Origin of the sequence: Deinococcus terrestris (assembly GCF_009377345.1) — a bacterium.
GTDB lineage: Bacteria > Deinococcota > Deinococci > Deinococcales > Deinococcaceae > Deinococcus > Deinococcus terrestris.
Genome location: NZ_WBSL01000016.1, coordinates 1 through 42,956, shown reverse-complemented (window position 1 = coordinate 42,956; position 42,956 = coordinate 1). Strand labels below are relative to the sequence as shown.

General features: G+C 65.1%; 49 protein-coding genes and 1 pseudogene. 21 read left to right on the top strand and 29 right to left on the bottom strand.

What is annotated here, in order from left to right:
• Positions 1 to 278: 278 nt before the first annotated feature.
• The gene (locus F8S09_RS16085) at positions 279 to 1,130 is read right to left on the bottom strand and encodes a hypothetical protein (RefSeq protein ID WP_152872480.1); all 852 of its coding nucleotides are present in this window, start codon (positions 1,128 to 1,130) and stop codon (positions 279 to 281) included.
• Positions 1,131 to 1,202: 72 nt separating this feature from the next.
• Between F8S09_RS16085 and F8S09_RS16080 the strand changes: the two genes are divergently transcribed.
• Together F8S09_RS16080 and F8S09_RS16075 are read left to right on the top strand one after the other, a co-directional pair.
• Entirely contained in the window at positions 1,203 to 1,463 is a 261-nt protein-coding gene (locus F8S09_RS16080) for a helix-turn-helix domain-containing protein (protein ID WP_322618877.1), read from the top strand.
• Positions 1,464 to 1,637: 174 nt separating this feature from the next.
• A complete protein-coding gene (locus F8S09_RS16075; RefSeq protein WP_152872479.1) occupies positions 1,638 to 2,075 on the top strand; it encodes an endonuclease domain-containing protein in 438 nt (145 codons plus the stop codon).
• 315 nt (positions 2,076 to 2,390) lie between these two features.
• On the opposite strand, the gene F8S09_RS16070 is transcribed toward F8S09_RS16075, so the two are convergent.
• Positions 2,391 to 2,642: a transposase gene (locus F8S09_RS16070; RefSeq protein ID WP_152872478.1), complete on the bottom strand. Its 252-nt coding sequence runs from the start codon at positions 2,640 to 2,642 to the stop codon at positions 2,391 to 2,393.
• 330 nt (positions 2,643 to 2,972) lie between these two features.
• Between F8S09_RS16070 and F8S09_RS16065 the strand changes: the two genes are divergently transcribed.
• The 4 genes from F8S09_RS16065 to F8S09_RS16050 all read left to right on the top strand — a co-directional run bounded on the left by F8S09_RS16065 (position 2,973) and on the right by F8S09_RS16050 (position 6,385).
• Entirely contained in the window at positions 2,973 to 3,362 is a 390-nt protein-coding gene (locus F8S09_RS16065) for a universal stress protein (RefSeq protein WP_152872477.1), read from the top strand.
• An 80-nt stretch (positions 3,363 to 3,442) separates the two neighbouring features.
• Positions 3,443 to 3,706, top strand: a complete 264-nt coding sequence (locus F8S09_RS16060) for a hypothetical protein (protein WP_152872476.1) — start codon at positions 3,443 to 3,445, stop codon at positions 3,704 to 3,706.
• A gap of 186 nt (positions 3,707 to 3,892) precedes the next feature.
• Complete coding sequence (locus F8S09_RS16055) at positions 3,893 to 4,507, top strand: hypothetical protein (protein ID WP_152872475.1); 615 nt, start codon at positions 3,893 to 3,895, stop codon at positions 4,505 to 4,507.
• A 309-nt stretch (positions 4,508 to 4,816) separates the two neighbouring features.
• Positions 4,817 to 6,385: a choice-of-anchor I family protein gene (locus tag F8S09_RS16050; RefSeq protein WP_152872474.1), complete on the top strand. Its 1,569-nt coding sequence runs from the start codon at positions 4,817 to 4,819 to the stop codon at positions 6,383 to 6,385.
• Between the two features lie 85 nt (positions 6,386 to 6,470).
• On the opposite strand, the gene F8S09_RS16045 is transcribed toward F8S09_RS16050, so the two are convergent.
• The 6 genes from F8S09_RS16045 to F8S09_RS16020 all read right to left on the bottom strand — a co-directional run bounded on the left by F8S09_RS16045 (position 6,471) and on the right by F8S09_RS16020 (position 10,580).
• Entirely contained in the window at positions 6,471 to 7,193 is a 723-nt protein-coding gene (locus F8S09_RS16045) for a metallophosphoesterase family protein (RefSeq protein WP_152872473.1), read from the bottom strand.
• A complete protein-coding gene (locus tag F8S09_RS16040; RefSeq protein ID WP_227978748.1) occupies positions 7,190 to 7,609 on the bottom strand; it encodes an arsenate reductase ArsC in 420 nt (139 codons plus the stop codon). The genes F8S09_RS16045 and F8S09_RS16040 overlap by 4 nt, the downstream gene beginning before the upstream one ends.
• Positions 7,610 to 7,623: 14 nt before the next feature.
• Positions 7,624 to 8,922: an arsenic transporter gene (locus F8S09_RS16035; protein ID WP_152872472.1), complete on the bottom strand. Its 1,299-nt coding sequence runs from the start codon at positions 8,920 to 8,922 to the stop codon at positions 7,624 to 7,626.
• Positions 8,923 to 8,927: 5 nt separating this feature from the next.
• Positions 8,928 to 9,389 carry an arsenate reductase ArsC gene (locus F8S09_RS16030; protein WP_152872471.1) on the bottom strand — a complete coding sequence of 154 codons (462 nt, stop codon included), beginning with the start codon at positions 9,387 to 9,389 and terminating at the stop codon, positions 8,928 to 8,930.
• 9 nt (positions 9,390 to 9,398) lie between these two features.
• Complete coding sequence (locus F8S09_RS16025; protein ID WP_152872470.1) at positions 9,399 to 9,725, bottom strand: ArsR/SmtB family transcription factor; 327 nt, start codon at positions 9,723 to 9,725, stop codon at positions 9,399 to 9,401.
• Between the two features lie 231 nt (positions 9,726 to 9,956).
• Positions 9,957 to 10,580: a hypothetical protein gene (locus F8S09_RS16020; protein ID WP_152872469.1), complete on the bottom strand. Its 624-nt coding sequence runs from the start codon at positions 10,578 to 10,580 to the stop codon at positions 9,957 to 9,959.
• A 93-nt stretch (positions 10,581 to 10,673) separates the two neighbouring features.
• Here F8S09_RS16020 and F8S09_RS16015 point away from each other — a divergent pair, with 93 nt between their 5' ends.
• Entirely contained in the window at positions 10,674 to 11,090 is a 417-nt protein-coding gene (locus F8S09_RS16015) for a hypothetical protein (protein ID WP_152872468.1), read from the top strand.
• 619 nt (positions 11,091 to 11,709) lie between these two features.
• Here F8S09_RS16015 and F8S09_RS16010 read toward each other — a convergent pair.
• The 12 genes from F8S09_RS16010 to F8S09_RS15955 all read right to left on the bottom strand — a co-directional run bounded on the left by F8S09_RS16010 (position 11,710) and on the right by F8S09_RS15955 (position 22,601).
• Positions 11,710 to 12,699: a phosphotransferase enzyme family protein gene (locus F8S09_RS16010; RefSeq protein WP_194165405.1), complete on the bottom strand. Its 990-nt coding sequence runs from the start codon at positions 12,697 to 12,699 to the stop codon at positions 11,710 to 11,712.
• A gap of 205 nt (positions 12,700 to 12,904) precedes the next feature.
• A complete protein-coding gene (locus F8S09_RS16005) occupies positions 12,905 to 13,921 on the bottom strand; it encodes an excalibur calcium-binding domain-containing protein (RefSeq protein ID WP_322618876.1) in 1,017 nt (338 codons plus the stop codon).
• Positions 13,918 to 14,229, bottom strand: coding sequence for a DUF3006 domain-containing protein (locus F8S09_RS16000; RefSeq protein WP_227978747.1), 312 nt, complete (start codon positions 14,227 to 14,229; stop codon positions 13,918 to 13,920). Before F8S09_RS16000 ends, F8S09_RS16005 begins: the two co-directional genes overlap by 4 nt.
• A 22-nt stretch (positions 14,230 to 14,251) precedes the next feature.
• A complete protein-coding gene (locus F8S09_RS15995; RefSeq protein WP_322618875.1) occupies positions 14,252 to 14,488 on the bottom strand; it encodes a hypothetical protein in 237 nt (78 codons plus the stop codon).
• 8 nt (positions 14,489 to 14,496) lie between these two features.
• Positions 14,497 to 14,949, bottom strand: coding sequence for a hypothetical protein (locus tag F8S09_RS15990; RefSeq protein WP_152872466.1), 453 nt, complete (start codon positions 14,947 to 14,949; stop codon positions 14,497 to 14,499).
• 96 nt (positions 14,950 to 15,045) lie between these two features.
• Entirely contained in the window at positions 15,046 to 16,146 is a 1,101-nt protein-coding gene (locus F8S09_RS15985; protein WP_456318710.1) for an IS4 family transposase, read from the bottom strand.
• A 251-nt stretch (positions 16,147 to 16,397) separates the two neighbouring features.
• The gene (locus tag F8S09_RS15975) at positions 16,398 to 17,414 is read right to left on the bottom strand and encodes a phosphotransferase enzyme family protein (protein WP_194165404.1); all 1,017 of its coding nucleotides are present in this window, start codon (positions 17,412 to 17,414) and stop codon (positions 16,398 to 16,400) included.
• 142 nt (positions 17,415 to 17,556) lie between these two features.
• Positions 17,557 to 18,801, bottom strand: a complete 1,245-nt coding sequence (locus F8S09_RS15970; protein WP_152872464.1) for a DUF790 family protein — start codon at positions 18,799 to 18,801, stop codon at positions 17,557 to 17,559.
• Positions 18,788 to 20,191 (bottom strand): DEAD/DEAH box helicase family protein, encoded by a 1,404-nt coding sequence (locus F8S09_RS15965; RefSeq protein WP_152872463.1) that lies wholly within the window; start codon positions 20,189 to 20,191, stop codon positions 18,788 to 18,790. The genes F8S09_RS15970 and F8S09_RS15965 overlap by 14 nt, the downstream gene beginning before the upstream one ends.
• Positions 20,192 to 20,525: 334 nt before the next feature.
• Positions 20,526 to 21,602, bottom strand: coding sequence for an LLM class flavin-dependent oxidoreductase (locus tag F8S09_RS15960; RefSeq protein ID WP_322618873.1), 1,077 nt, complete (start codon positions 21,600 to 21,602; stop codon positions 20,526 to 20,528).
• Between the two features lie 48 nt (positions 21,603 to 21,650).
• The gene (locus tag F8S09_RS17785) at positions 21,651 to 21,821 is read right to left on the bottom strand and encodes a hypothetical protein (RefSeq protein ID WP_194165403.1); all 171 of its coding nucleotides are present in this window, start codon (positions 21,819 to 21,821) and stop codon (positions 21,651 to 21,653) included.
• Between the two features lie 105 nt (positions 21,822 to 21,926).
• Complete coding sequence (locus F8S09_RS15955; protein WP_152872462.1) at positions 21,927 to 22,601, bottom strand: recombinase family protein; 675 nt, start codon at positions 22,599 to 22,601, stop codon at positions 21,927 to 21,929.
• Positions 22,602 to 22,703: 102 nt separating this feature from the next.
• Here F8S09_RS15955 and F8S09_RS15950 point away from each other — a divergent pair, with 102 nt between their 5' ends.
• The 4 genes from F8S09_RS15950 (at position 22,704) to F8S09_RS15935 (ending at position 24,341) form a co-directional block, all read left to right on the top strand.
• Entirely contained in the window at positions 22,704 to 22,940 is a 237-nt protein-coding gene (locus F8S09_RS15950; RefSeq protein WP_152872461.1) for an antitoxin, read from the top strand.
• Positions 22,937 to 23,344 carry a type II toxin-antitoxin system tRNA(fMet)-specific endonuclease VapC gene (gene vapC / locus F8S09_RS15945; RefSeq protein ID WP_152872460.1) on the top strand — a complete coding sequence of 136 codons (408 nt, stop codon included), beginning with the start codon at positions 22,937 to 22,939 and terminating at the stop codon, positions 23,342 to 23,344. Before F8S09_RS15950 ends, vapC begins: the two co-directional genes overlap by 4 nt.
• Before the next feature lie 429 nt (positions 23,345 to 23,773).
• On the top strand, positions 23,774 to 24,010 hold the full coding sequence (locus F8S09_RS15940) for a hypothetical protein (RefSeq protein WP_152872459.1): 237 nt from the start codon (positions 23,774 to 23,776) through the stop codon (positions 24,008 to 24,010).
• 25 nt (positions 24,011 to 24,035) lie between these two features.
• Positions 24,036 to 24,341 (top strand): antitoxin Xre/MbcA/ParS toxin-binding domain-containing protein, encoded by a 306-nt coding sequence (locus F8S09_RS15935; protein ID WP_152872458.1) that lies wholly within the window; start codon positions 24,036 to 24,038, stop codon positions 24,339 to 24,341.
• Between the two features lie 12 nt (positions 24,342 to 24,353).
• On the opposite strand, the gene F8S09_RS15930 is transcribed toward F8S09_RS15935, so the two are convergent.
• Both F8S09_RS15930 and F8S09_RS15925 read right to left on the bottom strand, forming a co-directional pair.
• The gene (locus tag F8S09_RS15930; RefSeq protein WP_152872457.1) at positions 24,354 to 24,725 is read right to left on the bottom strand and encodes a hypothetical protein; all 372 of its coding nucleotides are present in this window, start codon (positions 24,723 to 24,725) and stop codon (positions 24,354 to 24,356) included.
• Between the two features lie 172 nt (positions 24,726 to 24,897).
• Entirely contained in the window at positions 24,898 to 25,110 is a 213-nt protein-coding gene (locus F8S09_RS15925; RefSeq protein WP_152872456.1) for a hypothetical protein, read from the bottom strand.
• A gap of 319 nt (positions 25,111 to 25,429) precedes the next feature.
• Between F8S09_RS15925 and F8S09_RS15920 the strand changes: the two genes are divergently transcribed.
• From F8S09_RS15920 to F8S09_RS15890, 7 genes are read left to right on the top strand one after another with little or no spacing between them, the layout of a single operon-like run.
• Positions 25,430 to 25,816: a hypothetical protein gene (locus tag F8S09_RS15920; protein WP_152872455.1), complete on the top strand. Its 387-nt coding sequence runs from the start codon at positions 25,430 to 25,432 to the stop codon at positions 25,814 to 25,816.
• Positions 25,813 to 26,208, top strand: a complete 396-nt coding sequence (locus F8S09_RS15915) for a helix-turn-helix domain-containing protein (protein ID WP_152872454.1) — start codon at positions 25,813 to 25,815, stop codon at positions 26,206 to 26,208. The genes F8S09_RS15920 and F8S09_RS15915 overlap by 4 nt, the downstream gene beginning before the upstream one ends.
• A 60-nt stretch (positions 26,209 to 26,268) precedes the next feature.
• Positions 26,269 to 29,253 carry a type I restriction endonuclease subunit R gene (locus F8S09_RS15910; RefSeq protein WP_152872453.1) on the top strand — a complete coding sequence of 995 codons (2,985 nt, stop codon included), beginning with the start codon at positions 26,269 to 26,271 and terminating at the stop codon, positions 29,251 to 29,253.
• Positions 29,254 to 29,263: 10 nt separating this feature from the next.
• A complete protein-coding gene (locus tag F8S09_RS15905; RefSeq protein WP_152872452.1) occupies positions 29,264 to 29,512 on the top strand; it encodes a hypothetical protein in 249 nt (82 codons plus the stop codon).
• 8 nt (positions 29,513 to 29,520) lie between these two features.
• Positions 29,521 to 29,934, top strand: a complete 414-nt coding sequence (locus F8S09_RS15900; protein WP_322618878.1) for a type II toxin-antitoxin system VapC family toxin — start codon at positions 29,521 to 29,523, stop codon at positions 29,932 to 29,934.
• Positions 29,931 to 31,241 (top strand): restriction endonuclease subunit S, encoded by a 1,311-nt coding sequence (locus F8S09_RS15895; RefSeq protein WP_152872450.1) that lies wholly within the window; start codon positions 29,931 to 29,933, stop codon positions 31,239 to 31,241. Before F8S09_RS15900 ends, F8S09_RS15895 begins: the two co-directional genes overlap by 4 nt.
• Positions 31,238 to 32,845, top strand: a complete 1,608-nt coding sequence (locus tag F8S09_RS15890; RefSeq protein WP_152872449.1) for a type I restriction-modification system subunit M — start codon at positions 31,238 to 31,240, stop codon at positions 32,843 to 32,845. Before F8S09_RS15895 ends, F8S09_RS15890 begins: the two co-directional genes overlap by 4 nt.
• 495 nt (positions 32,846 to 33,340) lie before the next feature.
• Here F8S09_RS15890 and F8S09_RS15885 read toward each other — a convergent pair whose 3' ends face one another.
• The 7 genes and pseudogenes from F8S09_RS15885 to F8S09_RS15855 all read right to left on the bottom strand — a co-directional run bounded on the left by F8S09_RS15885 (position 33,341) and on the right by F8S09_RS15855 (position 40,586).
• Positions 33,341 to 36,301 carry a Tn3 family transposase gene (locus F8S09_RS15885; protein ID WP_152872448.1) on the bottom strand — a complete coding sequence of 987 codons (2,961 nt, stop codon included), beginning with the start codon at positions 36,299 to 36,301 and terminating at the stop codon, positions 33,341 to 33,343.
• 266 nt (positions 36,302 to 36,567) lie between these two features.
• Positions 36,568 to 38,103, bottom strand: a complete 1,536-nt coding sequence (locus F8S09_RS15880) for a mercuric reductase (RefSeq protein WP_152872447.1) — start codon at positions 38,101 to 38,103, stop codon at positions 36,568 to 36,570.
• Positions 38,104 to 38,228: 125 nt separating this feature from the next.
• Positions 38,229 to 39,014 (bottom strand): IS630 family transposase, encoded by a 786-nt coding sequence (locus F8S09_RS15875; protein ID WP_104991621.1) that lies wholly within the window; start codon positions 39,012 to 39,014, stop codon positions 38,229 to 38,231.
• Positions 38,954 to 39,253 (bottom strand): annotated as a pseudogene (locus tag F8S09_RS18075) (helix-turn-helix domain-containing protein); the annotation flags it as partial. The pseudogene F8S09_RS18075 and the gene F8S09_RS15875, both read right to left, overlap by 61 nt.
• 127 nt (positions 39,254 to 39,380) lie before the next feature.
• Positions 39,381 to 39,656, bottom strand: coding sequence for a hypothetical protein (locus F8S09_RS15865; protein WP_152872446.1), 276 nt, complete (start codon positions 39,654 to 39,656; stop codon positions 39,381 to 39,383).
• Positions 39,647 to 40,132, bottom strand: a complete 486-nt coding sequence (locus F8S09_RS15860) for a putative iron-sulfur cluster-binding metallochaperone (protein ID WP_152872445.1) — start codon at positions 40,130 to 40,132, stop codon at positions 39,647 to 39,649. Before F8S09_RS15860 ends, F8S09_RS15865 begins: the two co-directional genes overlap by 10 nt.
• 34 nt (positions 40,133 to 40,166) lie before the next feature.
• Positions 40,167 to 40,586: a MerR family DNA-binding protein gene (locus F8S09_RS15855; RefSeq protein WP_152872444.1), complete on the bottom strand. Its 420-nt coding sequence runs from the start codon at positions 40,584 to 40,586 to the stop codon at positions 40,167 to 40,169.
• A gap of 305 nt (positions 40,587 to 40,891) precedes the next feature.
• On the opposite strand from F8S09_RS15855, the gene F8S09_RS15850 reads away from it, so the two are divergent.
• The 3 genes from F8S09_RS15850 to F8S09_RS15840 all read left to right on the top strand — a co-directional run bounded on the left by F8S09_RS15850 (position 40,892) and on the right by F8S09_RS15840 (position 42,842).
• Complete coding sequence (locus tag F8S09_RS15850; RefSeq protein ID WP_227978746.1) at positions 40,892 to 41,569, top strand: tyrosine-type recombinase/integrase; 678 nt, start codon at positions 40,892 to 40,894, stop codon at positions 41,567 to 41,569.
• 224 nt (positions 41,570 to 41,793) lie between these two features.
• Positions 41,794 to 42,159 (top strand): ArsR/SmtB family transcription factor, encoded by a 366-nt coding sequence (locus tag F8S09_RS15845; RefSeq protein ID WP_152872442.1) that lies wholly within the window; start codon positions 41,794 to 41,796, stop codon positions 42,157 to 42,159.
• Entirely contained in the window at positions 42,159 to 42,842 is a 684-nt protein-coding gene (locus F8S09_RS15840; RefSeq protein WP_152872441.1) for a cation transporter, read from the top strand. The genes F8S09_RS15845 and F8S09_RS15840 overlap by 1 nt, the downstream gene beginning before the upstream one ends.
• The last annotated feature ends 114 nt before the right edge of the window (positions 42,843 to 42,956 follow it).

Sequence of the window (42,956 nt, the reverse complement as noted above, 5' to 3'; positions counted from 1 at the left end):
GCCAGGACGATCTGCTCCTTGGTGTCCGTCGGCCAGTTTTTCCGTTGCTTCCCCATACTTTCCCTCCAGTGTGCCCGACCCTCGCAAGGGGGCGGGTGATTTTGGAAGGATTTCCTGGAGCATTACCCCTCGACCGTAATGGTCTCTTGGTTGCTGATGGCAATGAGGTCGATGCCGTGGTCCGGGATCACATGAATGCTCACACCTTTCATAGCGGCCTCCTTCTTCCAGGGTAGGGCTCAAGAGGGAAAGGGAGTCCCATCATGGCGTCGCCCTCCTCACTGGATTCCCTGACGCTCCAGCAGGACGCGCAAGTTGGCTGCGGCGATGACCGCATCGACGTCCTGCTCATGCCGCCACCGTCGGACGAGCTGCGCGGCCGCGTACGCGAGCGCTCCCCGCTGTCGCTCGGTGGGCTGCGGCACACGACACATCGACTCGACCACCGTCATGAGTTGCTCCCGTTCCCGCTGCGACGTCGGCCGCCTCATCCAGGCACTGGAACTTCCAAGTTGGAGGCCTGGTGCCCCCCCGTGCCCTTCGGCGAGTTCCTCCAGGTGGTAGGGCAAGTCCACGTCCGCATGCGCCGCCGCCACGACATCCCGGTACAACGATTGCTGCTCCGATCGGGCGACCAGAGCCACCCGGTAAGCCCGGTAGACCAACTGCTGCGCGACGGAGAGGGGACGGACACGGCTCAGGTCGGCCTTGAACTCCATGGGCTCACTGGTCAGGGTCGACAGCAGGTACGTCAGGGTGTGGAGCTGGATCAGCGCCTGGGACGGCGCTGAGGTGGCGGTCGCGGTCAGGTCTCCCAGCTCCGCTCGGAGCCGGTCAGGGGTGACCAGGTAGGGCTGGAGTCCAGTGACACGGACCACGTGTGTGGCGGCGATCTGGCGGGCCTCTTGGTTCGTCAGACCTGTTCCCTGGCCACCTGGCTGGCCCGCGGCCAGCTCCTCCCCATACCCCCGCAAGGCCCGCAGGACTTCTTCCAGATTGGGTGGAGGCGATGGGTCTTCCCTAAAGCCACGGTGGTTGTCGAGGTCGTGGATGATGCCGAGCAATTGCAGGGTGATCCAGGGGAGAGGACCTTCAATGGGTGGGGTGCCGGGGAACTCGGGGGAGGCCATACCCACAACCTACTCAAAAATAATACTCATCGTCTATGGAAATCAGATCTGAAGTTGCGGGTGAGTGGGGGGGTGACTCCGCATCCCCTGCGTCTTCGGTTCGCTCAGAATGTTCGTGCTCTTCGCAAGGCCCGTGGGCTGACCCAGGAGGTCCTGGCAGAGCTGAGCGGGCTGCACTTCACCTACATCGGAGGCATCGAGCGGGGGGAGCGCAATCTGGGCATCGACAACATCGGCCGCATTGCCGATGCCTTCGGACTGGACGCGGCAGAGCTGCTGAGGCCGGAATCAGAGACCCTGGTTGACTCCGGCAGTGGTCCCCGGAAGAGTTAAAGAGCGGCTCGTGATGGAACCCAGGCGGTGGGGGTGGATGCTCGAAGGCCCGGTCTTCTGCCCTCAACAGCGAAGAGCGTCGCCGTCGTTTCCCTGCGGCTGGCCCCTTGAGGAATCTCTGGAACCTCCTTCCCCCTGTGCGGAAACAAGCCCCTTCTCCGGGTAGTCTCAGGCATGACCCCCAAGGTGACGCGCACCTGCGCCCGCTGCGGCCAAGCCTTCGCCCTTTCCCGTGCTCGGGTCGGCAGCCCGTACGCCTCCTTCTGCTCGAACGAGTGCATCACCGCTCACAAGGTGCAGCTGGCCCACCTGCGGTCGAGCGACCTGGAACGTCTGTTCGGTGACCACCTGCGGGAAGCCGGTCTGGCTTTTGTCGCGCAGTACCCCCTGGGGCCCTACGTGGTCGACCTGGCGTTTCCACAGGTCCGCCTACTGGTCGAGGTCGATGGCGAGGCCTACCATTCTTCACCCCAGGCACAGGCACGTGACGACCGCAAAGAGCAACTGGCTGCCGCAGAGGGGTGGCGCTTCCTGCGAATCCCTCAGTTCGTGATCGAGCGGCACCCGCAGGAAGCCGTTCGCACCGTGGTCGAGGCGTACCTCTCCAGCTGACAGATCTCGCTGGAGTGGGTTCGAGAGCCAATTCTTCAGCTTGGCCACGCTGTTGCATTTGCGACCGAAGAGAGAACGGGAATCGGTATGAGGTGAACCGCAGCCTGCGTGCACTAGCGTTGGCACTAACGGCTCTCTCCGCCGGTGCTCAGGCTGGAGAGGTGAACCTGTGGGGCCTGCTGGGAAACGGAACCTCTGCCCTGTCCAGGGGAAACGTCGCCTACCAGCTGCGTGATCCGGCTGGAAATACGGCGGCCGTTGCTCTGAGCTTCGCCGAGATGACGGGCGGCGCCAGCCTGCAGCCCTCTCTAGGGGTCAAAAGTGGCGAGGAAGTCGGGAAACGCGTGTGCAGGCGACGATCCGCAGGAGACGAGCGTTCTCCTTCTCCAAGCGACGAAGCCGTTTGGCTTCGTCGGGGGTAGTGTCGCCGTACTTCTTCTTCCAGGTGTAGTAGGACGCGGTGCTGCATCCCAGGTCGCGGCAAAGCTCCTCGACAGGCTTGTCGCCCTTTTTGGCGTCCTGGAGCAGCTTGATGATCTGGTCTTCGGAGAACTGACGGGTTTTCATAGAGGTCGCCTCACTTTCCAGCCTATGGCTGGGGGCGAGCCTGAGTCTCTAGTCCTGACCGTCCAGTTTTCGGGGGGCACTCCACATGCCCGGGCCTGGACGCCCGGCAGGTAGGGCTTCCCCTCATTGCGGCCACCTTGCAGGCAGGCGACACAACGGCGACGGAAGCCAGTCTGACGGTGAACGGGCAGAGCGTTCCGGTCTGTGCCTATGGGAGCACCCAGTACGTCAACATGACGGATGCCCCAGGAGATTACGTCGGTGGCCCCGTCAGTGCTCAGGACAAGGGACGCTCCATCCTCAGATCGGCTGGTGCTGTCTTCCTGATTCCTGTTCTCGCCCTCAGCCTGGCAGGCCCTGGAGACCGCGCGGGTCCGGTTCCCGGGTGCGGTGCGGACGCTGCTGTACGTTCAGCCTCAACGCCTGGCCCCTCCCCCGGCCCTGGAGCTGCTGGGGTCCGGAGCAAGGCTGGGTGGGAACGCGCAGGCACTCACAGAGCTGGAAGACCAGTTGCAGGAGCGTGAAACCTTCGCTCTGGCTCTGGGGGACCCGGTGAACGAAATCCTGAACGCTGCACGGGAAAAGGACGTGGAGTTGATTGTGATGGGCACGCACGCCCGGCAGGGGCTGTCCCATTTCATCCTGGGCTCGGTGGCAGAGGCGGTGGTTCGGAGGTCGCCCGTACCGGTCCTGACCGTCCGGGCCTCCGACCAGGCCTGACGGACCTCCTGCCCCTGGCCTTCATCCCCACTTGAGCTGAAGGGCAGACTGCCCTGACATTCCAGAAGCAGGCTGAGGCCATGGCCCCTGATGACCGCCCCCTGCCCCCTGGTCCCCTGCTCAGCGTCCACCCTGACCATGAGGCGACCGACCCGGCCCCGGCGGAGCAGGGGCCGGCCCCCACCGACGCAGCGAACCGTCCAGCACCCCCCGCGCCTGTTCCAAGCGGGGAAGGGCTGGATGCCGAGGAAGTCGAAGCCCTGGTGGGTTCCGGAGCCGAGGTGGTCGAGACCAACCGGCACCTCGCGCGGACGGAAGGCCTCGAACCAGACACCGAGAGCTGAGTCCACCGCCGTTGATTCCCAGATCAACCGAGCGAAGAAGGACGCCGGACCTCACGTTCCAACTTTTCGGAAGGCACCGAAAAGTTTCCACTCCCGGTCCGGCGTCCTGAGGCCCAGATTGGCCTGACTCCTGGGAGAAAAGAAAGACTGATGAAGCGCTGATCTTCCTCCCCTACTGTCCCCATTGTGTCACAGTTCACCTTCCCCGCTGTCGGCCGTCGTCTCTTGATCGGCGCCCTGCTGCCCCTGTCTGGGCTTGCCCATGCTGTCGGCATCCAGGGGGAGATTCGCAACCTCTCGGTCGGCCAGGGAAAGCGCGCCCTGGTCCTGCTCACGAACCTGGCCCAGGGACGGATCGTGGGAATGGGCAACTTGCAGGGCAACTTCTTCAGCCTCAGCATTCCCGATGGGTTCCGGCCTCCTGTGCGTCCTGCGGGCCTGTGTCCCGGCGTCCGCAGCACTCCCAGCGAGCCCCGGACCTACGTCGCGGAGCAGTTGATGGTTTTTCAGCCCGCCCGGAATGCGGTGACCCTGCTGGCCCAGGCGGATCATCCCCATGACCCCACCCGGCGGTCCCAGTGGATGTACAGCGACCGCGTCGCGACCATTCGTGGCCGCTGCACCGGCCTGAACACCCACTACGACCTCACGCTCCGGGCGGGCTGGAACGCCGTGATGACCGTCAGCGAGTCCGGGCGCTTTCTCGTGCGAAACGCCACCCCCGGCCTGCCGTACTGGACAGCCAGCAAGAGCCTGACGCCAGCCCGGACCCTCTTTCCGGGCATCTTCGACGGCAACTGAGCCGCGGGTCCACCTGCCCCCGGTCACTGCTGACCGGGGGCTTTGCATGGGCGCCAGACGAAAGGGAGCCTTTCGGCTCCCTGGCTGATGCAGGCGTCCGGAGTTGCACCGGACCTCCACTGGTTCCTGCTCGTGCGTCCCGGTACAGGCGAGGCGGGACGCGTCCTCCATCGGGCGGCAGCGTGTGCGGCCCACCCGAACCCTGCCGCGGCTTCGTCAGGAGACCGTCGGCTCCTTCCCGGCCGTGGGCAGGGTGACCTCGCCGAAGCAGCTGACCGGGACGTGAAGATTGGCCCCTACGGTGTGTCCATGAAGCGAGCGATGGCGGCGATCCTGAGTGTGGGCCTGTTGAGCGGATGCGGGCTGGTGACGGACCCGGCTCCGCTGGTCACCACCCTCGATTTCCGGGCCTTCAACGGCCAGGAGGCCGCGCTGCGGGCACAGGGCATCCGGGTCTTCGGTCCGGGGGCGAGCGCCAGCCAGGACCTCGAACCCGAGTCCATCGCCGTCTCCCCGGATGGCCGCCATGCCTGGGTCACCCTCCAGGAAAACAACGCCCTGGTCCGGCTCGACCTCAGGACACTGAAGGTCACGGGGCTGGTGCCGCTGGGATTCAAGGATCACTCTGCGGCGGACGCGGGCCTGGACCCCAGTGACAAAGACGGCGTGAACATCCGCCCCGTGCCGGTTCGGGGCCTGTACCAGCCCGATGCGGTGGCCGCCTTCGACGTGGGGGGCCAGACCTACCTGATCACCGCCAACGAGGGGGATGCCCGGGACTACGACGGCTACAAAGAGGAGGTGACAGTGGGCAAGCTCAAGCTCGATCCGGCCGCATTTCCCAACGCGGCCGAGCTGCAAGCGGACACGGCGCTGGGCCGCCTGACCGTCACCCGCACGCTGGGCGACACCGATGGCGATGGGGACCACGACGCCCTGTACGCCTTCGGCGGCCGTTCGGTCAGCATCCTCGACGCGCAGGGTACGCGGCTGTACGACAGCGGCGACCTGATCGAGCAGGAGACGGCCCGCCGCCTGCCGGGGCACTTCAACGCCAACAGTGACAGCACTGCGCCCGACAACCGCAGCGACAACAAGGGGCCTGAACCCGAGGGCGTCACGGTCGGGAAGGTGGGGGGGCGGACCTTCGCCTTCGTGGGCCTGGAGCGGGTGGGCGGCGTTCTGGTGCTGGACGTGAGCGTCCCCACAGCCCCCACGGTGGCGGAGTACCTCAACACCCGCGACTTCACGCGCGACCCCAGGACCGACCCGCTGGCGGGCGACCTGGCCCCCGAGGGACTGGTATTCGTGCCCGCCTCACAGAGCCCGGATGGGCAGCCCCTGCTGATCGTCGCCAACGAGGGCAGCAACACGACCACGCTCTACCGCGTGGGGCCAGAGGGAGCGCTGAGCGTGCGGGGCCGTTACCGCGCTCCCGGGGCCGTGGGAGCGGGCGCCGCCGAGATCCCCGCCTACGACCCGCAGAGTCGGCGCGTCTTCGTGGTCAACGGGGCTGCCGCAGCCCTGGACATCCTCGACGTGGCCGATCCTACCCGGCCCACCCTGGTGAAATCGGTGCCCCTGGCCCCCTACGGCGGACAGGGCAACAGTGTGGCCGTGCAGGGCGGCGTGGTGGCGGTGGCGGTCCAGAACGACGCGGACCGTCAGGCCAGTGGCCGGGTGGTGTTCCTGAACGTGGACGGGACCGAGCGAGCGCGTCCGGTGGAGGTGGGCGCCCTCCCCGACATGCTGACCTTCACCCCGGACGGGTCGCGGCTGCTCGTCGCCAACGAGGGGGAGCCCAGTGTGGACTACACCCGTGACCCCGAGGGGAGCGTCAGCGTGATCGAGGTGCGTCAGGCCCTTGCGCGGCGGTAGGACACCTGATGCGGCGGGGCAACGTGCTGAACTTCGCCGCCCAGGGAGCTCCAGGCTCAGCGGGGACCGGCGGCCCCCGCCAACATCAGTGCTTTCTCGACTGGCCCGTGCGGAGCTGCGCGGCTTCCTTTTCTCCCTTGTGCGCGTGCTCTTCGGCCCACCTGGCGGCCGCCTCCACGTCGTAGGGCACCCGCCGGAAGGTGACGTTCCATCCCTGCCCTTCGCCCTCCAGCAGAACCCAGCGGGCCAGTGGCGAGCCGTCCTTCTGGCGACTGACCGCACCGGCGTTCACCACGGTCAGGTCCCCGAGCTGCCGGACATGTTCCAGGTGCGAGTGCCCCACGATCACCATCCGCGCGGCGCCTGTGTCCCCCAGCCGCTCCCGGACGAGGTCGTCGCTGGCCCAGGCCTTGCCGTCGCGCAGCAGGTACTCCCAGGCACTGTCTGGTGTGCCGTGGGCGGCCATCACTGCGCCGTCTGCTAAGGTCACACGGGTCGGTAGGCTTGCCACGGCGGCGCCCGCACCTTCCGGCAGCACGGCATGCAGCCACGCCAGCATCTCCCGCTTCTGGGTCGTCGCGGTCAGAGGGTGGCCCAGGCGCTCGTCGGTGTTTCCCCGCACCTCCAACACCCCGTATCCGGATTTGAGCTGCTGTTGCAATTGCCAGGCGCCGGCCGGATCTGCTCCGCCGAACACCTGGTCCCCAAGGTTCACCCAGGCGTCCGGTGCGTGCCGCTCGATGTCCTGCGCGACCGCCTCCAGCGCGAAGCGGTTCCCGTGCACGTCACCGAACACCGCGATTCTCATGCGCCCACCTGCACCCACGACTGTACTTTCGCTTCAATCTCCTCGCGCACCTGCCGGAAGACGGCGAGGCGTTCCTCCTCGCTGCCCTGGGCGGCGGCCGGATCCGGGAAGGCCCAGGAGAGCCGGTAAGAGGCGTGCGGGAAAATGGGGCAGTTCTGCTCTGCCCGGTCGCAAACGGTGATGACGTAGGTGAAATGCTCTCCCAGCAAAGGACGCACGCCCTTGGCCTGAAGATGGCCCGTGGGCAGGCCCCGTTCCTCCAGCACCTGCCGGGTGAGCGGATTGACCTCGCCCGGCTCCAGCCCCGCGGACATGACCCGGAAGCGCTCCGCGCCGTGGTGTTCGAGCAGGACCTGGGCCATCTGGGAGCGGGCGGTGTTGCCGGTGCAGATGAACAGAACCGATGGGACATTCATGCCTTCCTCCTTCATCACGAGAGCCGCAGGGCGAGGGCGGCCAGGGTAACCAGCAGGACAGGGAGGGTCAGGACGAGGCCGACCTTGAAGTACTGGCCCCACCCGATCCGCACCCCTTTGCTGGCCAGCACGTGCAGCCACAACAGCGTGGCGAGGCTGCCGATGGGCGTGATCTTCGGGCCGAGGTCGTTGCCCACGACGTTCGCGTAGATCATGCCTTGTTTAACGGCTCCGGTCGCCTGGCTCGCGTCGATGGCTAGCGCTCCAATCAGCACACTGGGCATGTTGTTCATCACGCTGGCCAGAAAGGCCATCAGGAAGCCGGTGCCCAGGGTGGCGGTCCACAGGCCCCCGGCAGCGAGGCGGTCAAGCACTCCGGCCAGCAGGTCGGTTAACCCCGCGTTGCGCAGGCCGTACACGACCAGGTACATCCCCAGCGAGAAGACCACAATCTGCCAGGGGGCGCCCTTGAGAACATTCCGGGTGCTTACGACGTGCCCACGGGCGGCAACGAACCACAGCAGCACCGCACCCAGCACGGCGACCGCGCTCACCGGAATCCCCAGGGGACCAGCCGCGAAATACCCGACCAGCAACACCCCCAGGACCACCCAGCCGACCTTGAACACCTTCGGATCCCGGACGGCGCTGCCCGGCGATTCCAGCGTGCCCGGGTCGTAGCGACCCGGCAGGTCCCGCCGGAACATCAGGTACAGCATGCCGAGACTGGCCAGGACCGCCGCGATGTTGACCGGGACCATCACCGAGGCGTACTCCCCGAAGCCCAGGTTGAAGTAGTCGGCGCTGACGATATTCACGAGGTTGCTGATCACCAGCGGCAGGCTGGCGCTATCTGCGATAAAGCCCGTGGCGAGGATGAACGCCAAGGTGGCCGCTGGCCGGAAACCCAGAGCTGTCAACATCGCGAGCACGATGGGCGTGAGAATCAGCGCGGTACCGTCGTTGGCGAACAGGGCGCTGACAGCCGCCCCCAGCAGGATCACCAGCGGGAACAACAGCCGTCCACGTCCGCCTCCCCAGCGGGCGACATGCAACGCGGCCCACTTGAAAAAGCCCGCCTCGTCGAGAATCAGGCTGATGATAATCAGGGCGACGAAGGTGATGGTCGCGTTCCAGACGATGTCCCAGACGACCGGGATGTCGGAGACGCTGACCACGCCTGTCAGGAGGGCCAACCCTGCCCCGAGGGACGCACTCCACCCGATGCCCAGGCCTCCAGGCTGCCACTTCAGCTTGGGTTGCCAGATGACCAGGACGAGGGTCAGCAGGAAAATCAGAACAGCGAGCAGCATCAGGCTTACTGGGCGTTCACGGCGGGATTGTCGTCGTAGCTCGCGGGCACGGGCTGCCCGTCCCCCAGGGCCTGCACGAAGGCGCCGAACTGCCCTTCAAGCTGGTCACGGACCTCTCGCCAGCGGTCCAAGCTCCCGCCCGAGGGATCGACAAAGGGGTAATGCAAGCGGTGCGTCTTGCCTGGATAGGCCGGGCAGGCTTCAGCAGCGGAGTCGCAGACCGTGATCACATAATCGAAGTTCTGCCAGTCCGGCACGTCCCAGAGCGTCTTGCTGGTCTGTCCGTCGAGGTTCAGGCCGATCTCAGCCATGACGGTCTTGGCGTCATCCTTGACCCGGGTGGCCTCGGTTCCGGCGGACTGCACTTCGAGGTCAAGTCCGAGGCGCTGGGCAGCGGCCCGGGTTAGGGCTTCGGCCATCTGGGAGCGGGCGGAATTGTGGGTGCAGAGAATCAGGACACGGAGCATACTCGCAACCTAACACACCGGCCCAGATTGATAGGTCAGGGGTAGTTCAGCGAGGTAGATGTCGCGCAGCAGCTCGCCACCCAGCAGGTACAGCGGCTCCGGCAACAGGCGGTAGAAGCTGTTTTTACCGCGTTGTTCCCCGACAATCAGGCCAGCGTCGCGCAGAGCCGCCAAGTGATAGGAGACCTTGCTTTGCGGCAGATTCAGCGCGGCCTCCAGGTCGCAGACGCAGCGCTCGCCCCGCGCCAGGATCCGGACGATCTCATAGCGGATGTTGTTCGCCAGCGCCTTGAGGACAGTCAGGGTCTGTGGTTCAGGGGAAGCCGCGGCAGTCATCAACTGGATTCTATCACTCGGCGTAGCGAAATCGCGTTGGCCGACTGCATGCTGCATCCGTTCGCAAGCTTTGTTCCGGGAGCTGAGGCAGTGGGGCTGGCCACCGTTGACTGGTCCCAAATCCCTGATGCCTGCCCGTACACCCTACGGCCGTTGATCCGGTGACCGACGAAAGAGTCCTGCTTCTGACCTCAGGCTCGGGTATACCCGCTGACACCCTTATCCTGACTCTCAGGCGTCGCCGCTGTCCTCGCGGGCGTGCTCCAGTCCAGGGACGTTCGTGGTGTCGGCCAGGAAGATGCCCAGCAGGAACGGCACCTCGCCCGCGCGGCCCGCGTACCGATCGTGCAACGCGCGCAGTTCCCCCTGCAGTTCGCGTGCGTCGCCCGGCGAGAGGTGCAGCAGGTGCCACCCGCTCACCATCACCGGCGCCGCCTCGCCCAGGTCGGTCCACAGGACGCCGTCTTCCCGCATGATCCGGAAGAACACGTCGCCGCTGGGCGCATGGGCCGTGACGAAGCCCCACCCATGCTGGTCGAACGGTGCGCGCTGGAACGTCCGCCCAATCGCTGTCTCGAACAGCTCGAGGTGCTGCGCGCGGTTGTGCCGACCGACCGTCTCGGGCGGCACCAGCGAGAACGGCACGAAAAAAGTGTCCGAGGTTGCGCGGTACAGTCGCACCGCGCGGCCCGCTCGCGGTCGGCTGTCCTGCACGGTAAGCAGTCCGGCACGCTCGAGGCGCCGGACGCGCTTGAAGAGCCATTCGGTTGTCACACCGAGCGTGCGGGCGGCGTCGGCTATGCCCCGCGCCTCGGGCGTGAACACATCGAGCAGCCGCAGCCACGCGCGGTCCATAAGCAATCGCGCCTGGAGGGCGCTGTCGACGCGGTAAGGCCTACTTTCTGGGACGTCTTGCACAGCAAGTTGAGGATACGGCAAGGTGCCTGCATGCCCCAGGATGCTGCCGGACGCTGGCTCTTGACTGCGAGTGCCGCGCTGCTGTTCACGCTCGGTCTGCCTCTGCTGTTCGCGGCCGGCCTAACCGCCGCCTGGCTCGGCGCGCCCTCCGTGGCCGGTGAGGCGCTGGCACAACTCGCCGCGAGTGGGCTGCTGGGCCTGGGCGTCATCAACTGGTGGGGGCGCGGCAACCCCATCGGCGGGATCTACGGGCGACCGCTGGGCCTGGGGAACTTGCTGTGCCTCATGTCGGCCGCGGCGTCGCTGGGCCGGGTAACGCTGGTAGGGGAGCTTCCCGGCGTGGCGTGGGTGGTGGTGCTGGTCTTGACGGGACTGACGCTGGCCTTCGCCTGGCGGATGGTCCTGTGGCGGCCCCGAAGGCTACCCGGGCAGATTCCTGGCCTGTGAAGCTGCAAAGAGGAGACGTTCGTCCAATTGGGGTATACCCCAACCTGACGTCAAGCACAGGGTGGGAAAGGCGTCAGGATAGGGCCGAGTTTGAGATTTTCTGACACCACCTGCTGAGGGTCTTGGACCCTAACCTGACAGGACCATCGCACGGGCAGCAGCGGACACCTGACAGGTGTCCGCGTCCTCGCACCACCTCCCGACTCTGCGTCACCGTGGTTGAGCGACCTTCTCCTTCCCGTCACCGGACCCCTCAGCCATTCGGCGCAGACCAGGTGTGCAAGTGAGCGGATGTGCGGTTGGGCCTCCCCGCGCACGATAGGGACAGCCGATGAGCGAAGGTGCCCACCGGCAAAGGAGAGGGACGTGAGGGACTTTGATTCTTCGAGTGACCGCGCTGAACACCTCCGTGCTGAGGCTCAGCACTGCCGGGACATCCGGGCGACCTGCACAGAAGCTACCGGGAGCTCACTGACAACGCTGCTGAAACTGATCTTTTGGAGTTAAACGACAAGCGCGCACTGTGTAGGGGCGTAGGAGTGTACCCTACAGCCTCCACAGCCGCGTGCGAACGGGACTAGACCCGTCACGGGCTCCCAAGACGCCTTGCTCGGCCCGCTTAGGACGGCTGTTCTGGAGACGGTGGGCTCCCGGCGTCCAGCCATCCCCGCACCTGGGTCCGAATCCGGTCGAGCCCCTTCTCGGGGATGGTGGGTGGACCCCACGCCCCGGTGTAGAGCATCGTGAGGAAATCCCCCGGATCCCACAGCTCCCGGACCTGGGCCAGCAGCGGCAGGGCGGCCTCTTCTTCTTCGCTGAAGGGACGGACCGAGCGGTACGCCTCCAGCAAGGCCGCCCACGGTCCATCCGGGAGACTCATCCTCAAGACCGCCAGGTCGTAGGCTCGCCACCCCTGTGCCCCGTGATCGAAGTCGAACACTGTGCAGCGGTCATGTTCCACCCGCAGGTTTCCGGTATGCAGGTCCCCGTGAATGAACCCGAAGGCTCCCTGGGTACGGGGAAGGTGACGGAGGCCAGCCTTCAAGGTTTCCCCGTAGGTCTCCAGACCGTCCGCGTCGGCCCCCAGGGCACGGCGCAGGGCAGCAATGGGGCGGTCCACGAGAAATTCTTCGTCCAGGGTGTAGCGGTCCCGACCCAGGTGCCGCTCATCGGCGAGCTGATGAATACGGGCCAGGGTCATCCCCAGGTTCCTGGCGGCGGCCTCGGTGAAGTCCCGCCCACGCCGCTCCTCACCTGGGGCATAGGTAAAGAGGGCCAGAGGACGGGACCCGCCCTCGACCTCCAGCCTGGTGAGGAGGTTGCCCCTCCGGTCGGGCACCGGGGCACTGACCGGGAGGCCTTCCAAAGCCAGGACGTTCAGCGCTTCGACCTCGGCCTGAAAGTCGCTCAGGCTCCGGATGTAGGGCTTGTCCGGCAGGTAGACACGCAGAATGTAGCGGGACGCACCAGCCGTGACCTCGTAGTGGTCGTTGAAGCCGCGGCGCAACCAGGTCAGACCCACCGGCCCAGGCAGGTCATAGGCGGTGAGCACCTCTTCCAACTGCCCGAGCGGCACCGCTGGAGGAACGGCCTCGGGGGACAGGCTCACCGGTACTCCAGCAGAGGCAGGGACATGGTCCACTGTACCCTGACCCTCCTTCACGCCAGCATTCCGCCGTGAGGACAGAACCTAAGGCCCGTTCCAGCTGGTCGAACTTGGCACGGAACGCGCCGCCATGAAGCTCTATACCGTCGCGGAGCTTCCCAGAGCGACGAACAAGCAAAGAAACGTCGTCTTGAGCGGCAGTGCTGTTCTACTCGCAGCCCACCCCGTCGCCATCCCGGTCCAGGTGCCGCCCGTACCCTGGCTGTCCGACCCGCACCGGGGCCGCTCCCGCCGCACGGGCGGCCGCACAGTTCGGGTAATACACGCTCGACGGTGGGGGCGTGACGGGCGTAGGAGCCGGTTGGGGTCTGGGCGTCGGCGTTGCCGCTGGTGCAGGCTTCACGCCCCCCTGCCGCTCGGTCGTGATGGCGTACTTGCCCCCCGGTTGCACCGTGACCGTGACCGTCCCCTGCTGATCCGTGCGGAACACGTTTGCCCCCACCTTCCGGTACAGGTTCAGCGCCGCCCCCGTCGGGTGACCGTAGTTGTTCGGCCCCACGCCGATCACCACGTTGCGGGGGCGCACCGCCGCCAGCCACGCCGCGCTGTCCCCATTGGCGGCCCCGTGGTGGATGCTCTTGTACACGTCGATGGGACCCAGGAAGCTCGCCGGGTACCGCTTGAGCCACCCCGCTGTTTCCGCGGTCTCGCTATCGCCCGTCAGCAGCGCCCGGAAGGAGCCGTACTGCACGAGCAGTCCTACTGAATTGACGTTCTGCTCTCCCCTGGGCATCCCCGGAGGAGGCGCGAGCACGGTGAGCTTCACGCTGCCCAGGTTGATGACCTGCTGGTCTCTGGCGACCAAACCCTGCGTCCCGGCCTTCTGGGTGGCGGTGATCAGCTTGTTCCACGTCTGCGTCGTCGCAGCGATGCCGTTGTTCAGGAAGAACTTCGGCTTGTAGAGCGTCACCGCCGGAATCAGCCCAGTGATGTGGTCGGCGTCCCCGTGGCTGGCGGCCACGAGGTCGAGGCCCTGTACGCCGTATTGCCGCAGCAGCGTCTGCATCCGGGCCTCACTGCGGCCCCCGTCGTAGAGAACGCTCTTGCCCTCGGGCGAGGTGATGAGGACCGCGTCCCCCTGGCCTACATCGAGGAAACGAATGGTCAGGGGGGCCGCCTGCGCGGTGCCCAGGGCCAGAACCGTCAGCGCGAGCAGCCCCCTCACAGGTCGATCTCCCCACCAGGGGTCGCCTGATTCAGGGCGTCGAGCTGCGCCTGGGCTTCACCACGCCGCCGCGCGGTCTCCGCGTGGTCAATCTCGATCTCGAGGTCGCCATGCTCGACGTGCAGCCGGACGACGTCCCCCTCCCGGACCCCGCGCGGCAGGCTGGCGAGATCCCAATCGGCGGTGGTGCCGTCGGGGAGCTCGACGCGGGCGACCGTTCCCTCGATACCGTCCACCACGAGGTGCATCGGCCCGGCGAGGGTCGGCGGAGCGTCTTCACGCGGGGGAGTGGGATGCTCTCGGTCCATACCGCAAAGTAGCGCGATCGGCTCAGGGATACAGCTCAAACCCGTTGGCCTGGAGTGCCTGCTCCAGCGCCCGCTTGGCCAGTTGCAGCTCGGCCGAGCCGTTCGCCTCGAAGTACACCTTGATAGGCCGCCCTGGGCGCGAACGCGCGACATCCCAGGTCACTTCGGAAAGTGCTTCTTGCGACCGCATCTGCTGGAGGGCCGCTTTGACCGCTTTCTCGGGGATGCCCGCGTGGATAGCCATGTCGTCTTTGATCACACGGCAACCTAACGCAGCCCGAACACCGTCAAACAGGCGCTCGCCACGGTGCTGTAGGTCCCCGCCACCCTGGGACGGTCCTGCATCTCCAGCAGGTAGGTATAGCGGGGGGTCGCGTCTGCCGTGTACTGGCGGCTGAGCCACTGACCATCCTGCCAGGGAAAAGGCACCTGAAAGCCCGCATTGGTGTAGTCCAGCATCACCCTCTCGTTGTTGGCGGCGCTCGGCGTCCGGAAGCTGAACGTTTTGATGTACTTGAACTTGGACGCCGCTTTCTTGGGATACGCGATGCTGGCCTGCGCCGCAGCACGTTCCTTACAGAAGGCGCTTTCCTCGAGCGTCCAGTTGCGCTTGACCGCCAAGCTGTTGACCAGGGTGGCCGGGGTGTGGGCGTTGGTTACAGGTATGGCCGGGGTCGCGAGGGCAACCGATCCCAGCACAGGCAGAAGTAAGAAGCGCATGGCCAGAGGCTATCTGGATGAGACCCGCGCCGGGACTGCAGATGCGCGCCCCTGGTTTAAGACCAATCGGAATCGGTGCTTCTGGTCCACGCCGCCTCAGTACCTGACAGGTTGTGTTTTTCGCCGTTCAGGAGTGGGAAAAGGGGATTTAAGCAGTGCGAAGTGCGTATAGAACGTGGTTTTCCCCCAGCGTAAAGCGGCACAGAGCAGTTCGCGTCCGTAGCTCGCCCGGCTGATCGCCGGGCGAGCATGTTTCTTGGTGGGAATGGGCTGTTGCTCGGCTCGCCATTCCCCAATCCGAACCATCCACGCCAATGCCAAGCTGAGCAGGCCGAAGAGTCGTGAAAGACGGTCAGGTTGGGTCATGTGCGTCTGTTCGAGATTCAGGCCCCGGGTCTTCATTGCGGAGAAGGTGCATTCGATGTTCCACCTGAGTCGGTATGTCGTCAGGGTGTTCCAGACAGACAGGTCGGAGGCGACCAGGACACGCTCTCCCCGCGGGGAGAGCGTTGCCACAACCTGCATCGGGCTGCCATAGATCCAGACCTGCTCGAACACGCTGCGCACTTCCCCAGGCTTCAAGTCCTCGAAGGCGTTGCGTGCAGGTTCATCGTCCAGCAGCGTGTTTTGCCGAATCCGGATGCACCGCTTGATCTTGCGATCTCGCAGGAAGCTGAACCATTCCTGCCCGATAAACTCTCGGTCGGCAATCAGCACAGCCCAGCGCCGGGCAGGAAGGCGTTTCAGGAGCAAGCCCACCAGCAGCATGCGGCCCCGCATGTCACTGTTGCCGCCATGCGGCAACACCTTCCAGGTGAGCGGCAGCACCACTCCACCGAGAGAGACCCCCAACACCAGCAGATTGAAGTCGTGTGAGCCGAACTTCCAGTTTGTCCGGTCCATCACGAAAGTCAGCTTGCCTGAAGGCAGGAGGGGAAGCAGGACGTCGCAGACGTCCTGCGGCGTGAGATTCGTTTCGTGAAAGGTCCGCGCGACCATCCGGGTGATCGACGCTGGCGTCGCTTCGCGGTCGATGTGCAGTGCGATCTTGCGGTGGAGGGTGGACTCGGCCTGAAGAATCCCGAACAGAACTTCGGCCACGCGGCGCAGGGTATCGCGGCGGTGGTGAGCGAGACGCTCTTTCAGGTACTCAGCGAGCGTGTCAACATGTGAACGGGCGGCACTGGGACGGATCACACCCCCTTTTGCCGCCCTTTGCCATTCCCTTTTGCGTCCTGGACGCCATTTCCCTCAACCTGTCAGGTACTGAGCCACGCCGCAATGGAGCGCGAACGAGGGCGTCCATGAAGGCCACCTTGCGCCCTGGGGGAGCTGAAGGGCAGCACCAGCCCACCTGCTCAACCGCGGAGGGACACCAGTGCATTCCTGCCGCACCGCACGCCCACGGCCACTGTTGGGGCCACTGGTCTGACGTTGGAGTTCCAGGCTCAGGTGGAATGGAGCTGGGGAACGCGCAGCCTCGTCTCCTCCAGAAATGCCAGGTAGGGCACGTCATTCAGGATGTTGTGCCGGTAGGTTGCCAGGGTCGCCCGTTGCGTCTCCGAGAGCTGCGCGAGGTCCCACTTGCCGTGCAGCAGCAGGTACAGGTCCACCTCGCGCAGCTTGAGCAGCGCCGGGACCAGGGCGAGGTCCGCGTCGTCCAATGCCCGGACCTCCCGGTAGCCTGCCAGCAGGTGCGTCCACAGGCGACGCCCCAGCGTTTCCCGGTCGTCCGCGCCCCACACGCCGTAGTACAGGGCCATCGCCAGGTCGTTGACGTAGAAGTTGTGCCCGCAGTCGTCGAAGTCAAACAGCGTGAGCTGTTCGCCCTGGATCAGGAAGTTGCCCGGGTGCGCGTCGTTGTGGATCAACCCGAACCTCCCCGGGTGGGTGGGCTGCGCACTGAGGGTCTCGACGAGCGCGTCGAAGCGGGTCAGGATGCCCGCATCCAGGGACACAGGCAGGGCGGCAGCCAGGGCATGGCGGTCGCGGATGTAGGGATCATCCTGCCAGGTGGGGCGTCCGCCTGGGTCGTCCGGGTGGTACGTGACCGTGTGGTCGTGGATCTCGGCCAGCAGGCGCCCCCAAGCGCGAATCTGGCCCGGGGTCAATTCGGCGGGCCGGGCGCGTTCCCCCTCGGCACGCACGAAGACCGCCGAGACATACGATCCATTCGCGCCGTCCGGCCAGGTGGCCAACAGCTCACCGTCGGGGCCGGGAACCGGAACGGCGACGCTGACGCCGCGGTCGGCGAGGAAGGTCAGCCAGTGCAGTTCGGCCTTCACCTGCCGCTCGCTGCGGTGGCTGCTGTGCACCAGGCGCAGCACCCGGCCACCCTCCGGCGTGGGGAAGGCAAAGACATGATTCTCGAAGCTGCCCAGGTCGCTCAGCTGCTCGCGGGTCTGGCCGTAGTGGGCGGCGATGACCGCCATCAGCTCGGGTGTGGGGAGAGGGTTACCCATCATGTCCGGCAGCGTAGGGGATGGGCACCGGGGCGGCATCGGCCAAATGCTGGAGGCCGAGTGAGAGGGGACGCTCACTCCAGTCGGCCGCATCGGGCGCAGGGCCATAGGGAGGCGGGGCTCCGTCCGCCCTCCGCAAGGCGGATCAAGGCCGAGGCAGCTCTGCCGTCAGCCGCTCCGCGACCGCCAGCACCTCTTTCGGATTCAGCACGCCCTTAAACCACACCAGCCGCTCGTCGAAGTCCGAGGGGTCCACCCCCGCCCGCTCCAGGTTGAGTCGCTCGGAGACACACACGATCACGTCCTGCCTGCCCGACTTCCGCAGCAGATCGAACTTCTTCCGCAGGTACTCCGGGCGCCAGTACCCCACGATTTCTACCAGCACGCTGCGGCCGTCCGTGTGGGCGAGGCGGAAGTCGGGCAGGATCACGCCCCCCGGCACAGGCACCAGGTCCACCTCCCGCTCCAGCTTCCACGCGGTCTCCAGCTTGACGAAGCGCTCGGAAAAGCCCGACTCCAGGGCGCTGTCGTGCTCCTTTGGCTCGGGGTAGTGGCTGACGTACCCGTCCTCGCTCGTCAGCCCGAACTGCCATTCCTCGTCCTTCGGGTCCACCCAGGCCAGGTCCCGCCGGGGCTTGAGGGTCGCGGTCAGGTCCCATTTCGTGACGTGCAGCAGTGCGGGCAGGAACTTCGACAGCGCCAGTCCATAGCGGGTCGTGCCCCCGAAGAGGGAGGTCGGACCGTCCAGGGTCAGGGTGAAGCCGTGGACCGGATCACCCTCCACCGTCAGCATCAGGCCGAAGAAACGGGTGTATTTCAGCAGTTGCTTGTACCGGGCGGGCTCGTTGGGCCGGGCCGTCAGAATCAGGCTGTAGGCGCGGTAGAGCACCCCCTGGGCCTGGGCGAGGTCCCAGCGCTCAATCAGGGCCTGCGGCTCGGGCGGATCGAAGGCCGTTAATGTCTGCTGGTCCGGCAGATCAGCGTACAGGGCAGCGGCCACGTCCTCAGCAGAGAGGGGACACTCATTGGAGAGTGACCGGGCAGCCTGCTCCAGCACCAGGTCACGCCGCAGTCGGCTGGGCGGGTGGGCCTGCGCCAGCTCGAAGACCTTTTTCCGCACCAGGGACGGTTCCGCGTGTCCCCCCGTCTCAAAGGTGCTCGACCCGTTGCTCAGCAGATGCGCCATCCCTCGCAGCACCTTGAAGTCCGGCCGCCCGGCTGCCAGCACTCTCAGGTCCTCGTCAAGGTCGGCCCGTCGCTTCCCCAGGTTGGCCTCGAAGGTGCGGATCAGGGTCTGGGCGAGCTGGAGGTTGCCCGGTGTGGGCTTGAGGCGCTTCGGCTCCACCACGCCGCCCCGGACCCTGAACATCAGGAGTTCAGTGGGGAGCATTCAGGTCCTCCCAGACGGGCGTTTCTGCCCGCACGCCCGGCTGCCACTGGCCCCGGCGCTGCTGGCTGACGCGCTCCTCGGAGGTGCCCTCGGTGATGACCTCGTACAGCACCGCCTGTTTGCCATCCGACTTCCGCAGGATGCGCCCCAGCCGCTGCACGTACTCGCGCTCGGTGGCCGTGCCCGACAGCACCACCGCCACACTCGCCTCCGGCACATCGATGCCCTCGTTCAGCACCCGGCTGGTCGCCAGGATGCGGTAAGTACCGTCCCGGAAGCGCTCCAGCAGCTTGTGCCGCTCCTTCACGGGCGTCTGGTGCGTGATGGTCGGGACCAGAAACTCATGGCTGATCCGGTAGACCGCCGCGTTATCGTTCGTAAAGATCAGGGTCCGCTCCTGCGGGTGGTTGGCGAAAATCTCCTCCAGCACGCGCAGCTTGCCCTCGGTGCCATAGGCCAGGGACTTCGCTTCCAGGTGCGCGAGCATGGCCGCTCGGCCCTGGGCACTCCCGCTCGACATCACGAACTTCTGCCAGCCTTCGAGGCTGCCCAGCCGGATGCCGGAGCGCCGCAGGAAGTCGGTGCGGAGTCGGATGCACTCGTCGTAACGCTCCTGTTCCAGGAGGCTGAGCCGCACCCGGATGATGACTTCGCGGTACTCGGACAGGCTGTCCCCTGCCAGCTCCTCCGGCGCGACCGAGTACACGACCGGGCCGATCAGGCCGCCCAGGTCCGCTTCCCGCCCGTCGCTGCGCTTCAGGGTGGCCGACAGGCCGAGGCGGTAGGGGGCCAGACCCATCTCTGCGATTACCCGCATGAACGGGGACGGCAGGTGATGGCACTCGTCGAAAATCTGGAGGGCATATCGCCCGGCCAGGTCCTCGGCGTGGATTGCGGCCGAGTCGTAGGTGCTCACCAGGATGGGCGTGTCGTCCTTGCTGCCGCCGCCCAGCAGGCCCACCTGGGCGTCGGGAAACGCGGCCAGCAGCCCGGCGTACCACTGGTGCATCAGGTCGAGGGTGGGTACGCAGATCAGGGCGCTGCGGGGGGTATCCCGCAGGGCGAGCTGCGCGACCAGCGTTTTTCCGGCCCCGGTTGGCAGGACCACCACACCCCGGCGCCCTGCCCGCTTCCAGGCGTTCAGGGCGCCCTGTTGGTGACGGTAGGGCTCAATGTCGCGGGCGTAGCCCAAGTCGAGTTTGAGGAAGCCCGCCGCCTCGTCCCGGACCTTGACCCCCGCCTGGCCCAGCGTTTCCATGACCTCTCGGTAGACCTGCCCCGGAGCGCGGTAAGACTGGCTGCGGGCGTCCCAGGTAAACAGGTGCGAGACCACCTCCGGCACCTCGTACATGACGAGGGTGCCCCGGTCGAGTCGCAAGGTGACGGCCATAGGGCTGCATCCTAGCGGGCTGAGATGCCAGGAACTCCCACCAGAGCGACGGTGCTGGCAGGGCTGGAGAGAAAAGGGAGAGGGAGTCTGTTGACTCTCTCGTGCCTGAAGGTGCGGGTGACAGGACTCGAACCAGTCTGGGGGCGAACGACCCGCTCGCACGCCCGTTTTGTGGAAGGTGGGTGTTTCCCTTCGTCTTGCCCCCGAAAGACTCAAGGAGGAGAGACCTGAGGGTCGCCACACCTGGGGGCGGCTCAATCTGCTGCTTGATCTGCAATCAGACTGGCACCGGAAACAGGGACAGGGTCACAGGGCTTTCCATCTCCACACCTCTTCAGGAAGCTGCTTTGGGTGCGAGAAGTTCCAGGGTGCGGTGCTTGTGCTCTTCTCCGACAGCCAGGTTCACAAGAATGAGTTCATCGGCCTGGACCTCCTCGACCAGAGCCTCCAGGCCGGAGATCACGTCGGCCTGGGTTCCAGCTATCGTCCTGTCGAGCATCGTCAGGACCTGCCGCGCCTGGGGCATGTGGCGCACGGCCGCAAGTTCTTCCTGACTCAGGGTGTGCTGGCGCCCCAGAATCCCCTGAAGCCATTCATCTTCGGCCTGTCTGCGCTGCTCACGGGCGGTCTCCACGTCGTCGGCAGCGATCACGTTGACGGCAGCCATGAAGTGCGGCTTTGCGTCTGGGCCAGCCAGCGGGCCAGATGACTCAAAGGTTTCCCGGTAGATGCGGGCCGCCTGGTTCAGGGCCTGGGGCGCGAAGTGCGAAGCAAAGGCGTAGGGCAGGCCGAGCTGAGCGGCCAGTTGAGCCCCGAACAGCGACGATCCGAGGATAAAGAGAGGAACGTTGGTTCCCCTCCCTGGGTACGCATGAACGCCAGGAATGTGGGTGTGACCGCTCAGGAAGCCGTGCAGCTCAACCACATCTGAGGGGAAACGGTCCGACTCGCGCCCATCTCGGCGCAGGGCCCGCATGGTGTCCATGTCTGTTCCGGGCGCACGCCCGAGGCCCAGGTCAATGCGGCCAGGGAACAAGGTCTCCAGCGTGCCGTACTGCTCTGCGATCACCAGGGGTGAATGATTGGGCAGCATGACCCCGCCCGCCCCGACGCGAAGATTCGTCGTCTGAGCGGCCACATGTTGAATGATCAGGGCTGTCGCTGCCGAAGCGACGGCGCGCATGTTGTGGTGCTCTGCAAACCACAGGCGGTGGTAACCGAGTTGGTCGGCGGTGCGGGCGAGCCGGACGCTCCGGGCGAGGCCTTCCGCGGCAGGTTCATTGGGCTGGACGCGTGCCAGATCCAGAAGTGAGAGTGGAACGGAGACAGGCATGGTGGGGTTCTCCTGAGGAGGGTTCGCTTTTGAGGGGGAAGAGGTCTGTGGATTTCGAGTGATGAACAGCGAAGTCACTCCCAGTTGAGTATCGTGCCCAAGGGACACATCTACTGACACCCCCATTCAGGGCTTGAGTGAAACGGCCTCAGGTGGCGCGGAGACGAGAAACAATGGAGTGGAGGTGCGAGTGTGCCCCAGTTCCTCCTGCACCTTCTCGATGCGCCGCCCGGTATGCATCAGGGCGATGGCGTAGTCGGGCAGCCCGGCCCGCTCTCCGGCGCGGTGCCTGGCCACTACACCCGTGCGAACTGAACCGGCTCTCCAACGTTCTGACCAGTCAGGTGACTGGAGGTGCAGCGTGCTTCAAGCCAGTGCCGTGAGCACTTCCCCGGAGAGGCTTCACTGCACGCCACCCTCTCTCTGCGCCCGCAGCAGCACATTCCGCACCTGAACGGGCCGCCAGAGCTTGCCAGTCACCGTGCGGTGTCCCTCAGCGTTCAATCGGTCGGCGATCCGTTGCAACGTCAGGCCCTGTGCCCGCAGGACCTGCACGTACCCACTCACCAGTCGGTAACTCTCGACCGCGCGGGTGCGCCGAGCCTGAGCGCCCTGCCGCCTCGCTTCCAGCGTCAGGTTCTGTGGATTACCCAGCTTGACGCCCCTGGCCCTGGCCGCCTTCAAAGCGTCCTTGGTCCGGGTGGAGATCATCTTGGCTTCCTTCTCGGCGACCGCCGCCAGGATGTGCACGGTCAGCGAGTCCACCTCCGGCATGTCCACGGCGGTGAAGCGCACCCGGCTTTCCATCAGGCCGGAGACAAAATGGACATTGCGGGCAAGGCGGTCGAGCTTGGCGATCAGGAGTTCGGCGCCCTCCCGTCGGGCCTGTTCGAGAGCGCGGGCGAGTTCAGGACGCTGACGTTTGTTGGTGCCGGTCTCGATCTCGGTAAAGGTGGCGGTCACTTCATACCCCCGGGCTTTGGCGAAGGCGGCCACGTTCGCCTGCTGGGCTTCCAGACCCAGGCCGGAGGCGGCCTGTTTCTGTCGGGAGACCCGGTAATAGGCGACGGCTTTCATGGACTCGCCCACTATAAAGATCCACAAATGGACGTTCAAGAACCTTTATAAAGAGAGACGGCGGGAACCGTATATACTTCCAGGTAGATACGGAGGTTTCCCATGACCACAGCCAAGGTGTTCCAGAGTGGCAACTCCCAGGCCGTCCGCCTCCCCCGCGAGATGCGGTTGGACGTCAGTGAGGTCGAGATCACCCGCCACGGTGATCTGCTGATCCTCAGACCCATTCGCACGGAGGCCACACTCGCCTCCGCTTTCGATGCGTTGGCGGGGATCGGCGACGACTTTCTGCCGGAAGGGCGTCAGCAGGGCGAGGCCCAGGAGCAGGAAGCGTTTTGACCCTCCGTTACCTGCTCGACACCACCATCTGCATCTTCATCATCAAGAACAAACCGGCCGCCGTCCGGGAGCGGTTCGCTGGGCTACGACCGGGTGCAGTGGGGCTGAGCGCCGTGACCGAAGCGGAGCTGCTGCACGGGGTCTATAAGAGTGCACGGATCGAGCACAACCTCGCCGCCGTGCTGGACTTTGCCTCGCAACTGGTGGTGGTCCCTTTCGATTCGCAGGTCGCGGACGCCTACGGGCGCATTCGGGCCGAGCTGGAGAAGGCCGGGCAGCCCATCGGTCCCCTGGACTTTCAGATCGCGGCCACGGCGGTCGCCCACGGCCTGATCCTCGTGACCAACAACACCTGCGAGTTCGCACGGGTGCCGGACCTGAAGATCGAAGACTGGACCCTATAGGGGTGGCGTTGCAGAAGGGGTTGTTCAAGACCCGAAACAAGGTCAAACCGCTCCACATTGCGGAAACCGCCCAGAACGAGAGCAAAGACGGAGGGGCCAGGCCGGTCTCCCAGCAGCCCCTCCGTCGAGTAGACGCTGGGTTCCCCAGCGGCCCTCTATCAACAACCGCGCGGTTGTGGGCGGTCAGCACGGCGGTATGGTCCCGGGTGCTGCCAAACCCCGGAGCTTGACCTGTAAAGGTTTCGGCTCCTTCCTCAGTCATCCCACAATGTGGGCACGCATGTCAAGAGAGGGGTTCGCCACCCGACTGTTCAGCTCATCAGCAAACCCCTGCTGGGCTACGCAGACTGTGGGTGGCCCCGGCCACTTTGCCAACGGTCTCTTGTGATGACTCACGATCGCCCATCGGGTGACTGACACAATAATCCCATGCTTTCTCTGTCGCTGAGCCTGACGGTGGTGGCCCTTCTGCTCGTGGCGCGGAGCCTTCAGGAGGAGGGACTGAAAGAAGCCCAGACCCGTGCGGTGTGGGGAGCAGTCCTCGCAGGGCTGGGACAGGGCCTGCTGATGCTGGGCTTCAACTGGGCGGCCGTGGCGGCCATCTTCCTGTGCAGCCTGATTGCGTTCAGTGTGGTGATCGTTGCCCGAAAGAGCTCCACCACCTGAACGCTTCTCCTTCCAAGGGGACCTCATGTCACAACTGAAACCAGAACCAGAGACTCAGCCGAGGACGCCGACCATCCGTGTTCAGTACTTTAGGGACCCCCAGCGGTACGAGTACGACGGCCTCCCGGTGTACTTCGATCCAGCAGACGGTCACACGAGTGAGGAAGCTATCGAGCGCATGGCGGCCGCTGTTGCAGGCGACGTCCATGTGGCCCAGGCATGGATGGACCGGCCCAATCTGGAGTTGCACCACCGCACCCCCCGGCAGGCCCACCGTGATGGGGACGTGAGCCAAGTGATCGGCATCCTGGCTCAAGTTGCTGGGTTCTGAAGGTGGGCTGGATCAATCCGAGTTCTCGCTGATCACCCACAGCCGCCAGCGGTTGAGCATGCCCCTGGCCAGGGTGAAGCGCTCCTCCGTCTCCAGCAGGTCATCCAGCCGCGTCGGCAGTTCGTCGGCGGTCAGGTGCCGAAGGTGCTCGGGCGTGACATCGATGGGGTAGACCGCCTCGCGGAAGTCCCGGTAGCTCAGGGCGCAGTCCACACCGAGAAGGCCCCGCAGTGCGTCCCGATACCGCACCAGATCGTCGATGCTGATGCCCCAGCCGCTGAGGTTGGTGTCCCCGAATCGGTCGGCGAGTTCCAGCAGCCCGGTCTCCCGTTCCGGCCTGGGGACGAGTTCAGTGGCAAGGAGTTCCACCTGGGCACAATGCACGCCCCCTGCCTGGTGACGGAGGTGATGCCAGGTGCGGGAGGGAGACAGCTCCACACCCCGGGACAGCCGTTCCGGGTTGATCCCCAGCAGCAACCGGGGGCGTCGTTCGAGGTCCGGAAACAGGTCCCAGGTGGAAACAACAGGAAGCGATGTGGGCTCTGGCATCGCCGCCTCAGGGCTCCCCACGCTGTCGAATGCGGCGCTGGCGGGCTTCCGGCGTGAACTTGAGCCCTCGGCCTCCCCGCGCGGTGAACAGGACGACCCGGCGCCCACCGGGCAGCGTGACCGTTCTCCTGCCGTCGCTCATGGCCACCTCGTGCACGGCCCGTGCGGTCTCCGGGGTGCTGAGGACCTGTTCCATCAACTCACTGAGTTTCCGTTTCATGGGGTCTCCTGTCTCCGGCCTGCTTCAAGACTACAGAGAGTCGGCTGGCCCCGGTCCCTCGTCATTCTTCCGCCAGCCACCCGGGGCGCGGACGTGCTCCCTCCTCACGACGGCGCGCCTCGGCCCGTTGCTCGCGCTGTTTGCGGCGTTGCTCCTCTGCCGCCTCCCACGGGCACGCGGAAGCAAGACGAACGGGGTGGGGACCAGCCCTCCTTCCAGCACTGGTCTTCGGCGTGGGGACAGGCGGCCGAGCATCCTTCTCAACAACGCAGTGGGCAATGTCGCCCTCTCCCAAGGCGGTTTAGGTTAAACTAAACCCGTGCCCGCCCTGGTCTATACCCGTCGCCCCCGCAGGCTGGCGGCGAGGCATCCCCGGATCATCGAGACCCTGCTGGCGATGAACCGAGCTGGACACCGGGAGGCGGTGGCCGAGTGCATCCGGATGTGCCGCGACTTGCGCGAGGAGGGCCGCCACAGCCGCTACGCCAAGCCGCTGAAATACCTGCCGGGGGCCTGGGAACTCAAGCCCACGACACGGGGAGGGCAGCGCGGCGGAGCACGGGTCTACTTCCTGTGGCTGCGAGACGGTCGCCCGCTGCTGACGGGAGCCGAGTACAAGGCGCCGGGAGCGGAGGCCGACGAAGATCTGCTCGACGAACTCGTGGATATCGCCGAAGCTGTGAAGAAAGGAGTTCTGACGCCATGACCGACCGTGCCAAAGACCGCGCTGCCCGCCTGGCCGCCCTGCTGAATGAGGACGGGACCGTGACGCCCGCCGAACACCTGCCCGAGGGGTTGCTGACCGAGAGCGAAGATGTGGGGGCGACCTATTTAGAGGCCCTGACCGCCGAGACGGTGGGAGAGGGCCTGCACGCCGTCCGGGTGGAATCCGGCCTGGAGACGCCCGAGGTGCTGGCGCGGCGGGGACTCAGCAAGGGGCGGCTCTCGCAGATCGAACGCCCGGACCTCAATCCCCAGCTCTCGACCATCACGCAACAGGCCGACGCACTGGACTACGACGTGACCATCGTGTTCACGCCCCGGCACAAGGACCGCCGGGCCGTGCGGGTCGCGGTCAAACCTGCCTCCAATCACTGACGTGCTTCCCCGGCCCCTTCAAGCGGGCCGGGTGCCGCTGCCTCTCCCCAGGAAGACTCCATGACCGAAGCAGAACTCGAAACCCAGTTCGTCGCCAAGTTGCAGGACCTCAAATACAGCTACCGCCCGGACATCCGGACCCGCGCCGCGCTGGAAGGCAATTTCCGGCAGAAGTTCGACGACCTCAACCGCGTCACCCTGACCGACGGCGAGTTTGCCCGGCTGCTGGAGCAGGTCACCACGCCCGACACCTTCGAGGCGTCCAAGACCCTGCGCGGGCGGCACACCCTGCTCCGCGACGACGGCACCCCGCTGGATTACACGCTGGTCAATGTCCGGGACTGGTGCAAGAACACCTTCGAGGTGGTCAACCAGCTCCGCATGAACACCCACAGCAGCCACCACCGCTACGACGTGCTGCTGCTGCTCAATGGCGTGCCGGTCGTGCAGATCGAACTGAAAAAGCGCGACGTGTCCCCGCAGGTCGCCATGCGGCAGATCGTGGACTACAAGAACGACCCCGGGAACGGCTACGGCAATTCCCTGCTGGGCTTCGTGCAGCTGTTCGTGGTCAGCAACGGCGGCAGCACGCACTACTTCGCCAACAACCGCCCGGCGCACTTCAGCTTCAACGCCGATGAGCGCTACCTGCCCCTCTACCAGTGGGCCGACCAGGACAACCGGAAGATCACCGACCTGAACCACTTCGCCGACGCTTTTCTGGCGAAATGCACCCTGGCCGAGACGGTCAGCCGTTACATGGTGCTGCTGGAAACCGAAGGGCGGCTGATGATGATGCGGCCCTACCAGATCTACGCGGTCAAGGCCATCGTGGGCAGCATCGAGCAGGGCGCGGGCAACGGCTACATCTGGCACACCACCGGCAGCGGCAAGACCCTGACCTCGTTCAAGGCGTCCACCCTGCTCAAGGACAATGCCCTCATCGATAAGTGCATTTTCGTGGTGGACCGCAAGGACCTCGACCGCCAGACCCGCGAGGAGTTCAACCGCTTTCAGCCGGGCAGCGTGGAGGAGAACGCCAACACCGGCAAGCTGGTGCGCCGCCTGCTCTCTACGGACAAGGCCGACAAGGTCATCGTGACGACCATCCAGAAGCTGGGCCTGGCCCTGAGCGGCGGCGGCAAGGCCGAGTACCAGGGCCAGCTGGACCCGCTGAGGGACAAGCGCGTCGTGTTCATCTTCGACGAGTGCCACCGCTCGCAGTTCGGCGAAAACCACCAGGCCATCAAGAGCTTTTTCCCCAACTCGCAGCTGTTCGGCTTTACCGGCACGCCCATCTTCGACGAGAACGCCCGCTCTGTGCAGGTGAGGGGGAAAGAGGCGAGCTACCAGACCACCGAGGACATCTTCCAGCGCCAGCTGCACGCCTACACCATCAACCACGCCATCGAGGACGGCAACGTCCTGAAGTTCCATGTGGACTACTACAAGCCCGAAGGCGAGGACGCCGGGAAGAGTCAGATGGGGCAGGGCAAGGCCGCGCCGCCGCCCAAGCCCGCCGTCGTCGCCAAGATTCTGCACAAGCACGACGCGGCCACCGCCGGACGCCGCTTCAATGCCCTGCTCGCCACCGCCTCGATTGACGACGCCATCGCCTATTACGACCTGTTCACGCAGGTGCAGGCTGAGCGCCAGGCCGAAGACCCCGAGTTCCGGCCCCTGAACGTCACCGCCGTGTTCTCGCCGCCCGCCTACGTCAGTGCCGAGGCCAGGCAGATTGGGGAAGACCTCGCGCAGGAAAGGCAGGACAACCAGGTCAACCCCGAGGCGAAGAAGCAGGCGCTGGAACGCATCATCGCGGACTACAACGCCCGCTACGGCACCAACCACAGCGTCACCGAGTTCGACGCCTACGCCCAGGACGTGCAGGGGCGCATCAAGGCCCAGCAGTGGCCCGCCCGCGACGTGCCGCACGCCCAGAAGCTCGACCTGGTAATCGTGGTGGACATGCTGCTCACGGGCTTCGATTCCAAGTATCTGAACACCCTGTACGTGGATAAGAACCTGCGTCACCACGGGCTGATTCAGGCACTGTCGCGCACCAACCGCGTCCTGAACGCCACCAAGCCCTACGGCAATATTCTGGACTTCCGGGGCCAGCAAGGCGCCGTGGACGAGGCCATCGCCATGTTCTCCAGCGGCGGCGACGCCGAGCGCAGCCGCGAAATCTGGCTGGTGGAAGAGGCCCCCGCAGTCATCGAGAAGCTCCAAAAGGCGGTGGAGAAGGTCACCCGGTTCATGGAACTTCACGACCTGCCCCCCACGCCCGACCAGGTGCACAACCTGCGCGGCGACACCGAGCGGGTGCAGTTCATCAAGTTCTTCAAGGACGTGCAGCGCTACGCCACCCAACTGGAGCAGTACACCGACCTCACGGACGGGCAGCGCGGGCAGATCGCCCAGATTCTGCCGCCGGACGACCTGCAAGCCTTCCGGGGGGCCTACCTGGAAACGGCCCAGAAGCTCAAGGCGCAGCAGGACAAGCCCGGCGAGCCCGAAGAGGTGGACGCCCTGGACTTTGAACTGGTGCTGTTCGCCTCGGCCATCATCGATTACGACTACATCATGACCCTGCTGGCCCGCTCCAGCGCCCAGGAAACCCCCGAGCAGCAGCGCCAGACCCGTGACAAGCTCCTGGCCCTGATCGGCTCGGACGCCAAGTTCATGGACGACCGCGAGAACCTGCGCGAGTACGTCCAGAGCCTGCCCACCGGGGTGGCCCTGACCGAGGCGGCCCTGTGGGACGGGTACGAGGGGTTCAAGGCCGAGCGCCACGCCGCCGAGCTGCACGCCGTGGCCGAGACGCACGGCCTGGACGCCCAAGCCCTCCAGACCTTTACCGCGACCACCCTGGAACGCCTGATTTTCGACAGTGTGGCCCTGGGCGAGCTGCTGACCCCGCTGGGCCTGGGCTGGAAGGCCCGCAAGCGTAAGGAAGAATACCTGATGAGCGACCTGACCCCCCTGCTGCGCCGCCGCGCCGAGGGCCGGGAGATTGCCGGACTGGGAGCGTATGAACAGTAAAATAGTCTCTATGACGCGCCCGATCTGGCCCTACAGCGAAGCGCAGGCGCACTGGGAAGAAATCCTGCAACTCGCCGCAGGAGGTGAGCCGCAGCGCGTCGCCCGCCCCGACGGCGTCACCCTGGTGATTCAGATGCAGCCCCCGGACACCGAGGCCCCGCCGTTCGTGCCCGCGCTCGCGGCCTTCGAGGGCCTGCCCAATGACGCCGAGCTGGTGACGGAGCGCCCCCGCGACGTTCCAAAGGACACCGAGCTTTGAAGTTCCTGGTGGACACCAATGTCATCAGCGAAATGTCTAAGCCGCAGCCTGAACCGTCCGTCGCCCGGTGGCTGGCCTCCACGCCCCTGCAAGACGTGGCCCTGAGCGTCATCACGCTGGGGGAACTCAAGAGGGGCATTCTGGCCGCCCCCAACGAGCAGCGGCGCAACAAGTTGCAGCACTGGTATGACCACACCTTCCTGAGGCTCTTCGAGGGGCGGGTGCTCGATCTCACGCCCGCCGTCATGGACGAGTGGGCCTGGCGCTACCAGGCCGCCCGCACCGCCGGGAACACCCCGGCCAGCATGGATTCCCTCATCGCGGCGACAGCGGCAGCCCACGGCCTGACCGTGGTGACGCGCAATGAAAGCGACTTTGCCCCCATGCAAGTGAATGTCTTGAATCTCTGGAAGGAAAAATGACGAAAACAACCAAGCAAGTGCCCGCGCCCCGGCTGAGGTTTCCGGGGTTTGTTGGGAAGTGGGAAGAGAAGAAGCTGGGGGAGTTAGCGAACCTGCTTGCTGGAGCGACTCCATCAACCTCAAAGAAGGAGTACTGGGGTGGCGATATACCGTGGATGTCTTCAGGAGACATTCATAAGAAACGTGTCCGAGATGTTCAAGGCAGGATAACGGAATTGGGTTATAAATCGGCCAGTACTAAGATGTTGCCTATAAATTCTGTACTCGTTGCATTAGCTGGACAAGGCAAAACACGCGGAACTGTGGCAACCAATGCAATTGAGCTTTGTACGAATCAATCCATCGCGGCAATCATGCCACTTGAGAAACTAAATTATGAGTTTCTGTATTCCTTTTTGGATTCTAAATATGAAGAGTTGCGTTCCTTGTCCACGGGTGAGGGCGGTAGAGGTGGGCTTAACTTGGGGATATTGAGGGACTTACATATTCCCCTCCCCCCAACCCTTTCCGAGCAGACCCGCATCGCCGCCGCCCTTTCCTCCCTGGATGCCATCATCGCGGCCCACCAGAGCAAGCAGGCCGCCCTGCGCGAGCACAAGCGGGGACTGATGGCGGGCCTGTTCCCCGCCGAGGGCGGGCGGGTGCCCCGCCTGCGCTTCCCCGAGTTCGAGGGGGCGGGGGAGTGGGAAGAGAAGAAGCTGGGGGAGATCAGCGATATTAGGACAGGACCATTCGGCTCTGTTTTGCATCAAGAGGACTATGTAACTGAGGGAACACCTATTGTAACGGTTGAGCATTTGGGAGAGTTTGGGCTCTTAGGTGACAATGCGCCCAAAGTTTCTGATGCTGATAAGAAAAGACTCTCTAGTTACAAAATTATAACCGGGGATATAGTATTTAGTCGCGTTGGTTCTGTTGATAGATGTTCAATTGCCCGGCCTAAGAATGACGGTTGGCTTTTCTCTGGCAGGCTTTTGAGGCTTAGAATTATCAACGAAAGAGAATACACATCAGAATTTCTCAATCAGCTCCTCAAGATCGAGTCGAGTAAATCGAAAATCAGGAATGCTGCTGTTGGGCAGACAATGGCTTCTCTAAATACGGAAATCTTGAAGCGTATTGCCTTCCTGTTCCCCTCTCTCCCCGAACAAACCCGCATTGCTGCCGCGCTGTCGTCCCTCGATGACCTCATCGCCGCGCAGGGCGACCACATCGCGGCGCTGCAAGCGTTCAAGCGGGGGCTGATGCAGGGCCTCTTTCCCGCCGCTTCTGCCGACAACCACACGACCCAGGAGGCCGCCGAATGACCGACCAACAGATGAACAACCTCGGCAAGACGCTCTGGGGCATTGCTGACCAGTTGCGCGGGGCCATGAACGCCGACGACTTCCGCGACTACATGCTGGCCTTCTTGTTCCTGCGCTACCTGTCCGACAACTACGAGGCGGCGGCGCGGCGCGAGCTGGGCGGGGACTGGCCCACGGTGGAACCGGGCGGCAATGCCCTGCAAGCCTTCTACGACGCCAACCCGGACGACATAGAGGAGTTCGAGGACCTGATGCGGCGGCGGGTGCATTACGTGATCCGGCCCGAGTCGCTCTGGAGCCACATTGCCGAGTTGGCCCGCCAGCAGAGCCCCGAGCTGCTGACTACCCTCCGCAAAGGCTTCAAGTACATCGAGGAGGAATCCTTCGGCAACAACTTCGCCGGGCTGTTCTCCGAGATCAACTTGGACTCCGAGAAGCTGGGCAAGAACCAGGCCGAGCGCAACAAGAAGCTGACGACCATCGTGGGCAAGATCGCCGAGGGCCTCAGCGGGTTCTCCACCGATTCCGACCTGCTGGGCGACGCCTACGAGTACCTGATCGGGCAGTTCGCGGCGGGGTCGGGCAAGAAGGCGGGCGAGTTCTACACGCCTCAGCAGGTGTCCAGCGTGCTCTCGGGCATCGTGGCGCTCGACAGCCAGGACCCGGCGCTGGGCTACAAGAAGCGGCTGGGGAGCGTGCTGGACATGACCAGCGGCTCCGGCTCGCTGCTGCTCAACGTGCGGCGCACGGTGGAGGCGCACGGCGGCAGCATCGGCAAGATTTACGGCCAGGAAAAGAACATCACGACCTACAACCTCGCCCGCATGAACATGCTGCTGCACGGCGTCAAGGACACCGAGTTCGAGATCTTCCACGGCGACACCCTGAGTAACGACTGGGACATCTTCAAGGACGAGAACCCGGCCAGGAAGCCGCAATTCGACGCGGTGGTCGCCAACCCGCCGTTCAGCCTGCGCTGGGAGCCGGGCGAAGCGACGGCGCAAGACACCCGCTTCAAGAGCTACGGCGTGGCCCCCAAGTCGGCGGCGGATTTTGCCTTCCTGCTGCACGGCTTTCATTACCTCTCGCAAGAAGGCACGATGGCGATCATCCTGCCGCACGGCGTCCTGTTCCGGGGCGGGGCCGAGGAGCGCATCCGCCGCAAGCTGCTGGAAGACGGCTACATCGACACCATCATCGGTCTGCCTTCCAACCTGTTCTATTCCACGGGCATCCCGGTGGCGATTCTGGTGCTGAAGAAGTGCAAGAAGTTCGGTGACGTGCTGGTCATCAACGCCAGTGAGCACTTCGGCAAGAAAAAGCGCCAGAACGAGCTGCGCCCCGGGGACATCACCAAGATTCTGGACACCTACCGGGAACGGCGTGAGGAGGCGCACTACTCGCGCCGGGTGCCGTTGGATGAGATCGCGCAGAACGGTTACAACCTGAACATCACCCGCTATGTCAGCACTGACCAGGCTCAGGAGGACATTGACCTGGGCAGTGTCCACGAGACGCTAAGCGCCATTGAGGAGCGAATTCAGGCGGCTACCGCCCAGCACAACGGGTTCCTAAAGGAACTGGGGCTGCCGCCGCTCCCATAGCGCCCCTGGCCCAAGCGCATCCGCTCCCCTGTCCCCACACCATCCACCCGACCGCGTTCCGGCAGTAGGCCAAGAGAGGCCGCCCGCGCTCGCCAGGTGCAGGAGGCTTCCCATGCTCATGCACACGCCCACGCTCGTCCCTCTCTTCATCTTCATGCCCGCCGAACGCGCCGCTGCTCTGTGGGCCGTCGCTTACGCTCACTTGCTGCTAAAGCACGGTGAGTAGGCGGGCGACCCTGCCGCCGCTGACCCGCACAGCAGGATGCCCGGCCTGTCGCTTGCCACCATCACCTTGCACGCCGGAGCGCTCGACATCGAGGGGGTCCGTCAGGGAAGCTGCGTCTGGTCGCAAAAGGATTAGACAGGTTGGTGAGGAAGTGCCGCTTTCTGCCCGTGGCGGCATTTTTGTGGGAAAAAGGAGCCGCTGATAGGGGCTACGACAAGATTGGCGAATCCTACTACGCTAAGAAAAAAAGTGCGTATGGGACGCACTTTTTACTCGCACAGTGCCCGATACGCCCCTTCAGCAGGGACCCCCTCGGGGCGCCACACATAGTCGCCGGTCAGCCCGATGTGTTCCCACGACAGCGGTGACACGTGAGCCAACAGTTCATCGGGTACATCTACGCCCTCGGCGCGCAGGCTCTCTACCGCACGCCCCAAGTACACCGTGTTCCATACGGCGATGGCGGTCGTGACGAGGTTCAGGCCGCTGGCGCGATTGCTCTGGGCCTCGAAGGACCGATCCCGAATCTCCCCACTCCGGTGAAAGGCCACCGCCCGTTTCAGGGCGTGCAGGGCTTCGCCTTTATTCAGGCCGACCAGCACACGCCGCCTGAGGTCAGGGTCGCGCAGCCACTCCAGGGTGAACAGGGTGCGTTGCACCCTGCCGAGTTCACGCAAAGCCAGTGCGAGCCCGTTCTGGCGGGGGTACGAGGCCAGCTTGGACAGGATCAGAGAGGCGGTGACTGTCCCGGCCTTAACGGACACCGTGAGCCGCCGCAATTCATCCCAGTGCTCGCGGATCAGCCGCAGGTTGAGCCGCTGGGCCACCAGCGGCTCTAGCAGTCCATAAGCAGAGCCGACCTCCGGCGTGTACAGCCGCGTCTCGCCCAGGTCCCGAATCCTGGGGGCGAAGCGGAACCCCAGCAGGTGGCACAGCGCGAAGACCTGCTCGGTGTACCCAGCGGTATCGGTGTAGTGCTCTTTGATTTTCAGGTCCGACAGGTGGTACAGCAGCCCATCCAACACATGCAAGGCGTCCCGGACGTTGGCGGTGATGACCTTGGTGTGGAAGGGGGCGTATTGGTCACTCACGTGGGTGTAGAACAGCACGCCCGGTTCCCGGCCGTACTTCGCGTTCAGGTGCCCGAAGGTCTTTCCACGTCCTCCTGTGGGGAACCGCTGCCCGTCGGAACTGCTGGTCGTGCCGTCACCCCACAGGGCCGCCAGGGGCAACTTCGACTGGAAGTTCACGAGTTCGGCGAGCCCGGCAGCATAGGAGTCGGGGCGGAGGAACCAGTCCGCGAGGTACATCAGGCGCCGGGTGGTTACGCCCGGATCGGGCGAGGCCTCGGCCATCTTGGTCAAGCCCAGGTTGAGCCCATCGGCCAGGATGGCCGTCAACAGGTGGTCGTGCCGCTCCGCGCCCTTGCCACTGTGCAGGTTCAGGAAGGCGCCCGTGAAGCGGGTCCAGGCGTTGACCTCCAGCAGCAGGTCGGTGATCTTCACGCGCGGGACCCGCGCGCTCAACCAGCGTTCCAGGGGTTCCACCTCATCGGGGACGGCCTTCAGCGCCTTCCCGACCTTCAGCTTGCGGCCCCGGACCGTGACGGACGACAACGCCCCCTGGACCAGCAAGCCCTCGACTTCAAGGAGCTGTCCTTGCAGCTTGGGCTCGATCTCCCTCCAGAATGCCTCAAAGGTCTCGGGTAGGGACAGCGATAGCTCGGGGAGTTGGCGCTGCCACACGCCCTGCGGCAAGAGGTAAGCGTCGAGGTCCTTGTACTTGCGGCTCCCGGTGACCCACACATCCCCGGCTCGCAACGCGAGCCGCAACTCGTCCAGTACACACAACTCGTAGGCCCGGCGGTCGATCTCACCATCCCGGAACACCTGCCCCGCCCACTTCTGTCGCACGAACCCGATGGGGACGTGTTCCGGCAGCGTCCGCTTGTTCGCGGCGTACATCTCGCGCAGGAGTCCCAGCGCCTCGACCAGAGGCGCGGCCGTCCCCTCAGCCTGGAAGGAGAAGGACGCGAGCATTCGTGGCGCATAGGACCGAACCTTGGCGTACCCCTTGAGGGCGCAGTGCAGGGGGTCGAGCTGTTCGGCGCGCACCACCTCCCGCTCCCGCACCGTCTCGACGAGCTGCTGCCAGTTCACGACCGCCTCGATGGCCTGGTAGGGGTCAGCGCCCTGCTCACGCGCAGCGATGACCGCCGCACACACCGACTTGAACGTGCCCAACTGCTTGACGAGTGGTGGCCCTTGCTCTCTGAACACTTCCGCCGCTTCCCGCTCGCCGTCTCTGAGTAGCCCCACCATCACCCGGTCGTGCATGTCGAGCACGGCGTCGGTCAGGGTCTCGGAAAGGTCAAAAAGGTAGGCCATCAGGGTCGCCCGCCGCCGCCCCGGCTCGAAATCTCCCAGGTGCGAGGCGCTCAGGCGCCTCGCCTCCTCAGCCAGATGCTCCAGGCGGCTTTGCGGCAGGAAGGCGCGCAGGTTGCTCTGCACCGGGAAGGTACGCACGAAGGCCAGCCGGTCAAGCAGGGCGAGGACATGCTTGGCTTTGGGGGCGCCGACCGGCCGACCCAGCCAGGCAAACCGAGAGATGGGCTCGTCGTCCTGCGGCGACAGCAGGGCGTCCATCTTCTCGGGCAACTCGCCCTTCAGCGGTAGATTGAGCAGACCATAGGTGTGCTGGTCAGCCCGGACGCGCGCCGCGTGGACGAGGCGTTCGAGGACGCTGAAGCGCGGCACCAGCACCTTCCTCCGTCGCAACTCGTCCATCAGGGCGCTCATCAGAGGAAAGGGCTGGTTGGTGACGACGGCCAGCGGCATCAGCCACTCCCGCAACTCGTCATTCAGACGGCGTGACAGCTCCGCGTACCCGAGGCTCTGGCACAGCGACGCGAAGTGTTCGTGCCGGGTCGGGTCGCGGGTGGCGTACTGCCCGTAACACCCAGCGTCCACCCGCAGTTGCTCGGCGAGATAAGCCAGGGCCTCTTCCGGCGGAGTCTCGCCAGAACGCAGGGGGCGGCCGAGATGGCGCAGCACCGTGAGTTGCACGGCGAAACCGAGCCTGTTGAAGTCCCGCCGCCGTTCCCGCACCAGGCGCAAGTCGTCCTCACCGAGCAGGTAGTACCGGGAGAGCAGGTGTTCGTCAAGCGGGGGAAAGCGCGTGAACTGCTCGCGCTGGGCCTGGGTCAGCAGGGATTCTGAGGAACGGACCAAAACGTTTCACTCCTTTGCAGTGCCGCTCAGCACGGTCGCCTCTTCAGCGGTCAAGGGCCCCGGCGCTCCTCGTGCGGCCGTCCCCTGAACTGCCCAGACGCTCAGCAAGGTTGGTCAGCGATCACCCGTCTTCGGCACAGAGGGTGTACAGCCAGCCCACGCCCAGCGGCGTGAAAGCCAGCGCCAGATTCACGGGCTATGCGCCCATTCGTCGTGCCACAGGTCACCCTCAACCCACCGGCCTCCGCTCCGGCCCGTCGCCGACTTCACTCCAGCCCTTCCTCGTAATGCACGCCGCCCAGCGCGTTGTTCAGGCCTTCCGCCAGGGTCGGGTGGATGTGGATCATGTCCTGCAAGTCTGTATACCGGGCGCCGAGCTGCATCGCCGTCACGAACTCGTGCACCAGTTCCGCTCCCTCGGCCATCAGCACCGCCGCTCCCAGGATGCGGTCGGTGCTCGCGTCCGCCACCACCTTGATGAGCCCCCACGTCTCCCCATTCGCACGCGCCTTGGCGACCTTGCGCGCCTCGTACGTCCCGATCTTCAGCTTGAACCCCGCCACCCGCGCCTCGCGTTCGGAGAGCCCCACCCGGCCGAGTTGCGGGTCCGTGAACACCCCCCACGGCACCACCCGGTCCCTGATGCTGAGGTCCTGCCCCTTGACGACGTTCTGGTAGATGATCCGCGCGTCATCCCGCGCCGTGTGCGTGAACATCGGCCCGCCGCGCACGTCCCCCAAGGCCCAGACACCGGGCGCGGTCGTCTCCAGTCGGTCGTTGATCCTGATGAAGCCGTGCCCGTCGAGGCCCACGTCGGTATGCTCCAGACCCAACTCATCCGTGTTCGGCATGCGCCCCGCCGCAATCATCAGGTGGGTTCCAGAGTAGGTGCGGTCCTCGCCGTCCACGCTGGCCGTGACCCGCACCTGCCCCTCGCCGCCCTCCACGCGCCGCGCACGCGCCCTCACGACGACCTCGATGCCCTCAGCCTCCAGCGCCTCCCTCAGCGCCGTCGTGATGTCCTCGTCCTCACTCGGCAGCAGATGCGGCGCGCTTTGCAGCACCGTCACCCGGCTGCCGAAGCGGCGGTACATCTGTGCGAACTCCACCCCGATGTACCCGCCGCCCACGATGACCAGGTGCGGGGGAACCTCGCGGAGTTCCATCGCCGTGGTGGAGTCGAGGAAGGGCACGCCTGCCAGTCCCTCTATCTGGGGCACCCGATTGCGCGTCCCAACCGCGATGAAGACCCGCTCCGCACTGATTTCCTCCCCATTGACGACGAGCCGCCGTGCTCCGACGAACCGCGCGTCCCCGCGGAGCAGCGTGAGGTTGGGGTTTTGCGCGACGTTCCGCTCGGACCCCGCACGGATGCTGCGGACCAGTTCGTCCTTGCGGTCTACCACCCTTCCGAGATGCACACGCACCTCGCCGGTTTCCACGCCCCACTGCTCGCTCAGGTAAGCCTGGTGCGCGACCCGGGCGCTGGCGATCATCGTCTTGGTGGGAATGCAGCCCCGGTTCAGGCAGGTCCCGCCGAGTTCCGCCCGTTCGATCAAGGCCGTCTTGAAGCCCTTGTACGCGAGGCGGTGCGCGAGGGGCACGCCAGCCATCCCGCCGCCCAGCACGAGGGCGTCGTAGTGCGTGCCTATTCCCGTACTCGGGGCCGTCCCTTGGATCTCCTGCAAGGCGTCACTGGCAGGATCGCTGGGGCGGGCGATGGACTCGAACGTCGCCTGGTCACGGGTGTCCTCGACCTTGCTCACGTCGGGCTGCGTGCGGTCGTTCGTCTGGTCGGGCATGTTGACCTCCTGGGAAGGGGGAAGAGAGCGGCTGTGGCCCGTGTCCAGCGAGCTTTGGTGCTCAGGGGGGAAGAACCCATGCCACAGGTGCTGTCACGATGAGGAGCGGGCGCCTAGTACAGCGTTCATTTAATACGAATGGCTTCGTAGTGCCGTCCTAGCGTCCGGCGGGCGACCTGGGTGGAGAACTGCCAGTTGAGGGTGACGCCCGCGCGTGAACGCGCTGCCACCCAAGCCTCGACTTCCGACCGAAGCCGTTCCAGCACTGGAATACGCCGGTTCAAGCACTGCCGCTGAAGGGCACTGAATTCCAGTTCTGCCATGTTCAGCCACGAGGCATGTTTGGGCGTGTAGACCCACTCGAAGCGGCCCACCAACCGGTGGGCCGCCTGTGGCGACATGAACTTGTAGAAACTGCCGCCGTGATGCGTATTGAGGTGGTCCTGAACCAGGGTGATCTGGACGGCTGCTGGATAGGCCCGTTCCAGGTTCTGCATGAAGGCGGTGTACTCCTCGGCGGTCCGTCGGGCACAGACCTGGACAAACCGTCGGCCTGTTTTCGGCTCGACGGCCAGCAACACAGCCGCGCTCCCAAAGCGCTGGTATTCGTAGTCTTGTTTGGCGACTCGCCCCGGTTCCGATGGAACCGGGGCCATGACGTCACCGATCAGGAAGCAGGGTTGCTCATCGAAGCACAACACGGGAAAACGGTCGTCGTAGGGCCGAGAGTACACGTCCAGAACGCGTTCCATCTCGCAGAGGAAATTCGCCGTCAGGTGCGCGATGCACCACTGCCTTTTGCGGTGCGGCTGGACCGCGTTTTTTTCAGAATGTAGAACACCGTCGACGGAGCGATGTGGTCGACCAAGTTCAGCTCTACAGCCTTCTCTGCCAGCAAGCGAATACTCCATTGTGCGTGACCTTCGGGCGCCTCACTGCACGCCAGCGCGGTGATGGCCGCCCGGTCTTTGCCGTCGAACTTCGCGGGTCGCCCCGTATGCGGCGCATCGAACAGCGCCGCGTCCAGTCCCCCCAGGGCAAAGCGTTTTCGGGTCGCTTGCACCATCTGGACGCTGATACCGAGGGCGTCCTTGATGGCCGAGTCCGTGACCTGTCGATGGGCCAGCAGCAGAATCCGGGCGCGGGTCATGACCCGCGCCTTGCCACTGCCCTTCATGGTCATGCCGTGCAGAGTCTGTTCTTGCTCAGCACTCAAAGTCACTGGATAGCGAAGAGGACGGCTCATACCTCACTATGACAAATTCAAAAACGCTGTACTAGCAGCAGTTCTCGTGCCTCCCAGCCCCGGGAGTAGCAGCGCTGGCCTGGCGCCTCCTGAGGCGCTGGCCGACCCACAGGGCGAACACGGAGTACCCGGTGGCGAGGGCCAGAACGAGCGGCATGTTCCGGCCCAGGAACCCCGCAAGGACATTGCCGCCCAGGCCACCGGCCACCAGGGCAAGGAGGACAGGCAGATGACAGGGACACAGCAGCAAGGCGCTGCCGAGCAGCAGGTACGCGCGTAAGTTGCCCACCGGCTTCCTCAGCAGCATCCGGCACGCCCTGTCTCAGCGGGAGTCTGGAGGGCGGCCAGGGTGCGGTTCACGTTCCCCAGGCAGCAGCTTCCCTGGGGGTTGTTGACCTCGCACCCGCAGCGCCCGGCCCGGATATGGGTCTGGATGGCCTGGGGGATGGCCCCGGCCCCTCCCTCCCGGGTGGCCTGTTCCAGGTCGGCGCGGGTGTGGCCGAAGCAGTAACAGGCGGGCGTGCTGCCGCGCCCGTCCTTCTGGAAGACCGGCACCTTCACCTCCGCCTGCCGGTAGGTCCGGGAGGCGCTGAAGTACACCACGTCGCAGGCGGCGTCAGCGCAGAAGCGGTGCGCCTCCCCGGGATCGAGGGTGGCGAGCGCGGCTGGGGTCAGCAGGGCCTTGAGGGTGACGAGTTGAACCGTCCTGCCCGTGGTGCCACAGACGGGACAGGTGGTCACCGCGACCGGCGTGGTCGGAGCGCAGCAATCAGGAGTGGTCATGCCCGGACGCTAGAGTCTCCCGCTGGGGGGAGAGTCAAGCCCTGGGCGTGTCCTCCAGGTAGATGCAGCCCACAGAATCGCAAGTCGGGTCGGGGTGTTCCTCCGCCCACATTACCTTGGCCTGCAACTGCGCTTCGAGGGTCTGGAGGTGCGCGATCTGCGCCCGAACGGTCTTCAGGTGCGCGTCGAGGTCGGCCTTGACGTGCTCACAGGGTTTCCGGCCGTCCTGACGGGCCGCGAGAGTGCGGCGGATCTCGTCGAGGGTGAACCCGGCGGCCTGCGCGGAGCGGATGAAGCGGACCTGCTCGACAGCCTCAGGTGGGTAGTGCCGGTAGCCGCTGGGGCGGCGCTCCGCCGTTAGCAGGCCGAAGTCCGTCCAGTAGCGCAGCGCCTTGACGCCCTCGCCGGTGATGGTGGCGAGTTGACCGATGGGCATGTCAGGGAGGTCCGCCATGCCTTGATCCTGACTAATCCTTGGGCGGACATGGTGACCCGGTACGCCAAGTCGGCCAGGTTGCGGCAATACCGCTGAACGTATGGGGTCGTTCTCCTTTCGAGCGGCACCCTTCGTCGCGTACGACGCCTTGCGCGTTCTCCCCGCAAGCACGTGAACCCCTTGGTCAGGCACCCGAATCACATCCGGGAAGTTCGCCGAAGAACGATACCCCGAAAAAATTGGCCTTACGCTAGGGGATGCCACGAGCAAAAGCAGGGGGAGAAGCGGCTGAACTTCGCGGTCAAACAGGGGAGGCGAACTCCTTGCGCGAGGTCGTGCGAGAGACTGTGAAGCTGTGGCGCAAGCACCACCTGACGTACGACCAGACCAAGCATGTCGTCGAGGACGCCAGGCGAGCCTTGAGGCTCGCCGCCCCTAAGGAACGCAGGCGAACGGTGGATCGCCTCGACCGTGAGGAGATCGAGCGGCTCATCGAAGCCGCTTACCGCCGGACCAGCAGCTATGGGCTGATGGTCAAGACGCTGTTCTACACGGGCGCCCGCGTGTCCGAGTTCGTCAACATCCGAGTGACGGATTTGCACTTGGCCTTGAACCCGCCCCAGGTGTACATCGCCCACGCGAAAGGGGGCAGCGACGGGTATGTGCCGATCCTGCCCACCCTGGCTCAGGAGTTACGGACCCACCTTGCGGGGCGCCGGACGGGGTATCTGTTCGAGAGCAACCGGCACGATCAGTACACGGCGCGGGCCATCCAGCTCATCGTCAAGGACACGACGCGTCGGGCGGGGATCGAGAAGACGGTGACGCCGCATCGCCTGCGCGCCAGCGTGGCGACGATTCTGCTGGATGCGGGGATGCCGCTGGATCAGGTGCAGAAGTTCCTGCGGCACAAGCGCATCGCCACCACCCAGATTTACGCCCAGACCAGCGCGCGGGGTATGGGCGAGAGCTACGTCCGGGCGCTGGGGGGACGGCAGTAATAGAAAAAGAGCGGCCAGGCCGCTCTTTTTTCCTTAGCGTAGTAGGATTCGTCAATCTTGTCGTAGCCCCTGATAGGGGAGCGGCAGCGTAGAAATCTACCTGCCATACCCAAAGTGCCATCGCCTGAGGCGAAGACGGAACTTGAGCAGTCAGAAGCGGAAAGCGCAGGAAAAGAGGCGGCCCTCACTTGTATCATTACATCATGATGTAATGATGCGTTCCGATGACTCTCGCTGTATCCCCCGAACTGCTCGCCCTGCGGGCCAAGCTGTTCCGTGGCCTGGCCGACCCTTCCCGCCTCGCCATCCTCGAAGCCTTGCGTGACGGCCCCCGCACTGTCGGGGACCTTGCGGCCCACGTCGGCCTGCAACAACCCAACGTCTCCAATCACCTGTCCTGTCTGCGCGAGTGCGGCCTGGTCTCATCGGCGCAACAGGGCCGCTATGTCCATTACCGGCTCAGCGACGGGCGGATCACTACCCTCCTGGGCCTCGCGGACGCTCTGGTGGCCGAGGTGGCGCGCGGCGTCTACGCCTGCACCCGCTACGCCGAGACGGACACGCCGCAGGTGGAAGGGAGCCTCTCGTGATGGAGCGCCTGACCTTCAAGGTGCCCCAGATGGACTGTTCCGCCGAAGAGCAGCTCGTCCGCATGCAGCTGGAGGGCCAACCCGACATCGCCCACCTTGCCTTTGACCTCCCCGCCCGCACGGTCATGGTCACCCACAGCGGCAATGCCCCGACCATTGAACGCTTGATGGGCGAGTTGAAGCTGGGAGCGTCCTTGGTTGAACGCGCTGAGGTGGACGAGAACGAGGTGGTGGATGCGAGCGACGATCAGCAGCGCCGCCTGCTCTGGATCGTGCTTTTCATCAACGCTGGGCTGTTCATCCTCGAACTCACCACGGGCCTGATTGCTCGCTCGATGGGCCTGGTGGCCGACAGCCTGGACATGCTGGCCGATACCTTGGTCTACGGGCTGAGCCTGTTCGCGGTGGGCAGGGCGGCCATTTACAAGAAGCGGGTCGCGCGGGTGAGCGGGTACTTCCAATTGGCGCTGGCGGCCTTCGGGGCACTGGAGGTCGTGCGCCGTGTCCTGGGGACGGGGGAGGAGCCGAGCTTCGGCCTGATGATCGGGATTTCCCTGATTGCCCTGGCAGGGAACGTCGCCGCGCTGTTGGTGCTGCAACGTGCCCGGAGCCAGGAGGCACACATGCGGGCCAGTTGGATTTTCACCACCAACGATGTGCTGGTGAACCTGGGGGTGGTTTAAGGAAGCTGCTACCAAGCGCAAAGTGAAGGCTTTCCCGAGCTACACCGGGAAGCGCCCGATCACCCGGTCGTACTCGCGCTGGGCCTCGCCCAGCGCCAGCCGCGAGTAGATTTC

What these genes read in the sequence shown, in the direction of transcription:
- F8S09_RS16015 (WP_152872468.1), top strand. Translation starts at nt 10,674, where the DNA reads ATGCCCCAGGATGCTGCCGGACGCTGGCTCTTGACTGCGAGTGCCGCG.
- F8S09_RS16035 (WP_152872472.1), bottom strand. Translation starts at nt 8,922, where the DNA reads ATGCTGCTCGCTGTTCTGATTTTCCTGCTGACCCTCGTCCTGGTCATC.
- F8S09_RS16040 (WP_227978748.1), bottom strand. Translation starts at nt 7,609, where the DNA reads ATGAATGTCCCATCGGTTCTGTTCATCTGCACCGGCAACACCGCCCGC.
- F8S09_RS16050 (WP_152872474.1), top strand. Translation starts at nt 4,817, where the DNA reads ATGAAGCGAGCGATGGCGGCGATCCTGAGTGTGGGCCTGTTGAGCGGA.
- F8S09_RS15990 (WP_152872466.1), bottom strand. Translation starts at nt 14,949, where the DNA reads ATGCGCTTCTTACTTCTGCCTGTGCTGGGATCGGTTGCCCTCGCGACC.
- F8S09_RS16045 (WP_152872473.1), bottom strand. Translation starts at nt 7,193, where the DNA reads ATGAGAATCGCGGTGTTCGGTGACGTGCACGGGAACCGCTTCGCGCTG.
- F8S09_RS15910 (WP_152872453.1), top strand. Translation starts at nt 26,269, where the DNA reads ATGACCGAAGCAGAACTCGAAACCCAGTTCGTCGCCAAGTTGCAGGAC.
- F8S09_RS16085 (WP_152872480.1), bottom strand. Translation starts at nt 1,130, where the DNA reads ATGGCCTCCCCCGAGTTCCCCGGCACCCCACCCATTGAAGGTCCTCTC.
- F8S09_RS15950 (WP_152872461.1), top strand. Translation starts at nt 22,704, where the DNA reads ATGACCACAGCCAAGGTGTTCCAGAGTGGCAACTCCCAGGCCGTCCGC.
- F8S09_RS15875 (WP_104991621.1), bottom strand. Translation starts at nt 39,014, where the DNA reads ATGGAGTATTCGCTTGCTGGCAGAGAAGGCTGTAGAGCTGAACTTGGT.
- F8S09_RS16075 (WP_152872479.1), top strand. Translation starts at nt 1,638, where the DNA reads ATGACCCCCAAGGTGACGCGCACCTGCGCCCGCTGCGGCCAAGCCTTC.
- F8S09_RS15845 (WP_152872442.1), top strand. Translation starts at nt 41,794, where the DNA reads ATGACTCTCGCTGTATCCCCCGAACTGCTCGCCCTGCGGGCCAAGCTG.
- F8S09_RS15925 (WP_152872456.1), bottom strand. Translation starts at nt 25,110, where the DNA reads ATGAAACGGAAACTCAGTGAGTTGATGGAACAGGTCCTCAGCACCCCG.
- F8S09_RS15865 (WP_152872446.1), bottom strand. Translation starts at nt 39,656, where the DNA reads ATGCTGCTGAGGAAGCCGGTGGGCAACTTACGCGCGTACCTGCTGCTC.
- F8S09_RS15855 (WP_152872444.1), bottom strand. Translation starts at nt 40,586, where the DNA reads ATGGCGGACCTCCCTGACATGCCCATCGGTCAACTCGCCACCATCACC.
- F8S09_RS16025 (WP_152872470.1), bottom strand. Translation starts at nt 9,725, where the DNA reads ATGACTGCCGCGGCTTCCCCTGAACCACAGACCCTGACTGTCCTCAAG.
- F8S09_RS15840 (WP_152872441.1), top strand. Translation starts at nt 42,159, where the DNA reads ATGGAGCGCCTGACCTTCAAGGTGCCCCAGATGGACTGTTCCGCCGAA.
- F8S09_RS16030 (WP_152872471.1), bottom strand. Translation starts at nt 9,389, where the DNA reads ATGCTCCGTGTCCTGATTCTCTGCACCCACAATTCCGCCCGCTCCCAG.
- F8S09_RS15975 (WP_194165404.1), bottom strand. Translation starts at nt 17,414, where the DNA reads ATGATGGGTAACCCTCTCCCCACACCCGAGCTGATGGCGGTCATCGCC.
- F8S09_RS16060 (WP_152872476.1), top strand. Translation starts at nt 3,443, where the DNA reads ATGGCCCCTGATGACCGCCCCCTGCCCCCTGGTCCCCTGCTCAGCGTC.
- F8S09_RS16000 (WP_227978747.1), bottom strand. Translation starts at nt 14,229, where the DNA reads ATGGACCGAGAGCATCCCACTCCCCCGCGTGAAGACGCTCCGCCGACC.
- F8S09_RS15890 (WP_152872449.1), top strand. Translation starts at nt 31,238, where the DNA reads ATGACCGACCAACAGATGAACAACCTCGGCAAGACGCTCTGGGGCATT.
- F8S09_RS15905 (WP_152872452.1), top strand. Translation starts at nt 29,264, where the DNA reads ATGACGCGCCCGATCTGGCCCTACAGCGAAGCGCAGGCGCACTGGGAA.
- F8S09_RS15935 (WP_152872458.1), top strand. Translation starts at nt 24,036, where the DNA reads ATGTCACAACTGAAACCAGAACCAGAGACTCAGCCGAGGACGCCGACC.
- F8S09_RS15940 (WP_152872459.1), top strand. Translation starts at nt 23,774, where the DNA reads ATGCTTTCTCTGTCGCTGAGCCTGACGGTGGTGGCCCTTCTGCTCGTG.
- F8S09_RS16020 (WP_152872469.1), bottom strand. Translation starts at nt 10,580, where the DNA reads ATGGACCGCGCGTGGCTGCGGCTGCTCGATGTGTTCACGCCCGAGGCG.
- F8S09_RS15965 (WP_152872463.1), bottom strand. Translation starts at nt 20,191, where the DNA reads ATGGCCGTCACCTTGCGACTCGACCGGGGCACCCTCGTCATGTACGAG.
- F8S09_RS15895 (WP_152872450.1), top strand. Translation starts at nt 29,931, where the DNA reads ATGACGAAAACAACCAAGCAAGTGCCCGCGCCCCGGCTGAGGTTTCCG.
- F8S09_RS15915 (WP_152872454.1), top strand. Translation starts at nt 25,813, where the DNA reads ATGACCGACCGTGCCAAAGACCGCGCTGCCCGCCTGGCCGCCCTGCTG.
- F8S09_RS16070 (WP_152872478.1), bottom strand. Translation starts at nt 2,642, where the DNA reads ATGAAAACCCGTCAGTTCTCCGAAGACCAGATCATCAAGCTGCTCCAG.
- F8S09_RS15970 (WP_152872464.1), bottom strand. Translation starts at nt 18,801, where the DNA reads ATGCTCCCCACTGAACTCCTGATGTTCAGGGTCCGGGGCGGCGTGGTG.
- F8S09_RS15955 (WP_152872462.1), bottom strand. Translation starts at nt 22,601, where the DNA reads ATGAAAGCCGTCGCCTATTACCGGGTCTCCCGACAGAAACAGGCCGCC.
- F8S09_RS15880 (WP_152872447.1), bottom strand. Translation starts at nt 38,103, where the DNA reads ATGCCCGACCAGACGAACGACCGCACGCAGCCCGACGTGAGCAAGGTC.
- F8S09_RS15860 (WP_152872445.1), bottom strand. Translation starts at nt 40,132, where the DNA reads ATGACCACTCCTGATTGCTGCGCTCCGACCACGCCGGTCGCGGTGACC.